56 protein-coding genes (2 of these 56 running past the window's edge) are annotated in these 56138 nt (G+C 72.0%); 33 read left to right on the top strand and 23 right to left on the bottom strand.

The genetic code is table 11. The features are described 5' to 3' along the window. The 3 genes in view from OHS58_RS24815 to pdxA are tightly spaced (each overlapping or abutting the next) and all read right to left on the bottom strand, a layout consistent with a single transcriptional unit that may run on beyond the window. Nucleotides 1-847, bottom strand: partial view of a DEAD/DEAH box helicase gene (locus OHS58_RS24815; protein WP_328644172.1) — the 5' end (the start) only. The gene continues 3812 nt to the left of window position 1, outside the view; only the first 847 of its 4659 coding nucleotides appear in the window; the start codon lies at nucleotides 845-847; its stop codon lies beyond the left edge, outside the window. Continuing rightward, complete coding sequence (locus OHS58_RS24810; RefSeq protein WP_328644171.1) at nucleotides 828-1646, bottom strand: DeoR/GlpR family DNA-binding transcription regulator; 819 nt, start codon at nucleotides 1644-1646, stop codon at nucleotides 828-830. The genes OHS58_RS24815 and OHS58_RS24810 overlap by 20 nt, the downstream gene beginning before the upstream one ends. Next, nucleotides 1643-2668: a 4-hydroxythreonine-4-phosphate dehydrogenase PdxA gene (pdxA, locus tag OHS58_RS24805; protein ID WP_328644170.1), complete on the bottom strand. Its 1026-nt coding sequence runs from the start codon at nucleotides 2666-2668 to the stop codon at nucleotides 1643-1645. Before pdxA ends, OHS58_RS24810 begins: the two co-directional genes overlap by 4 nt. Nucleotides 2669-2907: 239 nt before the next feature. Here pdxA and OHS58_RS24800 point away from each other — a divergent pair, with 239 nt between their 5' ends. From OHS58_RS24800 to OHS58_RS24785, 4 genes are all read left to right on the top strand, one after another. Then, the gene (locus OHS58_RS24800; protein WP_328644169.1) at nucleotides 2908-4764 is read left to right on the top strand and encodes an Hsp70 family protein; all 1857 of its coding nucleotides are present in this window, start codon (nucleotides 2908-2910) and stop codon (nucleotides 4762-4764) included. Nucleotides 4765-4826: 62 nt separating this feature from the next. Beyond that, nucleotides 4827-5021, top strand: coding sequence for a DUF3046 domain-containing protein (locus OHS58_RS24795; RefSeq protein ID WP_247062976.1), 195 nt, complete (start codon nucleotides 4827-4829; stop codon nucleotides 5019-5021). Nucleotides 5022-5253: 232 nt separating this feature from the next. After that, entirely contained in the window at nucleotides 5254-6300 is a 1047-nt protein-coding gene (gene recA, locus OHS58_RS24790) for a recombinase RecA (protein ID WP_247062979.1), read from the top strand. An 89-nt stretch (nucleotides 6301-6389) separates the two neighbouring features. Next, nucleotides 6390-6917: a regulatory protein RecX gene (locus tag OHS58_RS24785; protein WP_247064101.1), complete on the top strand. Its 528-nt coding sequence runs from the start codon at nucleotides 6390-6392 to the stop codon at nucleotides 6915-6917. A gap of 243 nt (nucleotides 6918-7160) precedes the next feature. On the opposite strand, the gene OHS58_RS24780 is transcribed toward OHS58_RS24785, so the two are convergent. The 4 genes from OHS58_RS24780 to edd all read right to left on the bottom strand — a co-directional run bounded on the left by OHS58_RS24780 (nucleotide 7161) and on the right by edd (nucleotide 13185). Then, the gene (locus OHS58_RS24780; RefSeq protein WP_328644168.1) at nucleotides 7161-8453 is read right to left on the bottom strand and encodes an MFS transporter; all 1293 of its coding nucleotides are present in this window, start codon (nucleotides 8451-8453) and stop codon (nucleotides 7161-7163) included. A gap of 20 nt (nucleotides 8454-8473) precedes the next feature. Next, a complete protein-coding gene (locus tag OHS58_RS24775; protein ID WP_328644167.1) occupies nucleotides 8474-10474 on the bottom strand; it encodes a PEP/pyruvate-binding domain-containing protein in 2001 nt (666 codons plus the stop codon). 213 nt (nucleotides 10475-10687) lie between these two features. Next, nucleotides 10688-11293: a bifunctional 4-hydroxy-2-oxoglutarate aldolase/2-dehydro-3-deoxy-phosphogluconate aldolase gene (gene eda, locus OHS58_RS24770; protein WP_328644166.1), complete on the bottom strand. Its 606-nt coding sequence runs from the start codon at nucleotides 11291-11293 to the stop codon at nucleotides 10688-10690. Beyond that, nucleotides 11290-13185: a phosphogluconate dehydratase gene (gene edd, locus OHS58_RS24765; RefSeq protein ID WP_328644165.1), complete on the bottom strand. Its 1896-nt coding sequence runs from the start codon at nucleotides 13183-13185 to the stop codon at nucleotides 11290-11292. Before edd ends, eda begins: the two co-directional genes overlap by 4 nt. 252 nt (nucleotides 13186-13437) lie before the next feature. On the opposite strand from edd, the gene OHS58_RS24760 reads away from it, so the two are divergent. Genes OHS58_RS24760 through OHS58_RS24730 form a run of 7 tightly spaced genes read left to right on the top strand, consistent with a single transcriptional unit; the run spans nucleotide 13438 to nucleotide 19512 of the window. Beyond that, on the top strand, nucleotides 13438-13725 hold the full coding sequence (locus tag OHS58_RS24760; protein WP_247063001.1) for a hypothetical protein: 288 nt from the start codon (nucleotides 13438-13440) through the stop codon (nucleotides 13723-13725). Next, nucleotides 13722-14546 (top strand): hypothetical protein, encoded by an 825-nt coding sequence (locus OHS58_RS24755; RefSeq protein ID WP_328644164.1) that lies wholly within the window; start codon nucleotides 13722-13724, stop codon nucleotides 14544-14546. The genes OHS58_RS24760 and OHS58_RS24755 overlap by 4 nt, the downstream gene beginning before the upstream one ends. A gap of 52 nt (nucleotides 14547-14598) precedes the next feature. Then, complete coding sequence (locus tag OHS58_RS24750) at nucleotides 14599-16518, top strand: fumarate reductase/succinate dehydrogenase flavoprotein subunit (RefSeq protein WP_326954993.1); 1920 nt, start codon at nucleotides 14599-14601, stop codon at nucleotides 16516-16518. Continuing rightward, nucleotides 16515-17267, top strand: a complete 753-nt coding sequence (locus OHS58_RS24745) for a succinate dehydrogenase/fumarate reductase iron-sulfur subunit (protein WP_247063007.1) — start codon at nucleotides 16515-16517, stop codon at nucleotides 17265-17267. The genes OHS58_RS24750 and OHS58_RS24745 overlap by 4 nt, the downstream gene beginning before the upstream one ends. Next, nucleotides 17264-17854 carry a hypothetical protein gene (locus OHS58_RS24740; protein ID WP_328644163.1) on the top strand — a complete coding sequence of 197 codons (591 nt, stop codon included), beginning with the start codon at nucleotides 17264-17266 and terminating at the stop codon, nucleotides 17852-17854. Before OHS58_RS24745 ends, OHS58_RS24740 begins: the two co-directional genes overlap by 4 nt. Before the next feature lie 12 nt (nucleotides 17855-17866). Continuing rightward, nucleotides 17867-18397, top strand: coding sequence for a GNAT family N-acetyltransferase (locus OHS58_RS24735; protein ID WP_328644162.1), 531 nt, complete (start codon nucleotides 17867-17869; stop codon nucleotides 18395-18397). Beyond that, nucleotides 18394-19512, top strand: a complete 1119-nt coding sequence (locus OHS58_RS24730; RefSeq protein ID WP_326954990.1) for an amidohydrolase family protein — start codon at nucleotides 18394-18396, stop codon at nucleotides 19510-19512. The genes OHS58_RS24735 and OHS58_RS24730 overlap by 4 nt, the downstream gene beginning before the upstream one ends. A gap of 28 nt (nucleotides 19513-19540) precedes the next feature. Here the strand turns inward: OHS58_RS24730 and OHS58_RS24725 are convergent, their stop codons facing one another. Then, on the bottom strand, nucleotides 19541-20392 hold the full coding sequence (locus OHS58_RS24725; RefSeq protein ID WP_326947455.1) for a helix-turn-helix domain-containing protein: 852 nt from the start codon (nucleotides 20390-20392) through the stop codon (nucleotides 19541-19543). Nucleotides 20393-20563: 171 nt separating this feature from the next. On the opposite strand from OHS58_RS24725, the gene OHS58_RS24720 reads away from it, so the two are divergent. Together OHS58_RS24720 and OHS58_RS24715 are read left to right on the top strand one after the other, a co-directional pair. Continuing rightward, nucleotides 20564-21505, top strand: coding sequence for a DUF4037 domain-containing protein (locus OHS58_RS24720; RefSeq protein WP_328644161.1), 942 nt, complete (start codon nucleotides 20564-20566; stop codon nucleotides 21503-21505). Beyond that, the gene (locus OHS58_RS24715) at nucleotides 21498-22178 is read left to right on the top strand and encodes a YoaK family protein (protein ID WP_328644160.1); all 681 of its coding nucleotides are present in this window, start codon (nucleotides 21498-21500) and stop codon (nucleotides 22176-22178) included. Before OHS58_RS24720 ends, OHS58_RS24715 begins: the two co-directional genes overlap by 8 nt. A 67-nt stretch (nucleotides 22179-22245) precedes the next feature. Here OHS58_RS24715 and OHS58_RS24710 read toward each other — a convergent pair whose 3' ends face one another. From OHS58_RS24710 to OHS58_RS24690, 5 genes are all read right to left on the bottom strand, one after another. Beyond that, a complete protein-coding gene (locus OHS58_RS24710) occupies nucleotides 22246-22983 on the bottom strand; it encodes an SDR family NAD(P)-dependent oxidoreductase (protein WP_328644159.1) in 738 nt (245 codons plus the stop codon). Between the two features lie 117 nt (nucleotides 22984-23100). Further along, on the bottom strand, nucleotides 23101-24003 hold the full coding sequence (locus OHS58_RS24705; protein ID WP_247063018.1) for an amino acid ABC transporter permease: 903 nt from the start codon (nucleotides 24001-24003) through the stop codon (nucleotides 23101-23103). Then, nucleotides 24000-24686 carry an amino acid ABC transporter permease gene (locus tag OHS58_RS24700; RefSeq protein WP_247063020.1) on the bottom strand — a complete coding sequence of 229 codons (687 nt, stop codon included), beginning with the start codon at nucleotides 24684-24686 and terminating at the stop codon, nucleotides 24000-24002. The genes OHS58_RS24705 and OHS58_RS24700 overlap by 4 nt, the downstream gene beginning before the upstream one ends. Nucleotides 24687-24760: 74 nt before the next feature. Beyond that, entirely contained in the window at nucleotides 24761-25615 is an 855-nt protein-coding gene (locus tag OHS58_RS24695) for a glutamate ABC transporter substrate-binding protein (RefSeq protein ID WP_326947460.1), read from the bottom strand. Nucleotides 25616-25682: 67 nt separating this feature from the next. Continuing rightward, nucleotides 25683-26411: an amino acid ABC transporter ATP-binding protein gene (locus OHS58_RS24690; RefSeq protein WP_247064103.1), complete on the bottom strand. Its 729-nt coding sequence runs from the start codon at nucleotides 26409-26411 to the stop codon at nucleotides 25683-25685. 305 nt (nucleotides 26412-26716) lie between these two features. Here OHS58_RS24690 and OHS58_RS24685 point away from each other — a divergent pair, with 305 nt between their 5' ends. Then, nucleotides 26717-27394: a response regulator transcription factor gene (locus OHS58_RS24685; RefSeq protein WP_247063026.1), complete on the top strand. Its 678-nt coding sequence runs from the start codon at nucleotides 26717-26719 to the stop codon at nucleotides 27392-27394. A gap of 3 nt (nucleotides 27395-27397) precedes the next feature. Further along, nucleotides 27398-28795 carry a sensor histidine kinase gene (locus OHS58_RS24680; RefSeq protein ID WP_328644158.1) on the top strand — a complete coding sequence of 466 codons (1398 nt, stop codon included), beginning with the start codon at nucleotides 27398-27400 and terminating at the stop codon, nucleotides 28793-28795. A gap of 5 nt (nucleotides 28796-28800) precedes the next feature. On the opposite strand, the gene OHS58_RS24675 is transcribed toward OHS58_RS24680, so the two are convergent. After that, the gene (locus OHS58_RS24675) at nucleotides 28801-29736 is read right to left on the bottom strand and encodes a TAXI family TRAP transporter solute-binding subunit (protein WP_328644157.1); all 936 of its coding nucleotides are present in this window, start codon (nucleotides 29734-29736) and stop codon (nucleotides 28801-28803) included. 48 nt (nucleotides 29737-29784) lie between these two features. Further along, nucleotides 29785-30363, bottom strand: a complete 579-nt coding sequence (locus OHS58_RS24670) for a PTS sugar transporter subunit IIA (protein WP_328644156.1) — start codon at nucleotides 30361-30363, stop codon at nucleotides 29785-29787. A 193-nt stretch (nucleotides 30364-30556) separates the two neighbouring features. Here OHS58_RS24670 and OHS58_RS24665 point away from each other — a divergent pair, with 193 nt between their 5' ends. From OHS58_RS24665 to OHS58_RS24655, 3 genes are all read left to right on the top strand, one after another. Further along, complete coding sequence (locus OHS58_RS24665; RefSeq protein WP_328644155.1) at nucleotides 30557-31264, top strand: SDR family NAD(P)-dependent oxidoreductase; 708 nt, start codon at nucleotides 30557-30559, stop codon at nucleotides 31262-31264. After that, on the top strand, nucleotides 31261-31833 hold the full coding sequence (locus OHS58_RS24660) for a TetR family transcriptional regulator (RefSeq protein ID WP_328644154.1): 573 nt from the start codon (nucleotides 31261-31263) through the stop codon (nucleotides 31831-31833). Before OHS58_RS24665 ends, OHS58_RS24660 begins: the two co-directional genes overlap by 4 nt. 73 nt (nucleotides 31834-31906) lie before the next feature. Continuing rightward, the gene (locus OHS58_RS24655; RefSeq protein WP_328644153.1) at nucleotides 31907-32230 is read left to right on the top strand and encodes a hypothetical protein; all 324 of its coding nucleotides are present in this window, start codon (nucleotides 31907-31909) and stop codon (nucleotides 32228-32230) included. Nucleotides 32231-32417: 187 nt separating this feature from the next. On the opposite strand, the gene OHS58_RS24650 is transcribed toward OHS58_RS24655, so the two are convergent. Genes OHS58_RS24650 through OHS58_RS24635 form a run of 4 tightly spaced genes read right to left on the bottom strand, consistent with a single transcriptional unit; the run spans nucleotide 32418 to nucleotide 38306 of the window. Further along, nucleotides 32418-36920, bottom strand: coding sequence for an amino acid adenylation domain-containing protein (locus tag OHS58_RS24650; RefSeq protein ID WP_328644152.1), 4503 nt, complete (start codon nucleotides 36918-36920; stop codon nucleotides 32418-32420). Between the two features lie 30 nt (nucleotides 36921-36950). Continuing rightward, complete coding sequence (locus OHS58_RS24645; RefSeq protein WP_247063043.1) at nucleotides 36951-37214, bottom strand: acyl carrier protein; 264 nt, start codon at nucleotides 37212-37214, stop codon at nucleotides 36951-36953. Between the two features lie 10 nt (nucleotides 37215-37224). Beyond that, on the bottom strand, nucleotides 37225-38115 hold the full coding sequence (locus OHS58_RS24640) for a ketopantoate reductase family protein (protein WP_328644151.1): 891 nt from the start codon (nucleotides 38113-38115) through the stop codon (nucleotides 37225-37227). Further along, complete coding sequence (locus OHS58_RS24635) at nucleotides 38112-38306, bottom strand: MbtH family protein (RefSeq protein WP_247063049.1); 195 nt, start codon at nucleotides 38304-38306, stop codon at nucleotides 38112-38114. The genes OHS58_RS24640 and OHS58_RS24635 overlap by 4 nt, the downstream gene beginning before the upstream one ends. Nucleotides 38307-38571: 265 nt before the next feature. Here OHS58_RS24635 and OHS58_RS24630 point away from each other — a divergent pair, with 265 nt between their 5' ends. From OHS58_RS24630 to OHS58_RS24560, 15 genes are read left to right on the top strand one after another with little or no spacing between them, the layout of a single operon-like run. Further along, nucleotides 38572-39411, top strand: coding sequence for a hypothetical protein (locus tag OHS58_RS24630; protein WP_247063050.1), 840 nt, complete (start codon nucleotides 38572-38574; stop codon nucleotides 39409-39411). Then, on the top strand, nucleotides 39408-39944 hold the full coding sequence (locus tag OHS58_RS24625; RefSeq protein WP_328644150.1) for a GNAT family N-acetyltransferase: 537 nt from the start codon (nucleotides 39408-39410) through the stop codon (nucleotides 39942-39944). Before OHS58_RS24630 ends, OHS58_RS24625 begins: the two co-directional genes overlap by 4 nt. Then, nucleotides 39941-41215, top strand: coding sequence for an ATP-grasp domain-containing protein (locus OHS58_RS24620; RefSeq protein ID WP_328644149.1), 1275 nt, complete (start codon nucleotides 39941-39943; stop codon nucleotides 41213-41215). Before OHS58_RS24625 ends, OHS58_RS24620 begins: the two co-directional genes overlap by 4 nt. Before the next feature lie 10 nt (nucleotides 41216-41225). Next, a complete protein-coding gene (locus OHS58_RS24615) occupies nucleotides 41226-41942 on the top strand; it encodes a thioesterase II family protein (RefSeq protein WP_328644148.1) in 717 nt (238 codons plus the stop codon). After that, entirely contained in the window at nucleotides 41939-42769 is an 831-nt protein-coding gene (locus OHS58_RS24610) for an SDR family oxidoreductase (RefSeq protein WP_328644147.1), read from the top strand. The genes OHS58_RS24615 and OHS58_RS24610 overlap by 4 nt, the downstream gene beginning before the upstream one ends. A 10-nt stretch (nucleotides 42770-42779) precedes the next feature. Then, nucleotides 42780-45326: a non-ribosomal peptide synthetase gene (locus OHS58_RS24605; protein WP_328644146.1), complete on the top strand. Its 2547-nt coding sequence runs from the start codon at nucleotides 42780-42782 to the stop codon at nucleotides 45324-45326. Continuing rightward, nucleotides 45323-45580 (top strand): acyl carrier protein, encoded by a 258-nt coding sequence (locus tag OHS58_RS24600; RefSeq protein ID WP_247063063.1) that lies wholly within the window; start codon nucleotides 45323-45325, stop codon nucleotides 45578-45580. The genes OHS58_RS24605 and OHS58_RS24600 overlap by 4 nt, the downstream gene beginning before the upstream one ends. Continuing rightward, nucleotides 45577-46854, top strand: coding sequence for an MFS transporter (locus OHS58_RS24595; RefSeq protein WP_326947479.1), 1278 nt, complete (start codon nucleotides 45577-45579; stop codon nucleotides 46852-46854). The genes OHS58_RS24600 and OHS58_RS24595 overlap by 4 nt, the downstream gene beginning before the upstream one ends. Further along, nucleotides 46851-48083, top strand: a complete 1233-nt coding sequence (locus OHS58_RS24590) for a beta-ketoacyl [acyl carrier protein] synthase domain-containing protein (RefSeq protein WP_328644145.1) — start codon at nucleotides 46851-46853, stop codon at nucleotides 48081-48083. Before OHS58_RS24595 ends, OHS58_RS24590 begins: the two co-directional genes overlap by 4 nt. Then, nucleotides 48077-49234, top strand: a complete 1158-nt coding sequence (locus OHS58_RS24585; protein ID WP_328644144.1) for a beta-ketoacyl-[acyl-carrier-protein] synthase family protein — start codon at nucleotides 48077-48079, stop codon at nucleotides 49232-49234. The genes OHS58_RS24590 and OHS58_RS24585 overlap by 7 nt, the downstream gene beginning before the upstream one ends. Continuing rightward, nucleotides 49227-49694, top strand: a complete 468-nt coding sequence (locus OHS58_RS24580; protein WP_247063069.1) for a hypothetical protein — start codon at nucleotides 49227-49229, stop codon at nucleotides 49692-49694. Before OHS58_RS24585 ends, OHS58_RS24580 begins: the two co-directional genes overlap by 8 nt. Then, nucleotides 49691-51043: a class I adenylate-forming enzyme family protein gene (locus tag OHS58_RS24575; protein WP_328644143.1), complete on the top strand. Its 1353-nt coding sequence runs from the start codon at nucleotides 49691-49693 to the stop codon at nucleotides 51041-51043. The genes OHS58_RS24580 and OHS58_RS24575 overlap by 4 nt, the downstream gene beginning before the upstream one ends. Before the next feature lie 11 nt (nucleotides 51044-51054). Continuing rightward, complete coding sequence (locus OHS58_RS24570) at nucleotides 51055-51735, top strand: thioesterase II family protein (protein ID WP_328644142.1); 681 nt, start codon at nucleotides 51055-51057, stop codon at nucleotides 51733-51735. Between the two features lie 25 nt (nucleotides 51736-51760). Then, nucleotides 51761-52471, top strand: coding sequence for a 2OG-Fe(II) oxygenase family protein (locus tag OHS58_RS24565; protein ID WP_328644141.1), 711 nt, complete (start codon nucleotides 51761-51763; stop codon nucleotides 52469-52471). Further along, the gene (locus tag OHS58_RS24560; RefSeq protein ID WP_328644140.1) at nucleotides 52468-53433 is read left to right on the top strand and encodes an ornithine cyclodeaminase family protein; all 966 of its coding nucleotides are present in this window, start codon (nucleotides 52468-52470) and stop codon (nucleotides 53431-53433) included. The genes OHS58_RS24565 and OHS58_RS24560 overlap by 4 nt, the downstream gene beginning before the upstream one ends. Before the next feature lie 275 nt (nucleotides 53434-53708). Here OHS58_RS24560 and OHS58_RS24555 read toward each other — a convergent pair whose 3' ends face one another. The 4 genes in view from OHS58_RS24555 to OHS58_RS24540 are tightly spaced (at most 49 nt apart) and all read right to left on the bottom strand, a layout consistent with a single transcriptional unit that may run on beyond the window. Continuing rightward, a complete protein-coding gene (locus OHS58_RS24555; RefSeq protein ID WP_328644139.1) occupies nucleotides 53709-53981 on the bottom strand; it encodes a hypothetical protein in 273 nt (90 codons plus the stop codon). Between the two features lie 49 nt (nucleotides 53982-54030). Beyond that, nucleotides 54031-54531 (bottom strand): hypothetical protein, encoded by a 501-nt coding sequence (locus OHS58_RS24550; protein WP_328644138.1) that lies wholly within the window; start codon nucleotides 54529-54531, stop codon nucleotides 54031-54033. 22 nt (nucleotides 54532-54553) lie between these two features. After that, entirely contained in the window at nucleotides 54554-55615 is a 1062-nt protein-coding gene (locus OHS58_RS24545) for a hypothetical protein (RefSeq protein WP_328644137.1), read from the bottom strand. After that, nucleotides 55612-56138, bottom strand: partial view of a hypothetical protein gene (locus tag OHS58_RS24540; RefSeq protein ID WP_328644136.1) — the end only. 1720 nt of this gene lie beyond the right edge of the window; 527 of the gene's 2247 nt are visible here — the last part of the coding sequence; its start codon lies off the right edge, out of view — the gene reads right to left on this strand; the stop codon is at nucleotides 55612-55614. The genes OHS58_RS24545 and OHS58_RS24540 overlap by 4 nt, the downstream gene beginning before the upstream one ends.

The raw sequence follows: 56138 nt of genomic DNA, 5'->3' as shown, positions 1-56138 counted from the left end.
CCAGCCCGCCGGGGGCGACCTCACCCGGCGGGAACGCGGTGGTCATCGACTCCAGCTCGTCGAACGGGCTCGGCGCCGGACCGCGCGGCGCGTCGAGGTTGCTCATGTCGTCGACGGGGACCTCGACCCGCACCTCGATGGTCTTCGCCAGCTTCGGCTGCACCACCCGCACCGGACGGCCGCCGGCCAGGAACGCGCTCACCTCGTCGACCGGGCGGACCGTCGCCGACAGGCCGATCCGCTGCGCGGGCTTCGCCAGCAGCGAGTCCAGCCGCTCCAGCGACAGGGCCAGGTGCGCGCCGCGCTTGCCGCCGGCGACCGCGTGCACCTCGTCGACGATCACCGTCTCGACGCCGCGCAGGGACTCCCGCGCCGACGAGGTCAGGATCAGGAACAGCGACTCGGGTGTGGTCACCAGCACGTCCGGCGGGGTCTTGCCGAACGAGCGGCGCTCGGCCGCGGTGGTGTCGCCGGTGCGCATGCCGACCGTGATGTCGGGCACCGGCAGCCCGAGCCGCCGGGTCGCCTGCGAGATCCCGGCGAGCGGGGCCCGCAGGTTCCGCTGGACGTCGACCGCCAGGGCCTTCAACGGCGAGACGTAGAGGATTCGGCAGCGTTTCGTGGCTTCGGCCGGCGGCGGTTCCACCGAGAGCCGGTCCAGCGCCCAGAGGAACGCGGACAGGGTCTTGCCGGACCCGGTCGGCGCGACGACGAGGGCGTGTTCGCCCGCGTGCGCGGCCCGCCAGGCCCCTTCCTGGGCCGCGGTGGGCGCGGCGAAGGCACCCGCGAACCAGTCCCGGGTCGCGGGGGAGAAGAGGTCGAGCACGTCAGCTGCCACGTGGTCCATGATGCGCGCCCCCTCCGACAGTTTCGGTTCCGCCGGCGAGCAGGACGCCTCCGCTCTCGGCGAACGGCGAATACTGGATGTCGACCTTCGTGCGGTCGGTGACCAGGCGGAACTCCCGGTCCAGTGGGGTCCAGTAGGGGAAAGGTGCCTGGCCCAGCTGGGAATGGTCGGCCAGCACGTACGCCTCGGCGCCCGCGTGCAGCATCGCGTGCCGGACCACCGACTGCTCGAGTGACGGGCAGCACAGACCCCGTCCGGACACCAGGCCGTCGGTGCCGAGGAACACCCGGTCGGGTGAGACGTGCCGCAGTTGCGCGAGGACGCTCTCGCCGAGGATCGCCTCGCCGGGGTGCCGCAGCCGCCCGCCGAGCACGATCAGGTCGATCCCGGGGAAGCCGGCCAGCTCGCGGATCGCGGTGACGCTGTTGGTGACCACCGTCAGCCCTTCGCGGTGGGCGAGGTAACGGGCGAGCCGCCCGGTGATCGTCCCGTCGTCGAGCAGCACGACTTCGCCGTCCCGCACCAACGCGGCGGCTTCGCGGGCGATGGAGTCCCGCGCCGCCGCGTGCTCCTGGTCCTTCTCCCGGGGACCGCGGTCCCCGGGCCCGGTGTCGAGCGCGCCGCCGTAGGTGCGCACGACGTGCCCGGCCCCGGCGAGCGAAGCGAGGTCACGGCGGATCGTCGACTCGGAGACGCCGAACTCCTCGGCCAGCCGCGTGATGCCGCCCGAGCCGTCGCGGACGGCTTCCAGCAGCATCGCGCGCCGGTCACGGGTGCCCGGTCGTGGCTGGGACGTCATCGGCCGGGCGGGTAGATCGAGGGCAGCTTCCGCGCGTACGGCGCCAGTGCCGCCGCCGCCTTGAACGCCGCGACCATCGTGCCGTGCGAGGCCCGGCCGGTGCCGGCGATGTCGAACGCCGTGCCGTGGTCCACCGACGTGCGCAGGATCGGCAGCCCGACGGTGACCGACACCGTGCCGTCGAAGTCGTAGGTCTTCGACGCGATGTGCCCTTGGTCGTGGTACAGCGAGAGCACGCCGTCGAAGTGGCCCTGGATCCCTTGGTGGAACACGGAGTCCGCGGGGAGCGGGCCGACCACGTCGAGGCCCGCGGCGCGCGCGGCGGCCACCGCGGGGGCGATGGCGACGATCTCCTCGTCGCCGAACTTGCCGCCCTCGCCGCCGTGCGGGTTCAGCGCCGCCACGGCGAGCCGCGGTTTCTCCGTGCCGAACACCTCCAGCGCGGTGTACGCCTCGCGGATCGCGTACTCGATGTTCTCCCGGGTGATCCGGTCGATCGCCTCGCGCAGCGAAAGGTGCCTGGTGGCGAAGAAGATCTTCAGTCCCGACACCCAGAACATCGTGTTGAACCGGGTCGAGCCGGTCAGCTCGCCGAGCATCTCGGTGTGCCCGAGGTGCTGCGAGCCCGCCGCCCAGATCGCCTCCTTGTTGATCGGCGCGGTCACGACCGCGTCGACCTCGCCGGCCAGCGCGAGCCGGGTGGCCACCTCGATCGCGCCGACCGCCGCCGCGCCCGCGGTCGCGTTCACCTCGCCCCACGGCAGGTCCTCGCGGACCACGCCGAGGTTGAGGATGTCGATCACGCCGGTGGTGAAGCGCGCGTCGGCGACCGTGGCGATCGGGTTGATCTCCAGGTTCAGGCCCAGGTGCCGGACCAGGCGTTCCAGCACGATCGCGTCACCGACCGCGACCCCGCGCGCCATCTGCAGGGACTCGGGCTCGGCGAGGGTCTTCAGGGTGATCTCCGGGCCGATGCCCACGGGATCGCCGAGGGTGACGGCGAGGATCGGGAGGTCGTTCACGGGCGCTTCCTTCTGGTCGGCACTGCGGTACGGGGTCGTCCGTCGAACGGGTGCGACTCACGCCGCGTGTCATGGAGTAGAGAATACGCCGACTTGCGCGGAATGTGCAACTGGGTTGCGCGAAGTGCGCAGCTCGGCCGAGCGGCAGTGACTTTCGCGGGTCCGCACGCACGGTGACCGCGCACGTGGCAGCATCACGGCCAGCGTCGTCAAGGCGTGTTTTCGCGAAGGGGAGTGCTGTGCGGATCCTGTCGGTGGACCTCGGGACGTCCAACACCGTCGCCGTGCTGTCGGCGCACGGCATGCCGCCGAGGGTCGTCGAAGTGGACGGTTCGGCCAACATGCCGTCGGCCGTGTTCGCCACCGAAGAGGGCACGATCATGGTCGGCCGCGACGCCGAACGCCGCGCCCGCCTCGACCCGACCCGGTTCGAGCCGAACCCCAAGCGCCGCATCGACGAGCAGACCCTGTTGCTGGGCACCGACGTCGTGCCGGTGAACGAGGCGCTCGCCGCCATCCTCCGCCGCGTCCTCGAAGAGACGTCGCGCCAGCTCGGCGGCGAACAGCCCGACGAGGTCCGGCTGACCCACCCCGCGCAGTGGGGGCCGACCCGCCGCAACGTCCTGATGTCCGCCGCCCGGCTCGCCGGGATCGGCGGGAACATCCTGCTGGTGCCCGAGCCGGTCGCCGCGGCGGCGCACTTCGCGTCGTTCCCCGGCAAGGCCCTCGCGCCCGGGCAGGCGCTGGCCGTCTACGACCTCGGCGCGGGCACCTTCGACGTCGCCGTCGTCGGCGCCACGCAGACCGGGTTCACCGTGCTCGCCGAGGACGGCCTGCCCGACCTCGGCGGCCTCGACGTCGACCAGGCGCTGATGGTGCACGTCGGGCGCGAGGTCTCGCACTCCGACCCGCAGCGCTGGCAGCGGCTGCTGCGGCCCGAGTCGACCGCCGACCGCCGGACCCGGCGCGCGCTGCAGGAGGACGTGAAGGCGGCCAAGGAGGCCCTTTCGCGGCACCCGCAGACCGAGGTGCCGATGCCGGAGCCCTTCAAGGACGTCCTGGTCACGCGCGGTGAGCTGGAAGGCCTGGTCCGCCCGGCGATGCTGCGCAGCGTGGAGCTGCTGGCGCGGACGCTGCGCTCGTCCGGGCTGACGCCGGACCGGCTCGCGGGCATCTACCTCGTCGGCGGGTCGAGCCGGCTGCCGCTGGTCGGCGCCATGATCGCGGAGAAGCTCGGCGTCGTTCCGGGCAGCCTCGACCAGCCGGAGACCGCCGTCGCGCTCGGCGCCCAGCACGTCGCCCGCGACGGGCTCGGCGCGCGGACGCAGAACGTCGAGGGGGCCGTGGCCGCCGGCACCGCGCCGCACCGCCCGCAGTACGCGCCGCCACCTCAGCCGCAGTACCCGGGTTACGCGCCCTCGAACTTCCCGCCCAGCGGGCCGCAGCGGGTGCAGGCCCCCGCGCCGTCGAACTTCCCGGCGTACTCGCCCGCGGCCGAGCAGGCCGAGCCGAAGCCCGGTGGCCGGAAGAAGCTCGTCATCGGGATCGCGGTCGCGGTGGTCGTCGTGCTCGCGGCGGGGCTGACGTTCTTCCTCACGTCGTCGTCCGCGGCGACGACCTACACCGCGGACCAGTGCAAGACGCCGGGCCAGGCCGACGACAAGGGCTTCACCGGCTGCCTGCGCCAGCTCGCCGGGAAGATCGCCGACACCGGCGACTGCAAGCCGGGCATGGGCAACGGCCCGGCGGCGCCGGCGGAGAACCTCGGCGCGTCGTCGACCTGCTCCGCGCCGGGCCGGGCGGGCACTCAGGTGACCTACGTCCACGGCGACAGCGCCGACACGCTGAAGCAGTACACCGACGGCCTGCTCACCTCGGCCGGCGGCGACCGCACCGAGGCCGACTGGGGCGGCAACGGGCTCAAGGGTCACTACGCGTCCGCCGCGGGCAAGACGTCGGCGGTGCTCGTGTTCACCGTGTCGGACCGGCCGCTGACCGGCTTCATCTACCAGCTGAACTCGAGCGATCAGGCCGCGGCGACCACGCCGGGCACGCTGGCCGACTACTTCGAGGCGAGCGTCCAGCCGGGGAGCTGACCCGGGAAGGGCGCGAACGGGCCGTTCGTGCCCGGTACGACCGCCCGGATAGCATGGCTCCGATGCGCATCACGGTTTTCCGGCGGCTGATGGCCGACGAGTTCGGTCCCGGGCGGGCCCAGGTGCTGGCACGGGACCACGTGCTCAGCGCGCTCGGTGGCCGCACCGTCGACCAGGCGCTGACCGCGGGAATCCCGGCGAAAGAGATCTGGCGAGAGGTCTGCGACGCCTTCGACGTCCCGGCGGAACGGCGCTGACCTGCGGGGATCCGGCCGGCCCTTACCCGGGCGGGCGAAAATCCTAGCGCAAGGGTGTGTCGCTGCCGACCTCGAACAGGTGTTCGTCTATGGTGTTGTCCACATACGGGTCCAGCGATCCACAGATGGGGCGCCGCGCCTGGAATTGTCGGACCCCGCCGCTAGCGTCGGACCGGACAGCTGAAGAACCGAACAGAGCCCCGGCGGGCTCATACCAGCGAGGTGGACTTCCATGCCTGCAGCACCCGACAAGGACAAGGCGCTCGAACTCGCCCTTGCGCAGATCGACAAGCAGTACGGCAAGGGCTCGGTCATGCGCCTCGGCGACGACGGCCGCGCGCCCATCGCCGTGATCCCCACCGGCTCGATCGCCCTCGACGTCGCACTCGGCATCGGCGGGCTGCCCCGCGGCCGTGTCGTCGAGGTCTACGGCCCGGAGTCCTCTGGTAAGACCACGGTCGCCCTGCACGCGGTGGCGAACGCGCAGAAGGCCGGCGGCATCGCGGCGTTCATCGACGCGGAGCACGCGCTGGACCCGGAGTACGCCAAGAAGCTCGGCGTCGACACCGACGCGCTGCTCGTCTCCCAGCCGGACACCGGTGAGCAGGCGCTGGAGATCGCGGACATGCTGATCCGCTCCGGCGCGCTCGACATCCTGGTCATCGACTCCGTGGCCGCGCTCGTGCCGCGCGCCGAGATCGAGGGCGAGATGGGTGACTCGCACGTGGGTCTCCAGGCCCGCCTGATGAGCCAGGCGCTGCGCAAGATGACCGGTGCGATGAACAACTCCGGCACCACCGCGATCTTCATCAACCAGCTGCGCGAGAAGATCGGCGTCATGTTCGGCTCCCCGGAGACCACGACCGGTGGTAAGGCGCTGAAGTTCTACGCCTCGATCCGGCTCGACGTGCGTCGCATCGAGACGCTCAAGGACGGCGGCGAGGCGGTCGGCAACCGCACCCGCGTCAAGGTCGTGAAGAACAAGATGGCCCCGCCCTTCAAGCAGGCCGAGTTCGACATCCTGTACGGCCACGGCGTCTCCCGCGAGGGTTCGCTCATCGACATGGGCGTCGACCAGGCGATCGTGCGCAAGTCCGGTGCCTGGTACACCTACGAGGGCGACCAGCTCGGCCAGGGCAAGGAGAACGCGCGGAAGTTCCTGCGCGAGAACCCGGACATCGCCAACGAGATCGAGAAGCGCATCAAGGAGAAGCTCGGCATCGGCCCGCAGCTCGACGCCGAAGCCGTCGAAGCCGTGCCGGCGCCGGTCGACTTCTAGGAGAGGGTCCTGGTCCTCACCGTGGCAGCGGTTCACGGTGAGGCGCGCATGAACGACGAGGAGTGACCGAGGTGGCGAGGGCACCGAAGATCCCGCCGTCGGAGCTGCCCCCGGAGGAGCGCTTCAAGAAGGCCAAAGAGGTCTGTTACGACCTCCTGGCCGTGCGGGCGCGTACTCAAGAGGAGCTCCGGCAGGCCTTGCACCGCAAGGGCTTCGACGAGGAGACCAGCGAAAACCTGCTCGGCAAGCTCGACCGGGCGGGGCTGGTCAACGACGCGGAGTTCGCGGAGCTGTGGGTGAAGTCCCGGCACACGACCCAGGGGCTGTCCCGCACCGCGTTGCTGGCCGAGCTGCGGCGCAAGGGCGTCGACGACGAGGTCGCGGCGCAGGCGGCGGGCGAGGTCGACCGCGAGTCCGAGGAGCAGATGGCCCGGGAGCTGGTCCGCAAGCGGCTCGGGTCCCTGGGCAACGTCGACGAGCAGACGGCGCTGCGGCGCCTGCTCGGCTTCCTGGCGCGCAAGGGCTACCCGCAAGGGCTGGCGTACACGGTGATCAAGGAGGAGCTCCGCGAGTACGGCGCGGAGTCCACCCTCCTGGACGACGCCTACATCGACTGACAACCACCGGGCCCGGTGAGGCCACGGCGGGTGAAGGTGCTTTGCCTGGAAAGGGCTTAGCACGACCCGTCGAGCACTCGGATGTGATCGTCGCCGGGCTGCGCTGTGGCTGGACCAGGCCGTTGCGGTTCGGGCCGGTCATTGCGCCCCGGCGGATGCGGTGGGGCTGTGCCGGGATTGTGGGTGTGCCGCCGGGCGTCCGGGCGCACCGGTGCTTGCCGCGTTGCGAGCACCGGCCGCACGTCATGCCGAGGTGGCCGGTGCTGCCGCCGGTACCGCCTCCTGCTCCGCCGGTGCCGTTCGCTTTGTCGGTGGGCGGCGGTCGGAGCGGTGTTTGCGGACCGCCAGCAGCAGCACCGCCAGCAGGCCCATCGCCACGCACGTGACCGTCGCCGAGAGCACCAGGAACTCGTCGAGGCGGCCGGCCGACAGGTAGGCGCCCAGCGCCACCGCCACCAGCGCGCACACCGCTCGGTCCACAATGGACTCCATTGACAGGAGCGTCGCGCGGTAGCGGGAGTCCGGGATGGAGTCGTTCAGGAGCTGCTTCTGGATCGGGAACGAAATGCCCGTCGCCACGGCGAAGACGCACAGCAGGAGCACCGTCGGGACCGTGCCGGCCGGGACGATGAAGCCCAGGCACAGGGCCATCACGATCGTCAGGGTGAACACCGAGGCGACCGGGCCGATGGCGCGTCGCAGCCGGTGGGGGCGGGCCGCGCCCAGGGCTTCGAAGACCGTCATGGCGGCCAGTACCGCGCCGTACCAGTTCACCGAGAGCGTCTTCGACTCCAGGATCGGCTGGAACAGGTTCACCTGGCAGATCCGCACCAGCGTGAACATCGCGATGCCCTGCACCATCAGCAAGAACAACCACCGCGACGACCGCAATGCCGACAGTGCGCCGCCGACGCCCGCGAGGAGGGACGCCGTCTTGCCGGCCGCGCGGCGGCCGCCCGGGATCGGGGGCAGCTTCAAGGCGAACGCCAGGGCGATGGCCGCGTTGAGCGCCGTCAGCCAGTACGGAGAGGGGAGGTTCCACGCCATCAGCAGGCCGATCACCGGCCAGTACACGATCTTGCCGATCAGGCTGTACGCGCGGCCGACGCCCTCCACGCGAAGGTAGTGCTCACCTTCGCCATGAGCGTGCAGGTACTCGTAGAGGTACGCGCTCTGCGCGCCGGACACCAGGGACCTGGCCAGCGCGATCAGGATGAAGTGGATCAGGAACCCGGTGTAGGAACCGAGGAACACCGGCACCAGGTTCGCGGCCACGAGCACGGCGGCGCCGGCCTTCAGCGACGTCCGGTAGTCGAACCGGTCGGCGATCATCCCGGTCGGGATCTCCAGCAGGCAGAACACGATGTAGTAGATGCTCTGGATGCCGAAGATCTGGCCGTCGTCGAGGCCGACGAGCTTCTGGTACTGGTAGAAGATCGGCACCCACAACAACAAGCCGAAGAAGAACTGGAACCCGTAGGTCAACCGGACGGCGCGCTGCACGGCCGGCTTCGCGGGCAGGCGGAAGCCCAACATGATGTGTGTCTCCGGGAAAGTCAGGCCGAATAGGGGCGCAGCTGGACGATGTGGACGTGGTCGCGGTCCGCGAGCCACTCGACGTCCACCGGCGAGTCGAACGTGTAGTCGGGGGAGAAGTGCGCCTGCAGCAGGCGTCCGGCCACCGCGAGGCGCTGCAGCTGCTCGTGGGCGCGCTCGTCGAGGTCCGCTGCCGCGTCGCCCAGGGACACCGTGCGGCCGCCGCCCTCGACGGTCGAGTACAGGTACTGCATGGGCAGCGTCGAGCCGTCGACGACGTCGGTGACCTTCGGCGAGACGTTGACGTACACCGTGCGGAAGTCCGCGCGGTTCATCGGGTTCGTCGTCACCAGCACGCCGCCGAAGTCGGCCGCGACCTGCTCCTGGATCACCACGCCCATGTAGCACTCGTCGAGTGAGATCCCGGCCTGGTGGCGCAGCCGGACGCTGCGCACCGACACCAGCGACGCCCAGACTTCCTTGACACTGGCGAAGATCCGCTCGGCGGTCGTGACGTGGTTGATCGACTCGTAGATCCCGGCGGCCGAGAACCCGGCGAGGTCTTCGGCGTTCGACGAGCTTCGGACGACGAACGTGCGCACCCCGGCCAGCTGCGACACCAGCGCGGAGTCGATCTCCCCGGCCAGCGCGCCCGGCATCCGCGCCGACCGGATCAGGCTCTGCAGCTCGACGCACAACGGCTCGATCTCCCGCGCGTCCAGTTCCAGCGCCATCTTCAGCTTGCCGATCGCCTGCTGGATCCGCGGCGACGACTCGAGGAACCGCCGTTGCAGCGAGAACGGCAGGGCGATCCCGCGCGGCACGCGGATGCGCTCGTCCAGCAGCCGGCGGGCCGCGTCGGAAAGGTCGGCCACCGAAGCGCCGGCCGGGATGCCCAGCAGCTGGGCCAGGTGCGGCAGCAGGTTCTCCCGCGGCGGCCGCGGGACCTGGTAGAAGCCCAGCAGGCGCTGCGAGCCGCAGGCCAGGACGTGGTGCAGCTCGCCGAGGTTCGCCGCCTTGGTGCCGTAGCGGTAGCGGTCGGCCGCGCGCAGCCGCGCGAGGTTCACGATCGGGCTGTGGTCGGACTCGGGTTCCTCGAGCGTGACGCGCTGGGCGTACCAGGACGGCGGCGCCGCGTCGGCCGGCTCGTCGACCTCCCGCAGCGTGAGCGACCGCTCGTCCACGGTGTACTCGACCCACTTGCCGTCGAGCCCGCGGCGCTCGATCTCGGCCAGCGCGCCGAGCTGGACGGCGTTCGGGATCTGCCAGCCGGTGGCCAGCACGTTGGTGTGCGACAACGGCGTCGTGTGCCGGGCGTTGACGATGCCGGACAGCCGCGGGATGTCGTCGGGCACCCGGTCCATCACGATGATGTCCGACCAGGCCAGCCCGCCTGTGGCCGCGGCGGCCCGGTACTCGGCTTCGGTCCGGAACGCGCGCAGCCGCCCGGTCGTCGTGCCGGGGTTCAGCGCCACGAACGGTGCCGTCGAGAACAGCTCGTGGGCGAAGACGCGGGGGAGCTCGGCCGCCGGGATCTCCCGGACGAGCCGTTCCTGCAGCTGGTTCGCCGGCTTGAACAGCAGCGGCAGTGCCGGGTCGACGTGCTCCGCCACGAAGGCGTGGAACTCGCGGATCAGCGCGGCCGGCATGGTGTCGACCTCGACCGTCTCCAGCGAGAGGATCTTCCTCTCCTGCCGCGTGTGCAGGGCGAGGATGCCGAGCAGGAACCGGCGGTCCGGTGCGTGGTAGAAGCGTTCGTTGTAGCCGTCGATCTCGGCGCGCACCCGGGCTTCGGGGACGCCGAGGATCTCCTCGCCGATATAGATCGCGTGAAAGGAATGACGCGCGTCGTTCAGGAAGTGGATCGTCCGCAGTTCGCGATCGACCACGACCTTGACGAAGGAATAGCCGCCGAGGGTGCCGCACAGCTGGTGGAGCGCGGACAGGGAAAGCCGTTCGCCGACGAGTGCGGCGACGTTCTCGGGGGACGTGCTGGGGGCGACCACGCTGGTCAGGGACACCGGTTCTCCTCGCTGGAAATTGCGAGGGGGGACGTTAACAGGCGGTGAATCACCGACTGTGGCGCGAATGGCCCGGTGACTGGAACAAATGGCGGAACCCATGACGGCCGCCACACTCTCTCGGAGCACCGTTCCAGCGCACTGGAACGGTGCTCCCGGAATCCGGACGCCGGTTCCGCCGTTCGGGGAGGGACTTCCTGCAGGTGATCTGCGCTACAGCTTCGCGGCTTCCGCGGCCAGCTTCTCGATCGTGGAGACATCGAGCGAGGACGTCAGCCACGAACCGCCGATGCAGCCGACGTTCGGCAGCGCGAGGTACGTCGGCGCCGAGGCCACCGTGATCCCGCCCGTCGGGCAGAACTTCAGCGACGGCAACGGCCCCGCGATCGACTTCAGGTACGCGACCCCGCCGGACGCCTCGGCCGGGAAGAACTTCAACGCCGTGAGCCCGCGCTCGGCCAGCTTCATCGCTTCCGACACCGTGCTCGCGCCGGGCAGGAACGGCAGCCCGGAGTCGAAGCACGCATCGACGACGGCGTCCGTGCAGCCCGGCGTCACGAGGAACTTCGCCCCCGCGTCCGCCGCCTGCTTCGCCTGGTCCGGCGAGGTGACCGTGCCGGCGCCGATCACGATGTCCGGGACCTCGGTCGCGACGCGCTCGATCGCGGCCAGCGCCGCCGGCGTGCGCAGGGTCAGCTCGATGACCCCGATCCCGCCGGCGAGCAGGGCCCGGGCCGTGGGCACCGCGTCGTCGGCGTCGTCGATCACCACGACGGGCATCACGGGGGACAGCGCGAGCAGGTCCGAACCGGTGGTCACTGACCAACCTCCTGGGTTTCCAACGAGTGCGTGGGAATGCCGAAGTGCTCCGGCGTCAAACCGCCGAACACCGAAGCGCCCTGGTCGGCGGGGCCGACGGCACGGCGCAACGCGGCGAACAGCTCTCGGCCGGTGCCGGTCCAGGATGCTTCGGACGGCGGCCCGTCCACAAGTTCACGGAGGGCGAGTTCTTCGTCACCGACGAAGACGTCGAGAGTGCCCGCGGCGGCGTCGAGCCGGACGACGTCACCGTCGGCGACGCGGGCGATCGGGCCGCCCGCCGCGGCTTCCGGCGTCACCTGGATCGCGGCCGGGATCTTGCCGGACGCGCCCGACATGCGGCCGTCGGTGAGCAGCGCCACCTGGTGCCCGCGGTCCATCAGCACCCCCAGCGCCGGGGTGAGGCCGTGCAGCTCCGGCATGCCGTTGGCCTGCGGACCCTGCTGCCGGATCACCACGACGACGTCGCGGTCCAGCTCGCCGGCCTCGAACGCGCCCGTGAACGCCTCCTGCGTGGTGAACACCCGCGCCGGCGCCTGGACGATCCGGTGCTCGGGCGCCACGGCGGACACCTTGACTACGGCGCGGCCGAGGTTGCCCGCGACCATCCGCAGCCCGCCGTCCGCGGCGAACGGGCGCCACGCCGGGCGCAGCACGTCCTCGTCGAGGCTGCGGGTCGGCACGTCGCGCCAGACCAGCTCGCCGTCGGACAGGATCGGTTCGGCCCGGTAGCGGTGCAGCCCGAAGCCGGCCACGGTGTGGACGTCCTCGTGCAGCAGCCCGGCGTCGAGCAGCGTGCCGACGAGGAACTGGATGCCGCCGGCGGCGTGGAAGTGGTTGATGTCGGCGCTGCCGTTCGGGTAGACCCGCGCCAGCTGCGGCACGACGGCCGAGAGGTCGGAGAAGTCGTCCCAGGTCAGCTGGATGCCGGCGGCCGCGGCGATGGCGACCAGGTGCATCGTGTGGTTGGTCGAGCCGCCCGTGGCCAGCAGCGCGACGACGCCGTTGACGAACGCCTTCTCGTCGAGGATCCGCGAGACCGGCGTGTACTCCTCGCCGCGCGAAAGCGTGACGACGCGGCGCCCGGCTTCCTCGGTCAGCGCGCGCCGCAGCGCGGACCCGGGCTGGACGAAGCTGGCGCCGGGCAGGTGCAGGCCCATCACCTCGACGACCATCTGGTTGGAGTTGGCGGTGCCGTAGAACGTGCAGGTCCCGGCCGAGTGGTACGACGCCGCTTCGGCGTCGAGCAGGTCTTCGCGGGTCGCGAGGCCCTCGGCGTACAGCTGCCTGACCCGCGCCTTCTCCTTGTTCGGCAGGCCGGAGTTCATCGGCCCGGCGGGTACGAGGATCACCGGCAGGTGGCCGAAGGACAGGGCGCCGATCAGCAGTCCGGGCACGATCTTGTCGCAGACGCCCAGCAGCAGGCTCGCGTCGAACATGTCGTGCGACAGCGCGATCGCCGTCGACATCGCGATGACCTCGCGGCTGAACAGGGACAGCTCCATGCCCGCGCGGCCCTGCGTGATGCCGTCGCACATCGCGGGCACGCCGCCGGCGAACTGGGCGACACCGCCCGCGCCGCGCACGGCCTTCTTCAGCCAGGCCGGGTACTCCTGCATCGGCTGGTGCGCCGAGAGCATGTCGTTGTAGGAGGAGACGATCGCGACGCCGGGGGCGCGGGCGGCCCGCAGCGCCTCCTTGTCGGCGCCCTCCATGGCGGCGAAGCCGTGGGCGAGGTTGCTGCACGCGAGGCCGCGGCGGACCGGGCCTTCGGCGTGCGCGGCGGCCATGCGGCCGAGGTACGCGGTGCGAGTCGCGGCACTGCGCGCGGTGAGCCGCGCGGTGACGCCGGCGACGGTCTCGTGCAGGGGCGTGGTGGCGGGGTTGCTCATGTCCGGCTCCGGATCACTGGTTCGTGGTGGTCCGCGGGACGGCTGCACTGGCGCCTCTGGGTCGTGACGCTGGCCACACTACCTGTCGCGAACGCCGAATCAAAATCGATTCAGAAGATCAACCCCAGTGACCCCGATCACGCCCCTACTTAGCTAATGTGCTACTTGTCACACTGCACGACGAACGGCAGAGTCGGTCCTGGCGACGCGATCGCCAACCGGCCCGGCCGGCCCCACCACACGGGAGGCATGATGTCCACCTCCGAGATCGCCGAGCTGCGGCGAACCATCGGTCAGCTCAGGCAGTGCGTCGGCGCACTGCGCTCGCGCTACGGCGACGCTTCGGCCGTCCGCCGCCTCGCCAACGACGTGGAGCGCCTCGACATCGACACGGCCGACCTCGACGGCACCCCGCTCGCGGTACCGACGCAGGCGAAGGCCGCGGAGCGCGTCCAAGTTCCCGACACGCCGTACGACCCGGCGCTGTGGCACGGCGCGGACGACGAAGGCGTCGGCGGCTACAAGCGCGACCAGCGGTGAGCGCTCCGGCTGACAACGGCGTCGGCACCGGCGTCCGGTCCCCGAAACGGGCCAGGATCGCCGAACGCACCCTGCGTACCGACCGATGGTGGCTCCAGCCCCTGCTCACCGTGCTCGGGCTGAGCGCCTTCATCGTCTACGCGACGGTCCGGTCGTTCGTGCGCACCGCCTACTGGGTGCCCGACTACCACTACCTGACGCCGTTCTACTCACCCTGCCTGTCCACGTCCTGCGTCGAGGGCTCGAGCCACTTCGGCCACTGGTTCGGCGATCTGCCGGGGTTCATCCCGCTCGGCTTCGTCGTGCTGCCGTTCCTGCTCGGGTTCCGCCTGACCTGCTACTACTACCGCAAGGCCTACTACCGGGCGGTGTGGTTCTCCCCGCCGGCGTGCGCCGTCGCGGAGCCGAAGGCGAAGTACACCGGCGAGACGCGGCTGCCGCTGATCATCCAGAACGTCCACCGCTACTTCTTCTACGTGGCGCTGGTGGTGTCGCTGGTCAACACCTACGACGCGATCATGGCGTTCCACGGGAAGACCGGCGGCTTCGGCTTCGGGCTGGGCAACGTCGTCCTGCTCGCCAACGTCGTGCTGCTCTGGGCGTACACCCTGTCCTGCCACTCGTGCCGGCACGTGACCGGTGGCCGGCTGAAGCACTTCTCCAAGCATCCGGTGCGGTACTGGATCTGGACGCAGGTGACGAAACTCAACACCCGCCACATGGCGCTGGCCTGGACGACGCTCGGCACGCTGGTGCTGACCGACTTCTACGTCATGCTCGTGGCCAGCGGGGCCATCGCGGACCTGAGATTCGTGAACTGACACCCGTCCTTCCCGACAAGACCGTCCCCATTTTCCGAGGTGGAATCCCTACATGACCGAGGTCGAACGGCACAGCTACGACGTGGTGGTGATCGGTGCCGGAGGTGCCGGTCTGCGCGCGGTGATCGAAGCGCGCGAACGCGGTTACCGCGTCGCGGTCGTGTGCAAGTCCCTGTTCGGCAAGGCGCACACGGTGATGGCCGAAGGTGGCTGCGCCGCGTCGATGGGCAACGCGAACTCGAACGACAACTGGCAGGTCCACTTCCGCGACACCATGCGCGGCGGGAAGTTCCTCAACAACTGGCGGATGGCCGAGCTGCACGCCCAGGAGGCGCCGGACCGCGTCTGGGAGCTCGAGACCTACGGCGCCCTGTTCGACCGCACCGCGGACGGCCGGATCAGCCAGCGCAACTTCGGCGGGCACACGTACCCGCGGCTGGCGCACGTCGGTGACCGGACCGGGCTCGAGCTGATCCGCACGATGCAGCAGAAGATCGTTTCGCTGCAGCAGGAGGACTTCGCCGAGACCGGGGACTACGAGGCGAAGATCAAGGTCTTCGCCGAGTGCACGGTCACCGAGCTGCTCACCAGCGACGGCGCCATCGCCGGCGCGTTCGGCTACTGGCGCGAGAGCGGCCGGTTCATCCTCTTCGACGCGCCGGCGGTCGTGCTCGCGACCGGCGGCATCGGCAAGTCGTTCAAGGTGACGTCGAACTCGTGGGAGTACACCGGCGACGGCCACGCGCTGGCGCTGCGGGCGGGCGCGAAGCTGATCAACATGGAGTTCGTCCAGTTCCACCCGACCGGGATGGTCTGGCCGCCGAGCGTCAAGGGCATCCTCGTCACCGAGGGCGTGCGCGGTGACGGTGGCGTGCTCAAGAACTCCGAGGGCAAGCGGTTCATGTTCGAGTACGTGCCCGAGGTGTTCAAGGGCCAGTACGCGGAGAGCGAAGAAGAAGCCGACCGCTGGTACGCCGACGCGGACAACAACCGGCGCACGCCGGACCTGCTGCCGCGCGACGAGGTGGCCCGGGCGATCAACTCCGAGGTCAAGGAGGGACGCGGCTCCCCGCACGGCGGCGTGTTCCTCGACATCGCCAGCCGGCTGCCGACCGAGGAGATCAAGAAGCGGCTGCCGTCGATGTACCACCAGTTCAAGGAGCTGGCGGACGTCGACATCACGGCGGAGGCGATGGAGGTCGGCCCGACCTGCCACTACGTGATGGGCGGCATCGAGGTCGACCCGGACACGGCCGCGTCGAGCGTGCCCGGGCTGTTCGCCGCGGGCGAGTGCTCGGGCGGCATGCACGGTTCCAACCGGCTCGGCGGCAACTCGCTGTCGGACCTGCTGGTGTTCGGCCGCCGCGCCGGGCTCGGCGCCGCCGAGTACGTGCTGGGGCTGACCGACCGGCCCGCCGTCGCGCAGTCCGATGTGGACGCCGCGGCGAAGATGGCGCTCGCGCCGTTCGACCCGCCGGCGGGCGCGTCGGCCGAGAACCCGTACACCCTGCACACCGAGCTGCAGCAGTCGATGAACGACCTGGTCGGCATCATCCGCAAGGCCGGCGAGATCGAGCAGGCGCTGGTGAAGCTGGCCGAGCTGCGGCACCGGATCCTGCACGTCACCGTCGAGGGGCACCGGCAGTTCAACCCCGGCTGGCACCTCGCGATCGACCTGCGCAACATGCTGATGGTCAGCGAGTGCGTCGCGAAGGCGGCCCTGACCCGGACGGAGAGCCGCGGCGGGCACACCCGCGACGACCACCCGGGCATGGATCCCGAGTGGCGGCACAAGCTTCTCGTGTGCGCGTCGTCGCCGGGGGAGAACCCGGTGGTGCCGGACGTCGGCGTCACGGTCAAGGAGCAGGTGCCGCTGCGCCAGGACCTGCTGGAGCTGTTCGAGTTCGGCGAGCTCGGGAAGTACTACACCGACGGAGAACTCGAAACGCACCCCGGTGGGAGCAAACCATGAGTTATAAAGCGAGTTTCCGGGTCTGGCGCGGCGACGACACGGGCGGCGCGCTGCAGGACTTCACAGTGGAGGTGAACGAGGGCGAGGTCGTCCTCGACATCATCCACCGGCTGCAGGCCACGCAGGCGTCGGACCTCGCGGTGCGCTGGAACTGCAAGGCGGGCAAGTGCGGGTCGTGCTCGGCGGAGATCAACGGCAAGCCGCGGCTGCTGTGCATGACGCGGATGTCGACGTTCACCGAGGACGAGGTCGTCACGGTGACGCCGATGCGGACGTTCCCGGTGATCCGCGACCTGGTCACCGACGTGTCGTTCAACTACACGAAGGCGCGGGAGATCCCGTCGTTCACCCCGCCCGCCGACCTCAAGCCGGGTGACTACCGGATGCAGCAGGTGGACGTCGAGCGCTCGCAGGAGTTCCGCAAGTGCATCGAGTGCTTCCTGTGCCAGAACACCTGCCACGTCGTGCGCGACCACGAGGAGAACAAGGAGTCCTTCGCGGGGCCGCGGTACCTGATGCGGATCGCCGAGCTGGAAATGCACCCGCTCGACGTCGCCGACCGGCGTGACGCGGCCCAGGAAGAGCACGGCCTCGGCCTCTGCAACATCACCAAGTGCTGCAGCGAGGTCTGCCCGGAGGGCATCCACATCACCGACAACGCGCTGATCCCGATGAAGGAGCGCGTGGCGGACCGCAAGTACGACCCGATCGTCTGGCTGGGCAACAAGCTCTTCCGCCGGGACAAGTGACGCTCGCTCGTTCGACGCTCGCGAACCGTCTGCTGGCCGCTCTTCCGGCGGCCGAAGCCGGTTCGCGAGCGTCTTTGCGTGGGTCGCTGGCCCACGGGACGGCGGACGGCTACAGCGACATCGACGTCGAGTGGCTGGTGCCGGACGTCGCGTTCCCCTCGTGTCTCGACGTGGTGCCGGTGCTGTCGGCGGTCCAGCCCGTCGCTTCGGTGCGGTTCTCGCCCGACTTCCTGCACTCGCCGGTGCAGCGCCTCGTCTTCGTCCGGTTCGCCGGCGTGCCGCTGTTCTGGCGGCTCGACCTCGACGTCCGGACGGCGGCGGCCGACGACGTTCCCGCGCCGGCCGCGGACGACGAGTGGTCCCGGCCGGAAAGCGCGCTGGCCAACGCGCTCGGCGCGGTGAAGGCCGTCGCGCGCGGCCGGTTCGACGACGCGCGGGGCCTGCTCGACCGCGGGTTCGCCCGGATCGGCTCGGCCGACCGGGCCACCGGTGACTGGGCCGCCGACGTCGCCCGGCTGGCGCGGGCCTGCGAGCGGCGGGAGCCGGGCCTGGCGGGGTTCGCGGCGGAGATCGTCGCGCTGGCGTGACAGGCTGAGGCCATGGAGATCGCACTGCTGCCGACGTCCGCGGCGGAGGACCGGCCGCTGATCGACCGGATCACCGCGCTGGTCAACCAGGTCTACGCCGAGTCCGAGAAGGGCCTGTGGCGGGGGAGCACCGACCGGACGTCCACCGGCGAGGTGGCCGGGTTCGTGCGCGCCGGGGAGATCGCCGTCGCGCGGGTCGAGGGCGATCTCGCCGGTTCGGTGCGCCTCCGGCGGCTCGACGATCACACCGGCGAGTTCGGGATGCTCGCCGCCGATCCGGCCCGGCGGGGCGCCGGCGTCGGCCGGGAGCTGGTGCGGTTCGCGGAGCGGGCGAGCCGGGACGCGGGCTGCCGGGAGATGCAGCTGGAGCTGCTCGTGCCGCGCGAGTGGACGCACCCGTCGAAGCAGTTCCTCGCCGAGTGGTACGACCGGCTCGGTTACCGCGTGACCCACCGCGCCGACCTCGCCGAGGACTACCCGCACCTCGCGCCGTCGCTGGCCACGCCGTGCGACTTTCTCGTCTACCGCAAGGAACTGGCGTGACGCTGCTCGCCGGCGCGCGGGTGCTCGACCCCGAAACCGGCGAGACGACCCGCGCGGACGTCCGGCTCGACGGCGACCGGATCACCGAGGTCGGCCCCGGGCTCGACGGTGCCGGGCGCGTCGACTGCGCGGGCGGGCTCCTGATCCCCGGGCTCATCGACTGCCACGCGCACGTCGCGTTCCCGCGGCCGGAGCCGTTGCCGCGCAGCGCCCGGGTGCTCGAAGCCGTGCCGGTGCTGCGGAAGCTGCTCGCGCGCGGGATCACCACCGTCCGCGACGCCTGGGGTGCCGACGCCGGCCTCAGGCACGCCTTGCGCGAAGGCTGGATCACCGGGCCGGACCTGCTGGTCAGCCTGCGCCAGCTCGGCCCGACCGGCGGCCTCGGGGACAGCTGGGAGCCGCCCGCCGGCGCCGTCGACCGCTTCGGTGACCCGTCGCTGCCGGACCCGCTGTTCGACGGGCCGGACGCGGCGCGCGCGGCGGTCCGCCGGATGGTGCGCGCCGGGGCGGACTGGATCAAGGTGGGGGCGAGCGGGGCGATGCGGGCGGTCCGCGCGGGCGTGGACGTCCGCCCGACCGACGAGGAGCTCGTCGCGCTGGTCGACGAGGCTCGCCGGTGCGGGCGGGACGCCATGGCCCACGCGCACACGTCCGCCGCCGTGGTCTCGGCGGCCCGCGCGGGGGTGCGGAGCGTCGAGCACGGCACCTTCCTGGACGACGAAGCCGTTGCGGCGCTGGGGAACGCCTGGTTCGTGCCGACGCTGGCGCCGATCGACGACAGCGAGTTCGCCGCGGACCACCGGAGGTCGGTGCGCCTCGCCGCCGAGGCGGGTGTCCGGATCGCCGCGGGCTCGGACCTCGCCCCACGCCCCCATGTCGACTTGACGACCGAGCTGCGGTTGCTGGCCGCGGTCCTCGGCGACGCGGCGGCCCTGAAGGCGGCCACCAGCGAAGCGGCGAGGCTGTTGCGCCTCGACGACGACCGCGGCCGTGTCGAGCCGGGCCTGCGGGCCGACCTGGTGCTGCTTGACGGCACGGACCTCGACGTGACCGACCTGCCGGGTCGGGTCCGGGCGGTCTGGCACGACGGAAAGGCCGTCAGCACAAGGGAATGACGGGGAGGGGGCGTGGGCGGGGGTGCGTTCAGTCCGTCATGAGTTCGAACTCCTCGGTCAGGCGGATCAGGAAATCGCGCGAGTCCCGTTCGGACAACGCCACTTGCTCCAGGCGGGTGCGCAGGACGTAGAAGGCCTCGACCGCGACCCGGTCGTCGACGAACAGCCCCGCGGCGAAGGTTTCCTCGTAGGCCACAGCGGGGTGTTCGGCGAACTCCATGATCGTGAAGCGGCTGCCGACCAGGTGGTAGGGCGGCGCCGAGGCGGGCACGACGCGGATGGTGCAGTGGGGCAGGTTGGTGGCGAGCACGAGGGACTGCAGCTGTTCGTGCATCAGCGCCGGATCGCGCACGATCGAGCGCAGGGTGTGTTCGTAGACGAAGTACAGGCAGTCCGGCGGGTTCGTCCGCTGCAGCAGCCGTTGCCGGTCCATTCTCGCCTGGATCAGGAGCTGGAGCCGGTCCGTGGTGTACCGGCCGGACATCTCGTAGAGGGTGCGGACGTAGTCCTCGGTCTGGAGCATGCCGGGCAGGGCCGTCGGGCTGTTCGAGATCACCCGGGTCGCCAGGTTCTCCTGGACGATGAGGGACTTCGCGGGATCGACGAGCGCGCTGAAGTACGGCCGCACCCAGTAGAGGTCGCTCGGGGGTTTTGTCAGTTCCAGCAACCTGTTCCGTTCCGGGGCCTTGGTTCCGCAGTTGGCCAGGTAGATCGCCGCGTCGATCGGGGAGATGCGGCGGCCGTTCTCCCAGCCGGACACCTTCGACGCAGACCAGTCCGCGCGCCGGGCCAGCTCGCGCAGCGACATCTGCTTCGCTTCGCGCTGGGTCTTCAACTCGATGCCCATCTCCCGTGTGCGCACCGTGCTCTTTTCGGTCATGCTCGCACGCTAAAGGCAACCACCGACAAAATGCCGCGTGCCGCGCGAGGATTCACCGGAAGGGATGTGGGGTGTTCTGCCTGTGTGACAACGGGTTTAGCCCGCGAAGCGCTGCGAAGCAGCTTCGCATAATGAAGCGCGCTTCGCACGTTAGTAAGCCAGAATGGCCGTATGACGTTCATTTCCGGAATCGAACTCGCGCGCCGCTTCTACGGCGGCGTAGTGCGTCCGCTGCTCACCGGCGAGCCGCACAGCGCCGCGTTGCTCGGCCCCGGTTCCGAGGTCCTCGGCTTCGACACGGAACGCTCGGCCGACCACGACTGGACCGCGCGCGTCCAGCTGTTCCTGCCGCGCGTCCGCGAGGTCCGGGTGCCGGAGACGTTCCTCGGTCACCCGGCGAAGCTGATCGTCGCGACGCTCGACGACTGGCCGCGCGGCGTGCTCGGCTTCGACCCACGCCGGCCGCAGCGGCGTGACTGGCTCGCCACCCCGACGCAGGTCTTCGCGGAGTTCACCGGCGGCGCGGTGTTCCACGACGATCTCGGGCTGGAAGTGCTGCGGCGCAACGTCGCCTGGCACCCGGACGACGTCTGGCGGTACGTCCTCGCGTGCCAGTGGCGGCGGATCGAGCAGGAGGAGCCGTTCGCCGGGCGGTGCGGGGAGGCCGGGGACGAGCTGGGCTCGGCCGTCGTCGCGGCGCGGCTCGTGCGGGACCTGATGCGGCTGTGCCTGCTGATGGCGCGCCGGTACCCGCCGTACAGCAAGTGGCTCGGCAGCGCCTTCGCGCGGCTGCCGATCGCCGGGACGCTCACGCCGTCGTTGACCGCGGCCCTCGCCTCGACGACTTGGCGGGAGCGGGAACGGCACCTCGTGACGGCGTTCGAGACCGTCGCCGAGGCGCACAACGCCCTCGGGCTCACCGAGCCGCTGGAGCCGCGGGCGAGCGCGTTCCACGACCGGCCGTTCCGGGTGATCCACGCCGAGCGGTTCGCCGCGGCGCTGTACGCCGGGCCGGCGTCACCCGCCGGGGCGATCGACCAGTTCGTCGACAGCACCGACGCGCTCGGCGACCGCGCGTTCACGCGCCGGGTGGTTGACTGCCCGGATGGCTGAGACGAAACCGCGCGACCTGGCGGTGCTGCTGCTGACGCTGACCGTCGTGACCGGGGTGGTCGACGCGGTCAGCTTCCTCGGGCTGGGCCGCGTGTTCGTGGCGAACATGACCGGCAACGTCGTGTTCCTCGGGTTCGCGGCGGCGGGCGAGACGACGTTGTCGGTGGTGGCGTCGCTGACGGCGGTCGCGGCGTTCCTGGCGGGCGCCCTCGCCGGCGGCCGGCTGGCGCGCGTCGAGGAGGACCACGGCGCGCTGCGGAAGGCGACCGCGGTCCAGGCGCTGCTGGTTGCGGTGGCGGTCGTGCTGTCGGCGACGCTGGGCAGCGGCACGCGGCTGGGCAGCGAGCTGCTGATCGTGGTGCTGGGCGTGGCGATGGGCCTGCAGAACGCGGCGGTCCGCCGCATCGGCGCCCCCGACCTGACGACCACGGTGCTGACGATGACGCTGACGGGCTTCGCCGCGGACTCCAAGGCCGCGGGCGGCGACGGTGCGCACCCGCTGCGGAAGGTGGTCGCCGTGGCGGCGATGCTGGCGGGCGCCTTCGCGGGCGGGATGCTGCAGCTGCACGTCGCGATGTGGGCGGCGCTGACGCTGGCCCTGGTACTGGTGGTCGCGGTGCTGACGGCGCTGCAGCTCGACCGGCCGCGTACCAGGACCACCGCCGACCGGTGACGAACCGCCTTGCCGGGCGGCGAAGGCGGGTGCGCTCGCGGTCCACGCACCGCGAGACCGCGGCCGGTCAGCCGAGGGCGCGGCCGCCGTCGACCCGGAGGCGCTGGCCCGTGATGAAGCCCGCGTCCTTCGAGGCGAAGAAGCTCACCGCCGCCGCCACGTCCTCCGGCTTGCCCAGGCGGCCCACCGGGACCGAGGCGCGGTAGGCCTCGCGTTCGGCTTCCGGGACGTTCGCGTGGCGTTCCACCGGGACGAAGCCCGGGGCCACCGTGTTGACCGTGATGCCGTCCGGCGCGAGTTCGCGGGCCCACGCGCGGGCCAGGCCGACCTGGGCCGCCTTCGCCGTCGCGTACGCCGAGCGGCCGACCGGTGCCTTGTCCGCCTGCTCCGAATCGATGTGCACGATCCGGCCGTGGCCGCGGGAGCGCATCCCGGGCAGCACCGCGTGGCCGAGCAGCACCGGTGAGCGCACGAAGAAATCCAGTTCGGCCAGGTGATCCGGCCAGTCCACTTCGGACACCAGGCCGTCCGGCTGCGGGCCGGTCGCGTTGAGGACCAGGACCTCGATCGGGCCCAGCAGTGCCGTCACCGCGTCGATCAGCTCGCCGACCTGACGCCGGTCGGTGACGTCCGCGGCGAACGCGGCGGCCTTGCCGCCCGCGGCGAGGACGTCCTCGGCGGCGGTCTCGAGGTCGGGGTCGTCGTGTGGCGCGTTCACCGCCACCGCGAACCCGTCGCGGGCCAGGCGCCGCGCGATCACCCGGCCGAGGCCACGGGAACTTCCGGTCACCAGTGCGACACCCATGCGTCCGACGCTAGGGGTGACCCCCGAGTACGACAACCCTCCGGCTCAGCCGATCGGGGGAAACGAAAAGCGGGTGGGTGCGCAACCGCGCACCCACCCGCTTCCGGTGATCCGACGTCAGAGCGAGCGGCCGGTGTTGAAGTCGGTCGCCGTCACGACGGACGGCGGCCCTTCCATCGGCTTCGCGCCCCGCGGGGCCTTCTTCCGGCGCGACAGCTTCCGCTCCAGCCACGAGGCGAACCACGACAGGAGCAGGTTGAGCGCGATGAAGATGAGCGCGATGACGATCAGCGTCGGGATCGTGTTGTTGAAGTTGCCGGTGATCGGTCCCGAGCCGCGGATCAGCTCGTCGTAGCCGATCGTCAGCTGGCCGGCCAGCGCCGTGTCCTTGAGGATGACCACCAGCTGGCTGACCAGCGCCGGGAGCATCAGCGTGACGGCCTGGGGGAGCAGGACGCTGACCATCGTCTGGGTCTTGCGCAGGCCCAGCGCCGACGACGCCTCCGTCTGCCCCTTCGGCAGCGACAGGATGCCGGCCCGGAACACCTCCGCCATCACCGAGCCGTTGTAGAGCACCAGGCCCGTGACCGCGGCGAACAGCGGGCGGGTGTCCGGGCTGATGTCGGTGTAGTAGGCGTACAGCGACGCCCCGAACACCATCAGCAGCAGCACCGGGATGGCCCGGAAGAACTCGACCACGGCGCCGACCGGGATCCGCACCCACTTGTGCTCGGACAGCCGGCCGATGCCCAGCAGGGCGCCGATCGGCAGCGCGATCACGATGGACAGCCCGGCCGCTTCGAGGGTCTTCACCAGGCCCGGCAGCAGGAACTGGGTCCAGGTCGACCCTTCGACGAACGGCTTCCAGAGGGCGCCCGCCCACTGGCCCTTCTCGGCGAAGCGGTCGTAGACGAAGTACGCCACGGCCAGCAGGATCAGCACGAACAGCACCGAGTAGAGCCAGTTGCGGGTGCGGGCCTTCGGGCCGGGGGCGTCGTAGAGAACGGCCTGCGTGCTCATCGCTTGACCTCGGCTTTCTTGGCGACCCAGCCGAGCAGCAGGCCGAGTGGCAGTACCAGCGCGACGAACACCAGTGCGAACAGGATGAAGACGTAGAACAGGGAGTCGGACTCGTTCTCCACCATCGTCGACATCAGCAGCGACGCCTCCGCGACGCCGATCACCGAGGCGACCGTGGTGTTCTTCAGCAGCGCGATCAGGACGTTCGCCAGCGGCGCGATGACCGCGCGGAACGCCTGGGGCAGCACGATCAGGCCCAGCACCTGCACGAAGTTGAGCCCGAGGGCGCGCGCCGCCTCGGCCTGGCCGACCGGGACGGTGTTGATGCCCGAGCGCAGCGATTCGCACACGAAGGTCGCGGTGTAGACGATGAAGCCGAGCACGGCCAGCCGGAACGCGTTGTCGGCCAGCGAGGTGGGCGAGTCGGACGCAGCCAGGTTGATGCCGAGGGTGGACGAAAGACCCAGCGAGGTGAAGATGATGATCACCGTCAGCGGGGTGTTCCGGAAGATGTTGACGTACACCGTGGCGAACCCGCGCATGATCGGCACCGGGCTGACCCGCATGCCCACCAGGATCGTGCCCCAGATCAGCGCGCCGATCGCCGAGAAGAACGTCAGCTGGATCGTCGTCCAGAACGCGTCGACGAGGTTGTAGTCAGGATTGTTGAGGAAATCGAACACTGTTGTCCAACCTGGCCTCGGAACGGGAACGGTGCGCCGCGGCTCGCGGCGCACCGTTCAACTTCGGATGCGGGTCAGGGCGCGATCGCCGGCACGGCCGGGATCTTGTAGCCCGACGGGCCGACGTTGGCCTGCAGGGACTTCTCCCAGGACCCGTCCTGCTCCATGGCCTGGATCGCCTTGTTGACGGCGGCCTTGCCGTCGGCGTCGTCCTTCTTCAGGCCGACGCCGTAGTTCTCGTCGGTGAAGCCCTTGCCGACCAGCTTCAGCTTGCCGGGCTGCTGCGCGGCGTAGCCGGCGAGGATGACGTCGTCGGTGGTCATCGCGTCGACGCTGCCGTTCAGGAGCGAGGTCACGCAGTCGGTGTACTTGCCCACCTCCTGCAGCTGCACCTCCTTGGCGTACTTCGTCTTCACGTTCTGGGCCGGGGTCGAGCCCTTGACCGAGCAGAGCTTCTTGTTGCCGGTCAGCGAGTCGGGGCCGGTGATGTCGGTGTTGTCCGTCCGCACCAGCAGGTCCTGGTGCGCGATGAAGTACGGGCCGCCGAAGGAGACGTCGTTCTTGCGCTTGTCGGTGATCGAGTAGGTGGCGACGATGAAGTCGACCTCACCCTTCTTGATCAGGTCCTCGCGCTGCGCGGACTGCGCTTCCTTCCAGGTGATCCCCGACTCTTCCACGCCGAGCTGCTTCGCGATGTACTTCGCGACGTCGACGTCGAAGCCGGCGTAGGAGCCGTCCGGCTTCTTCAGGCCGAGGCCCGGCTGGTCGAACTTGATGCCGATGGTCAGCTTCTTGTTGTCCTTGGCCCGCTGGACCAGGTTCTTGTCGCCGCTCGCGCCGCTGCTGCCGGACCCGCCGCCGCAGGCCGTCAGGGCCAGACCGGCGGCCATGACGACCGCACCCGTCTGCAGAACTCGACTCAACCGCATCGTCTCTCAGGTTTCCTTCCGAATCTCGTCCGGCGATGGCCGGAGGAAAAGTGCTCAGTGGGGTTTGTCAGTGGGTCAGGATCTTGCCGAGGAAGTCCTTCGCGCGCTCGCTCTTGGGCGCGGTGAAGAACTCCTCCGGCGTCGTGTCCTCGACGATTTCGCCGTCGGCCATGAAGATCACCCGATCGGCTGCCCGGCGGGCGAAGCCCATCTCGTGGGTGACGACCAGCATGGTCATGCCGTCCTTGGCCAGGCCCGTCATGACGTCCAGGACCTCCTGGACCATCTCCGGGTCCAGGGCCGAGGTCGGCTCGTCGAACAGCATGACCTTCGGCCGCATCGCCAGCGCCCGCGCGATGGCGACGCGCTGCTGCTGGCCACCCGAGAGCTGCGCCGGGTACTTGTCCGCCTGGTTGGCGATCCCGACGCGCTCCAGCAGCTCCATCGCCGTCTTGCGGGCTTCGTCCTTCGAGGCCTTGCGGACCTTCGTCGGCGCCAGCATCACGTTCTCGACGATGGTCTTGTGCGCGAACAGGTTGAACGACTGGAACACCATGCCGACGTCGGCGCGCAGGGCGGCCAGCGCCTTGCCCTCCGCCGGCAGCGGCGTGCCGTCGACGGCGATCTCGCCCGAGTTGATGGGCTCGAGCCGGTTGATGGCCCGGCAGAGCGTCGACTTGCCGGACCCCGAGGGGCCCAGCACCACCACGACCTGGCCGCGAGGCACCTCGAGCGTGATCTCCCTGAGCACGTGCAGGTCGCCGAAGTACTTGTTCACGGCGGACGCCTTGATCATCGGCGCCGCCACCTCCGCGGTCATCTGGCCTCCAGAGCTGTTTTCGTACCGGCAAGTGGGTGTGGGTCACCACGCGATGGCGGAAACCTACCGCCGCCCTCCGGGTTGGCAAGGCCGCTTGACCAATACTTAGGGTTTCAAGTGGGTATCGATGTCCTTTTGGCGAGTATTGATGCCTTCGTGACTTCCGTCGAGCCGAACTCACGGAGAGTCACCATCCGGGTGTCCGGTGCGGTCGCCGCGGCGACGTCCTAGAGTTCTTCGCTACCGGCTGGGGTGAAGCCGGTCACGCGGAGGGTGGACGGGTGCGGGTGCTGCTGGTGGAGGACGACGACCGGGTCGCGGGTGCGCTCATCCCGGCGCTGACCCGGCGCGGCCTGGCGATCGCCCGGCTCGCGTCCGGCGCCGGGGTGCTGGAGCGGGTGCACGAGGTCGACGTCGTCCTGCTCGACCTCGGCCTGCCGGACATCGACGGCGTGACGCTGTGCCGCCAGATCCGCGCGGTCAGCGACGTCGCGATCATCGTGGTCTCGGCCCGCGGCGAGGTCGACGACCGGATCCAGGGCCTGCGCGCGGGCGCCGACGACTACCTCGTCAAGCCCTACGACGTCGAAGAGCTGATGGCCCGGGTCGAGGCGGTGCGCCGCCGCCGCGGCGAGCACGGCGGGTCCGCCGAGCCGGTGGTGATCCGGGCCGGCGACGTCAGCGTCGACCTGTCCCGGCACGAGGTGCTGGTCGACGGGCAGGCGATCGCGTTGTCCCGCAAGGAGTTCCAGGTGCTCGCCCTGGTGGCGGGCGCGCGCGGCAACGTCTGCTCGCGCGAGCACGTGCTCACCGAGGTGTGGGGGCACCGCGGACCGGCGGAGAGCCGGTCGCTCGACGTCCACGTCGCGACGCTGCGGACCAAGCTCGGCCGCCCGGCGCTGATCGAGACGGTGCGCGGGGTCGGCTACCGCCTCGGCGGCCAGGCCGCCCGGAGCTGACGGGTGCGCGTCCGGCTGCAGGGCATCGTGCTGACGCTGGTGGCGTTGCTCGTGTTCGGCCTCGGCATCCCGCTCGCCGCGACGATCGCGGCGGGCGCCCAGCAGGACCTGTTCCTCGACCGGCTGACCGACACCGCGCGGTTCGCCTCGCTCGCGCAACGCCCGCTGCTGGACAACAAGCCCCAGCTGATCGACCCCGACCTGCGCCGCTACACCGAGGTGTACGGCGTGCAGGTGGTCGTGTTCAACCAGGACGGCACCGTGGTCGGCTCCTCGCTCGGCTCCGGCGCCGCCCGGATCGACCTCAAGACCGCGCGGATCACCGGCCCGGTCCACGAGGCCCTGGCCGGCCGCCGGTCGCAGCCCGGCGGGATGCTGCTGCCGTGGAACACCGACCCGCTGGTGCTGGCCGAACCCGTGCTGGCCGACGGCGAGGTGCGGGGCGCGGTGGTGACGGTCTCGGACACCACGGTCTCCCGCACCGACGTGCTGTGGTGGTTCCTGCTGCTGGCCGCGGGCGGGGTGCTCGCGTTCGTGCTGGCCCTGGCGGTGGCGATCCCGGTGGTCCGGTGGATCCTGCGCCCGGTGAAGCGGCTCGACGACGCGACCGGCGCGCTGGTCGCGTCCGTGGTCGGCGGGCGGGCGGCCGAGCCGGTGGGGGAGGGCGGCGGGCCGCCGGAGCTGCGGCAGCTCGGGCGCTCCTTCGACCGGATGGCCGAGAGCGTGTCCGGCGCGCTGGAGGCGCAGCGGGTGTTCGTCGCCGACGCGTCGCACCAGCTGCGCAACCCGCTCACCGCGCTCAAGATCCGGCTCGGCAACCTCGAAGGCCGCGTCGACGACGAGGCCGCGGCCGCGGACCTCGAAGCCGCCCGGATCGACGCCGGCCGGCTGCACCAGATCCTCGACGGCCTGCTGTCGATGGCCCGCGCCGAGGCTTCCGGCGGCGAGCTGGACCCGCTCGACCTCGGCGAGGCCGTCGCCGAGCGCGTCGCGGACTGGTCGGTGGTCGGCGAAGCGCGCGACGTGCGGCTCGTGGTGGACGTCTCCGGCGACGGCGTCCGGGTGCGGATGCCCCCGCGCGGCGCCGAGACGATCCTGGACGCGCTGCTGGACAACGCGCTGAAGTTCACCGCCGCCGGCACCGAGATCCGGATCGGCGTCACCCGCCAGGGCGACGACGTCCGGCTGGCGGTCCGCGACCACGGCCCCGGCCTGCGGCCCGACGAGCTCGACCGGGCGCTCGACCGGTTCTGGCGCAGCAGCGCGCACCAGAACGTGCCGGGTTCGGGGCTCGGCCTGGCGATCGTCAGCGAGATCGTCGCGCACTCCTACGGGAAGCTGGCCCTCGACCTGCCCGAGGGTGGCGGCCTGCGGATCACCATGACGTTCCCGGCGGTCTGAGCGCGTCAGTCCTTCTGCGCGCGGTAGTACCGGAGCGCGCCGGGGTGCAGCGGGATCGGCTGCGTCTCGATGCCCGGGTGGACGTCGATCGAGAGTGCCGCCGGGTTGGCCCGCGCGAGCTCCGCGCGGGCGTCGAACAGGCCGCGGACCAGGGCCTCGGCGACGTCGTCGGACATCGCGGCCGGCACCACCAGGAAGTTCGGCACCAGCAGCGTCGTGACCGGGCCGTCCTGGTTGTACATGCTCGCCGGGATGGACGCGGTCCCGTACACCTGGTTGAGGGTCTGCATCCGCGGCATCTGGTCGGCGATGTCGAGCAGGCGCAGCGACTTCGTGTCGTTCTGGCCGGCGATCAACGGCGTCGGCAGCCCGCCGGACCAGAAGAAGGCGTCGACGTCGCCGTTCAGCAACGCCTTGACCGAGTCCTCGAGCCCGCGCGTGGTCGTGCTGACCGAGCCATCGAGCCTGGCGGCCTTCAGCAGCTGGCTGGCGATGTACTCGACGCCGGACGCGGGTGACCCGATCGCGATCCGCTTGCCGCGCAGGTCCGCGACGGAGTGGATGGCGGAGTCGGTGCGCACGACGATGTGCAGGTAGTCGTCGTGGATCCGGGCGAGCGTCCGCAGCCCGGGGTTCTTCTTGTAGGTGTCGGCCGCGACGTCGGCGGCGACGAACCCGACGTCGGCGGCCCCCGACAGGACCTTGGTGACGTTGTCGGGGGAGCCCTGGGTCTGCAGCACCTGCGGCCGCTCGATGTCCAGGCCGGACTGCCAGGCGGTGGCGAGGGTCTGGGCGAGCGTGTCGTAGACGCCGCCCGGGTTGCCGGCGGCGATCCGCAGCCGGAGGCCGGCGAAGCCGGAGGAGCACCCGGTCAGCAGCGCGGCGAACGTGAGCAGGGCGGCCGCCATCGCGAGCGCGCGTTTCCGCCGGGTCCGGGCCACGGCCTGATCGTGCCAGACGCCGTGGCCCGCGCACGCCCGAAGCCGGGATCAGGTGTGCTGCAGGATCCGCGCGATCGCCGCGGGGTCGGCCGACGTGGCGAGCGTGTCGAGGTGCCCGGGGTTGAGGAACGTGGCCGTCAGCCGGCAGAGGATTTCCACTTGGGCGCTCGCCGGAGCGGCGACGGCGACGGCGATCGAAACCTCTTCGTCGTCCCAAGGAATGGGCGCTTCGAAGCGGGCGAACACAATTCCTTCGCCGGTGAGGAGGTAGTCGTGTGTGTGCAGTGCGTGAGGGACGGCGATCCCGTGTCCGAGATAGGTGGAAAAGCGGCGTTCGCGCGCGACGAGGGAGTCGGCGTACCCGGTGTGGGCGGCGCCGGTCCGTTCGAGCTCGGCACCCAGGTGGGCCACGGCTTCCCAGCGTGAGGCCACTTTCACGTCGAGGTGTACGGCGTGGACGGTCAGTGCGGATTGCCGCGTGCTCATCATTTTCGTTCTTTCCTCGGCGTTCTTCGGCGCTCTCTGCGGGATGGGGAAACGATAAGCGGGGAAGGATGTTTCGGCGATGTTTCCGTAAGGTATCTCACAGCGTTTCGCCAGGTGGGAAATGTGCGAGGTGCACACCATTGCGAAAAGGTGAAACGCATTTCGAATGCGGCGAATGGTGCTTTGTCAAGCTTTTCCGCGAAAGACTGGGGAAAACCGGGTTCGCCCGCGTCGGGCCGCCGCGTGGTGAGCGAGGTAACTAACCGTTGACTTACGGCGCCGGGCGAGCCTAACTTGTAACTATCCAGTTAGATACGGGACAGGGGCAACAGGCATGACGACAACACTGGTCACCGGCGCGAACAAGGGCATCGGCTACGAAACGGCACGTCAGCTCGTCGCCGCCGGGCACACCGTGTACGTCGGCGCGCGGGACGCCGAGCGCGGGCAGGCGGCGGCCGACCGGCTGGGCGCGCGGTTCGTGCAGCTGGACGTCACCGACGACCCGTCCGTGGCGACAGCGGTCAAGACCATCGAGGCCGACGGCGGCTTGGACGTCCTCGTGAACAACGCCGGCGTCGAGGGACGGCAGGCCGACGGCGGCGTGATCGGCGCCGCCGACGTGACCGCCGACCAGGTGCGGGATCTGTTCGACACCAACGTGTTCGGGGTCGTCCGGGTCACCCGCGCGTTCCTGCCGCTGCTGCGGCGGTCGGCGGCGCCGGTGGTGGTCAACGTGAGCAGCGGCCTGGCGCGGACCGCGGACCTGGCGAACCCGGACTCGTTCACGGCCTTCTACCCGGGGATCTCGTACCCGGCGTCCAAGGCCGCGCTGAACATGGTCACCGTGCAGTACGCCAAGGCGCTCCCCGGCTTCCGGATCAACGCCGTGGACCCCGGTTACACGAAGACCGACCTCAACCACAACAGCGGCACGCAGACCGTCGAGCAGGGCGCCGAAGCCGCCGTCCGGCTGGCCCAGGCCGGCCCGGACGGTCCGACGGGCGGCTTCTTCGACGCCGCGGGCCCGGTGGCGTGGTGACCACCGTCCGTCCTCGCGACGCCGCGGCCACGAAGGCCCTGCTGCTCGAGGCGGCGACGGCGGAGTTCGCCGAACACGGGCTGGCCGGCGGCCGGATCGACCGCATCGCCGAGCGCGCGGGCGCCAACAAGCGGCTCATCTACGTGTACTTCGGCGACAAGAACCAGCTGTTCGACGCGGTGGTGGAGGAGGAGGCCCGGGCGGTTTTCGAGGCCGCCCCGATGACCGACGGCGACCTGTGCGCCTTCGCGGCCGCGCGGTTCGACCACATGCTGGCGAACGCGGCGTCCCGGCGGATCAGCACGTGGCGCACGCTGGAGCAGATCGAGCCGGCCCCCGCGGAGGTCGACCGCTTCCGCACCCGCGTCGACGCGGTGGCGGCGGCGCAGAAAGACGGCCGGGTCCGCGCGGACCTCCCGGCGGTGGACCTGTTCGCGATCGTCCTGCGCATGACGGAGAGCTGGCTGAGCGCACCACCCGCACTGACGGCGGCGGCGAAGCCGGATCGGCTGGAGGAGCACCGGGCGGCGCTGCTGGAAGCGGTGCGGAGCGTGGTCGAGCCACGTTAGTGCGGCGGCGGTCGCCGTCCGGGGTGGCGTCCGGCCGCGTTCGCGGTGTCCGGCCGGGCGGCATACTGGGGGGATGAGCGAGCCGATTCCCCTGTTCCCGGTCCCGCCCATCGATCCGGCGCGCTTCGCGGCCGAGCAGCATCGCCAGTTCACCGGCATGCGGCTGCACATCGGCCGGTCCGGTGTCGCCCACCGGGTCAGCTGGGTGCCGTGGCTGAACAGCCTGACCCTGCCGGCACCGGCGTGCCACCAGGGCTGGTCGGGCCTGGGCGCGGGCGGCGAGGTCACGCCGACCCACCTGGGGGTCAGCTGCCGCAAGTGCCTCCGCCTGGGCGGGGAGCCGGAGGACCCGGACCAGCGGACGCTCTTCGCCCTGCCCGGTGCGGAGGGTTCGTAGGCGGGAGCACCTTCCTGCCCGCTGAAGCTCGTGCGAGACCGGGTTGCCTTCGGGGGCGCCTCAGCGTTCGACGATGGGGGATCCTGGCCGCTCAGCGTCCTGAATCCTCCGTCGACACCTCGTGGCCATGCCCCCAGCCGGCCGAATCCGCGGAACGGCGAGCCCCGGACCGGGAAACACCGCGGGCTCAGTCGAGGGGCAGCGCCGTGGGGGTCAGCGCCGTCACGGATTCCGTGAGCAGGCTCGCGAGACCGTCGAAGCTTGCGGTCGCCGACAGGGTCGCCGTGTCCGGGACCCGGTCGAAGGCCAGCCGCAGGCGGTGGTGCAGCTGCGGTACGCGGTCCGCCGGGAACGTGTCCCGCTCGCCGGCGAGACCCTGCCAGGCCGCCGCCAGGGTGGCGCGGATGCGCTCCGGGGACGCGGCCGCCGCGGGGTCCGTGGTGCCGGGGCGCGCGAACGGGTAGCCGGGCAGGCGGACTCGCCTGATCCGGCGGTCGGTCAGCTCGACCTCGACGCCGCTGCACCACAGCTGCGCCACGGCCTGCGGGCCGGTGCCCGGGACCGCCGTCAGCTCCGGGCGGGTCGACGCCGCGGCCAGGAACTCGCCGCCGCCGCCGAGGTCGACGACCACCGCCGGCCGCCCGGCCGTCGCGGTGGCCAGCAGTTCCGGCGCGTCGGCCGGGTGGGTGAGGTGCTTGGCCCACAACCGGACGTCGAGCGGCCGGCCGGCCGGGGTGACGCCGTCCGGGGCGGCCACGGCGACCGCGGGGGTCGTGAACGTGACGGCTTCGAGGGCCTCGGGGAGCGTGCCGGGGTGGTCGAGGGCGGTGGCCAGGCGCAGGCCGTCGGCGTGCGTCAGGACGCCGGCGGCCACGGCGGCGATCAGGTGGCCCACACCCGAGCCGGTGACGACGTCGGGTGCGGCGCCGCGGCCGGTGAGCTGCGTGAGGAGCGCGTGCTGGGCGGCGAAGGCCGGTGCCGCGGAGCCCTCGCCGGCGCCGAACGCGAACACCAGCCGCACCGGCCGGGTCCGGTCCACCACGCCGGCGGCCACCGGACCGGTGCTCAGCGCGCCGGCCCGCAGCGCGGCGGCCGCGCCGGCGGGATCGGCGGCCACGACGGCGAACCGGTGCGGGAACCGTTCGCGGCCGCGTTCCAGGGTGGCCGCGACCTGCGCGAGGTCGACGCCGGGGGAGGAGGTGAGGTGGTCGGCCAGCCGCCGCCGCGCCGCGGCGAGCGCCGCCTCGGACGCCGCCGACACCGCGACGACCTGGCTGCCGCCGCTCACCGGCTCGGCCGGAGCCTCCGGTGCCGCAGATCCGGCCGCGGGAGTGGTGGCGAGCGCAGCCGCGGAGTCCGGCTGAGCGCCGCCCGAGCTGATAGACACGGCTGCCGTCGCGGAGGAAGCGACCGCAGAACCCGCGACTGGCGCCTCAGCGGAGGCGACTGCGGGACCAGCGGCCACCGGCGCCCCAGCGGAGGCGACTGCGGGACCAGCGGCCACCGGCGCCCCTGCGGAAGCGACCGCGGGACCAGCGGCCACCGGCGCCCCAACGGAAGCAGCCACCGGCGTGACGTTCGCCAGCAGTGCCACCTGTGCCCGCACCGTCGTGTGCCGTAGCAGTTCGCCGATCGACGGGGCCGTCGTGAACCGCGACCGCAAGCCCGCCTGCAGCTTCACCAGGATCAGCGAGTGGCCGCCGACGTCGAAGAAGTTGTCGTCCATGGCGAACGTGTCGTGTTCCAGCAGCTCCGCCCACGCCGCCCGGACCAGGTCCACAGTGGACTCGGCCGAAGAGGCAGGAGCGGCAGGAGCGGCAGAAGCGACCACGGCGGGAACAGGCGCAGCGGCCGGCACAGGAGCGTCGACCGCTTCGGGCAGCCGGCGCCGGTCGATCTTTCCGTTGGGTGTCAACGGCATCCGGTCCAAGGGCACCAGGTACCGCGGCACCGCGAACACCGGCAGCACCTCGCGCGCGTGCCGGCGCAGCTCCTCGACCGTGCCGCCCGCGCCGAGGACCACGTACGCCGCGATCTCCTTCTCCTTGCGGCTGTTGAAGCACACCGTCACGAACGCGGCCTCGACCGACGCGTGCGCGGCGAGGGCCGACTCGACCTCGCCCAGCTCGACGCGCTGGCTGCGGATCTTGACCTGGTTGTCGTTGCGGCCGATGAACTCCAGCCGGCCGTCCGGCAGCCAGCGCACCCGGTCGCCCGTGCGGTACAGCCGCGCGCCGGGCACCCCCGAATAGGGATCCGGGATGAACCGGCGCGCCGTCTCGCGCGGGTTGCCGAGGTAGCCGCGGGTGACGCCGGTGCCGCCCAGCAGCAGCTCGCCCGGCACGCCGCGAGGCGCCTGGCGCATCGTGTTGTGGTCGAACACGACGTAGCCGTCGGTCTCGGGGACGACCCGGCCGATCGACAGCGTCCGCGTGTTCTCCTCGATCTCCGTGATCGGCGTCCAGGTCGTGGTGAACGAGTTCTCCGTCGGCCCGTAGCTGTGCAGCATGGTGCCCGGCGCGCTCCAGCGCAGCGCCTTCTCCAGGTGCGGCACCGAGACGATCTCGCCGCCGAAGTACACCCGGCGCAGGCCGGTGAACAGGTCCGGCACGTCCTCGACCAGCCGGTTGAGCAGCGGCGACGACACGATGAGCGTGGTGATCCCGCGCTCGCGGAACGCCGTCCGCAGCTCCGGCGGGCTCAGCGTCAGCTCTTTGTCGAAGATCACCAGCTCGGCGCCGTGGGTGAGGGCGCCCCAGACTTCGTAGGTCGCGCCGTCGAAGTTGAGCGGCGAGAGCTGGGAGACGACGTCGGTGTGGTGCAGCGGCACGAAGTCGGGGCGGTCGAGCAGCCGGACGAACCCGGCGTGCGGCCAGATGACGCCCTTCGGCCGGCCCGTGGACCCGGACGTGTAGAGCACGTTGAACGCCGTCGCCGGGTCGATCGTCACCTCCGGCGGAGTGCCCGGGTAGCGCTCGGCTTCCGCGAGGGCCTCGTCGACGAGGTAGATCGGGCACTTGGGCAGCCGCACGCGCTCGACGAACCCGGGCGCGCCGACGACCAGCCGCGGCCGGGCGTCGTCGAGCACCATCTGCAGCTGGGCGTCGGGGTAGGCCGGGTCGAGTGGCAGGTAGGCGGCGCCCGCCATGAGCGTGCCCAGCCAGAACACGACCGACGCCGGGCTCGGCGGCAGCAGCAGCGCCACGAGCGACTCGGCGCCGAGGCCTTCGGCACGCAGCCAGTTCGCGACGGCGCCGGCCCGCGCGACGAGCTCGGCGTAGGTGAGGACTTCGTCGTGGTAGCGGACGGCGACGGCGTCCGGGCGCAGCTCGGCCTGCCGGCGCACCATGTCGTGCAGCAGCACCCGGTTGACTGGCTCGGTCTCCGTCGCCGGACGGGCGGGCACGAACGGGTCGCAGGCGGCGACGAGCGCGCCGCAGGTCGCGGCAGGATCGGCGACGGCGTCGGTGAGGAGCTTGACGAGCTGGGCGAGCAGCACCTCGGCGGTGCTGTCGCGGTACACCAGCGTGTCGTGGTCGACGCGCAGCCGGATGTGCGCCTCGCCTTCCAGCGCCGCCAGCGACAGGTCGTACTTGCCCGCGGTGGTCTCGTGCTCGACGACCTCGATCGTCGTGTCCCCGGCGGTCCAGGACAGCTCCTGCTCCGGGAAGTACATGAACACGCTGTTGTCGATGAGGGACGCGCCGCCGTCGCGGCGGATGTCGCGCAGCCGGGCCGACGGGACGGCCGAGTGCTCGAGCGAGTCGAGCATCTGGTCGCGCACGCGGTCGACCAGCGCTTCGAACGGCTCGGTGAAGTCGAGCGCGCTGCGCACCGGGAGCACGCGGGCCAGCAGGTCGACGCGCTCTTCGTCCTCGGGCGTGCGGGCGGCGAACAGCATGCCGGTGGTGCCGTCCGCGGTGGCGCTCCACGCGTGCAGCAGCGTCAGCCACGCGCTCAGCACGACCGACGCGGGCGAGGCCAGCCGTTGCCGGGCCACCGCGCGGACGCGCTCGAGGAGGTCCGCGGTCAGCAGGGTCTCGTGGAAGCCGGCCGGGCCCGGCGCCGAGCCGGGGCGGTTGCGGTCCGCGATCGGCGCGAGCGACGGGGGCTGGTCGGCCAGCAGGCCCGACCAGTACGCGGTCAGCTCGCTGTCGGGAACGTCCACAGTGGACTCGACGGCCGGCAGCGGCGCGTCCCACGGCGCCCGTCCGCCGACGCGCTCCCGGTAGGCGTGCACCAGGTCCCGCGCCACGATGCCCTGCGACCAGCCGTCGGACACGACGTGGTGCACGGCCAGCACGAACAACGCGCCGTCGTCGGCGTGCAGGAGCGTGCCCCGCACGAGCGGCGCGGAACCGAGGTCGAACGGCTGGGCGGCGATCGCGGCGGCCCACTCCAGCGCCGCGGCCCGGTCGTAGCGGCCGGGCCGCCGGTGCTCGACGAACGGGACGGGCGGGCTGTGGTGCACCACCTGCACCAGTTCGCCGTTCTCGGCGAGGAACGCGCTGCGCAGGTTCGGGTGCCGCTCGACGAGGTCGCCGAGCGCGCTCCGCAACGCCGAGACGTCGACACCGGGGGTGAACTCCAGGTCGAGCGGGATGGTGAACCGGGCGGACTCCGGTTCCCGCTGCATGGCGAGCCACACCTCGGTCTGCTCGGCCGTCGCGGGCCTGCGCGTCTCGGTCACGGGGTTCCTCTCACGGTCGGGAAAGCCTGGTCAGTTGCTCGCCCGGCGCCGCACGACGAAGTCGGCGATCGTGCTGATGGACCGGAAGTTCACCGGCGTGAAGTCGGTGTCGGAGATGGGGACGCCGAACTGCTGCTCGCACCGGGCGCGCAGCTCGACGAAGCCGAGCGAGTCGAGCCCGAGCGTCTCCTGCAGGCTGTCGTCGGCGTGGATGCCGTCGGCCGGGACGTCGACGTACAGGTCGGCGACCAGGATTTCGCGCAGTGTGTCTTCCAGGGCGATTTTCGGGGACATGATCGCGTCCTCACTCTCGGTTTCCGGCGGGCAACGGCGTGCCCGCGTCGTGACGGGCCCGGTGCACGAGCTCGTCGGTGGCCGGGGTCGGGATGGCGTGCCGGGCGCCGGCTTCGCGGACCGGGCCGGCGATCGCGTCGAGCTCGCCCGCCTCGCCGCGTTCGACGTCGCGCTGCAGCGACGTGCGGGTCCGGCCGGGGGCGCGGGTGAGCGCGCGCAGGACGCGGCCGCGGTCGAGCCGGGCGCCTTCGGCCCGGCCGCTCGCGCACGCTTCGTCGGCGCAGGCGAGCATCAGCCGGGTCAGGTCCTCGTCTTCGCGGACCGCGTCGAGGGGCCCGCCGGCGCACGTCGTGGCGAGCGCGAGCGGTGCGAGCAGGGCGAGCTTGCGCCAGAGGACGTCCGCCTCGGAACCGCCGTCCGTGCAGCCGATCCCGGCCGCGGTCAGCGCTTCGGCGACGACCTCGGGCGGTCCGGCCAGCTCGATCTCGGTGAAGAGGGACTCCTGGCGGACCTCGCCGACGGCGGTGCGGGTGGCCTCGATCCGGATCGAACCCGCGACCACCCGGTCGCCGAAGCGTTCCCGCAGGGGCGGCAGGTGCCCGGTGCCGTTGAGCAGCGGGACGACGACGCCGACATCGGCGGCCACAGTGGACAACGCGCCGGGCAGGTCGGGGTGCTTGACGCAGACCCACAGCACGTCGATGGGCCCGGTCAGGTGCGCGGCGGCCGGGACCGCGACGGTGAAGCCCTCGCGGAGGCCCTGCCGCACCGTGACACTGCCGCCGTAGCGCGCGAGGGAAGCGGGCCGCAGCAGGAGCGTGACGTCTTCGCCGCCGCGGGCGAGGGCGGCGGCGAGCGCGAGCCCGACCCCGCCCGCGCCGAGGACCGCGTGCCGGCTCATGCGGACCGGCGGACCGAGCGCGGCGTGATGTCGCGCCACGTGCCGGCGACGTGGTCGAGGCAGGCCTCTTCGGTGCCGGTGAACCCGGCCGCCGCCCAGCCGTCCGGGAGCGCGAGCCCGGCGGGCCACACCGAGTACTGCTCTTCGCCGTTCACCACGGCGATGTACGTGGCCTCGTTCGTCTCCGGCACTTCTCGCTCGCCCCCACTACGCACCGCACGTCGGGTCCGGGTGCCCCCGGACCACTGCCGGATTCGACGTTAGCGACTCGGCCGGAACCGCCCTTCTCCATTTCTGCGTATTCTCGCAAGGGCGCTCGGCGTGGCGGAGAAGATATTCGAAAATGCTGTGATTTGAGTCACCTTTCATTTTGGTTGCTGTGATCGCTCGATGACTGCCACTGTGAGGCATCAGGGGCGGTCGGCCCCGTCATATTCACACTCTGGGGGTCGTTTCGTGGTGCGGCGGGAAGGCGAAGAGGGCGATCGTGAGGTCCGGACGCTCAATCCATCCCAATCGAATCCGCGCCTGCGGTACGAATTCGACCGCGGCAGCGGTTACGAGACCGAGCTGAGGCTGACCGCTGCCCTCTCGGCACTGATTCCCGAAGACGAGCTCCTGCACTCCGACCACCGCTTCTTCCAGATCGTGCACCTGCTGACCGAGTACTGCTGGGTCGCGGTGCACCACAGCCTGTGCGACCTGACCGCGGCGCTGGCGAAGGGCGACCCGATCACGGCGACCCGGCACCTCGTCCGCTGCACCGACTCCGCCGGGCTGACCGTCGAATGCCTGCGCGTGATGACGAACTCCCTCGCGCAGGTGTCCTTCCTGCAGATGCGCAAGGACCTGGCCGGCGCGGCCTCGGGTCTCGCGTCGCCCGGCTCGCGCAACGTCCGCCGCGCCGCGCACGCCGTCTGGACGGAGTTCGAGGCCGCTGTCACCGCCGCCGGCGTCACGATGGCCGACCTGGTCGAGGCGACCGGCCCGGACACGTCGGCGGCCCCGGCCACGATGCAGCTCGCCGAGGTGATGACCGGCCTCCAGCGGTTCGACACGCAGGTCCTCGAGTGGAAGCAGGTCCACATCAACCTCGTGTGGCAGATGCTCGGGGGCCAGCCCCGCGCCGCCGACGAGGACGAGGACGCCGACGACCGGCCGCGGAGCATGCGCGGCCGCTCCATCTCCGACCTGGAACGGCTGGCCGTGCGCCCGCTGTTCCCGAAGCTGTGGTTGCAGAACACCGCGGTCTACCGCGCGGCGAGCGCGGTGGCCCCTGAAGAAGAGGCGGCATGACGCAGGAAACGAAAACCCCGGCCCCGCTCACGGTCCTGGCGACGGCGCGGACCACGCTGCGCGAGGTCCCGTTCGACGAGGTCCGCGCGATCCTCGCCGGCGAGTCCGGCGCGGGGAAGTGGGCCTGGGCGCCCGGCTACCCGTTCGACGGCACGCTCGGCGGCGCGAAGCTCGTGCTGCGGATGGTCACCGCCGACGCCTACCGGCCGGGGTTCGGCCTGTACCAGATCGTCGACGGCGAATCCGGGCTCGCGATCGGCGACGTCGGCTTCCACGCCGCGCCCGACGCGGCGGGGGAAGCAGAGATCGGCTACGGCCTGATCGAGGCGTTCCGGGGCCGCGGGCTGGCCACCGAGGTCGTCGAAGCGCTGCTGGCCTGGACGTTCGAGCAGCCCGGCGTCACCGCCGTGCTCGCCGAGACCGACGAGGACCACCTGCCGTCGCGGCGGGTGCTGGAGAAGAACGGGTTCGCGTTCCTCGGTTCCGACGGCGAAACCCGCAACTACGCGAAGCGGCGGGAGCCCGGGTCATGACCAAGGTGGCGGTGTTCGAATCGGCCGACGCGTCCGGGCTGCCGGATCTGCTCGACGCGGCGGCGGACTGGTGCGAGCTGGTCGTCGTCAACGCGGGCCCGCAGCCGTGGTCCGCCGACGAGCGGGAGGGGATCGCCGACCTGGCCGAGGTCGTCGAGGCCGCCGGGCTGGACGCCGCCACCGTCGCCGAGCGGCTGGCCGCCCTCGACGTCGACGGCGTGCTGACGCTGGAGGACGAGTGGATCCCGCTCGTCGCCGCGGTGGCGGCCCGGCTGGACCTGCCCTACCACGACGAGGCGACCGCCGAAGCTGTGACGCACAAGGACGTCCAGCGCGCGCGGCTCGCCGGCACCGACCTCGGCGTGCGGGCCGCGGCCTTCACCGACGAGACGTCGCTGGTGGCCGCGATCGAGGCCGTCGGGTTCCCCGCGGTGCTCAAACCCGTACGGGGCAACGGAAGCCTCAACGTCTACACCGTCGACCACGAGCCCGGCCTGCGGGCGGCGCTGATCGAGGCGACCGGCACCGCGCCGTCGGTCCGGGCGAACTTCAACCTGGGCCACGGGTCCGCGGGCGCGCGGACGTGGCTGCTCGAAGAACGGCTGATCGGGATCCCGCACCCGGAGGGCGACTGGCTCAGCGACCACTTCTCCGTCGAGGTGCTGTCGCTGGGCGAAGGCGAGCACTGGCCGTTCTGGCTGTCCGACCGGTTCCCGCTGATCCCGCCGCTGCGCGAGACCGGGATGACCGGGCCGTCGCTGCTGCCCCTGGACGTGCAGCGGCTGGCTTCCGAACGCGCCGCCGCGATCCTGACCACGCTCGGCGTCACGACCGGGATCACGCACCTGGAGTTCAAGCTCACCGCCACCGGCCCGCGGCTGATCGAGGTCAACGGCCGGCTCGGCGGGTTCCTCTCGTCGATCGTCCCGCACGTCAGCGACCTGAACCCGGTGCGGCTGGCGCTGGAGGCGGCCGTCGGCAAGGCCGAACGCCGTCCGGTCGTCCCGACCGGTTACGCGGCCTGCGTGTTCACCCACGTCCCGCTGGGCGGCGGGCGGATCACCGCGCTGGCGGACCCCGGCGAGCTCGTCCGCGAGCCCGGCGTGTGGCGGGTCGACGTCCGCAGCGCGGTCGGCGAGTCGCCCGACTACCGCACCGGCACCAACGGGCGGCTGCAGAACGTCTGGGTCGAGGGCGCGACGGGAGCCGAGCTGCACGCCGCGTTCGTCACCGCGGACGCGTTCGTCGCCGACGGCAACCGGTTCGAGTGAGGGGACGACGATGACGGAGCGAGTGCCCGTGCTGTGCTTCCCGCCCGCGGGGGCGGGGCCGAGCTTCTTCCAGGCGTGGCCGGACGCCTCGCCCGCGCTCCGGTTCGCCGCGGTCGAGCTGCCGGGCAAGGAGCGGCGCTTCGCCGAGGAGCCGGCGACCACGATGACCGAGCTGGTCGACGCGATCGCCGACGACGTGCTGCGCGAGGTGGGCGCGGCCGGCCGCGTCGGCGTCTTCGGCCACTCCTTCGGCGCTCTGGTGGCCTACGAGGTCGCCCGGCTCGTCGCGCACGAGCGGCCGGCGGTGGACCTGACGCTGTTCGCCAGCGGCGCGCCGCGGCCGGGCGTGCCGCGGTCCTCGCCGATCGGCGGCCTGCCCGACGACGAGTTCGTCGTCGCCGTCGCCGAGCTGGCCGGGTACAAGCACCCCGCACTGGACGACCCGGACCTGCGGGAACTGCTCCTGCCGGCCCTGCGCGGCGACGTCGCGGTCGACGAGTCCTACCGGCCCGCGGAGCAGGCCCCGGCGGCGTTCCCGGTCGTCTCGGTCCGCGGCGACGCCGACGAATTGGTGTCCGCGGCGGCCGCCGCCCGCTGGAGCGAGGTGACGGCCGCGGGCTGCACGACGCGGGAGTTCCCCGGCGGCCACATGTACCTGATCGAGCACTGGGCACCGCTGGTCACGCTGCTGGAACGGACGTTGGTCGGCGAACAGGCCCGGTCGTGACCGGCCGGCTCGCGGGGCGGATCGCGCTCGTCACGGGCGCGGCGCGCGGGATCGGCCGGGCGTGCGCGACGGCGCTGGCCGCCGAGGGCGCGGACCTGGTGCTGCTCGACGTCGCCGCGCCGATCGAGGGCCTCGGCTACCCGGCCGGCACGGCCGGCCAGCTCGACCACACCGCCGCGTTGTGCGCGGAGCACGGGGCGGCGACGCTCGTCGCCGCCGCCGACGTCCGCGACCTCGGCGCGCTGGAAGCCGTGGCGCGCAAGACCGTCGACCGTTTCGGCCGCATCGACGTCCTGGTCAACAACGCCGGCATCGCCGCGCCCTCGGGCAAGGCGGTGCACGAGATGACCGAGGCCGAATGGTCCCTGATGGTCGACGTCGACCTCAGCGGGCCGTGGCGGGCCATCAAGGCCGTGGCGCCGGTGATGATCGCGCAGCGGTCCGGGAGCATCGTCAACATCGCGTCGACCGCGGGGCTGGTCGGGTACCGCAACTTCGCCGGCTACGTCTCGGCCAAGCACGGCGTGCTCGGGCTGACCCGGGCCGCCGCGCTCGACCTGGCCCCGCACAAGGTCCGCGTCAACGCCGTGTGCCCCGGCTCGGTCCGCGACGACCCGGCCCTGGAAGGCCGGATGCTGTCGGAGATCGCCCGCGCGCTCGGGCTGGACGTCGCCGAGCACGAGACGACGTTCGTGCGCGACCAGCCGACCAACGAGCTCGTCGAGGCCGGTGACGTCGCCGCGGCCGTGCTGTGGCTCGCCACCGGCGAGTCCCGGCACGCCACCGGCGGCGTCGTCACCGTCGACGGCGGCTTCACGAGCCGCTGAAGGAGGAGCTGTGTCGAACATCCTCGCGTCCGCCGGTCTGTACCGGCTGCCGGCCGGGCTCGGCGACGAAGCCGTCCGCGTCCAAGCCACCGAAGCGGGCGCGAGCGTGTGGTTCCAGCGCGTCCCCCTGGCCTCGGCCGACGCGGACCCGTGGCGCGAGCGGGAGCTGCGCCGCGGGATCGCCGGCAGGCCCCGGTTCGTGGTGCTGTCCTATGTGGACGGCGTGCGCGAGCTGGTCGTGACCACGCCCGCTGTCGAACCGCAGCTCGCGAGCGCGCTGCCGGACGTCGCGGCCGTCCGGGATCCGCTGACGCACCTGGCCGGGTCTTCGAAGCCGTCCACTGTGGACTTGGGCCCGGCCGGTGCCGACGACGCGATCGCCGCGCTCGGCCTGGTGTTCAGCCGCTACGCGCGTGCCGCGACGCTGGCCATCGGCGTGCCCGGCGGCGGCACGCTCATCACCGTCGACGAGGACCAGCCGGTGGCGGTCTTTCGCAAGCACGCGGCCACCGCACCGGCCGGGTCCACGCGTGCCGTACCCGCCGTCGGCGTCCTGGCCGAGGAAACGCCGGTGCCGCACCGGATCCGTTCGGTGCCGGGCACGCCGTACCCGCTGACCGTCGAGGTCACCGGCGGGCGCGCGACGGCCTGGTTCGCCGCGGACGCCGTCGCGCCGTGGGCCGCCGCGCAGCTCGGGCGGCAGCTCACCGCCGTGCTCGCGGAGCTGCGCAGCGGGGACCAGGATCGGCCGCTCGCCGACATCGCCTTCGAAGCCGTCGCCTCGCCGCCGCCGGCGACCGTCGGGCACCCGCGCACGATCACGGACGTCTTCGCCGAGCAGGTCGAGCGCCGCGGTGACGCGCCCGCCGTGTCCGGCGAGGACGGCCGGTTCGGCTACGCGGAACTGGCCGCGCGGGCCGGGCGGTTCGCCGCCGGGCTGCGGGACCGCGGGATCCGGCCCGGCGACCGCGTCGGGATCGTGCACGAGCGCGGCGCCGACCTGGTCGCGCTGCTGCTCGGCGTGCTCCGGGCGGGCGCGGTGTACGTCCCGCTCGACCCGGCCTACCCCGACGGCCGGCTGGCCTACATCGCCGACGACGCCGGGCTCGCGCTGGTCGTCACCGATGACGCCGCGGCGGCCCGCCTGCCCGGCCGGCCCGCGGTGACCACGGCGGACCTGCCCGCCGACGGCGAGGTGCCGGCCGACTTGGCCGGCCCCGACGACCCGGCCTACGTCATCTACACCTCCGGCTCGACCGGGCGGCCCAAGGGCGTCGTCGTCCCGCACCGCAACGTCGTGGACCTGGTCACGGGCACCGCGCCCGGGTTCGGGCTGGGCGCCACCGACGTCTGGACGTGGTTCCACTCCGTGGCGTTCGACTTCTCCGTCTGGGAGATCTGGGGCTGCCTGCTCACCGGCGGCCGGCTGGTCGTCGTGCCCGAGTGGACGCGGCGCTCGCCGGACGAGTTCGCCGCGCTGCTGCGGGACGAGCGCGTCACCGTCCTCAACCAGACGCCGTCGAGCTTCGCGCAGGTGACCGAGACGCAGCTGCGGCACTTCGACGACCTCCCGCTGCGGCTGGTCGTCTTCGGCGGCGAGCCGCTCGACGCCTTCGCGCTGCTGCCGTGGTTCGACCGGTACCCGGAGACGCGCTGCCGGCTGGTGAACATGTTCGGCATCACCGAAACCACGGTGCACGTCACCGCGCAGACCGTCACCCGCGCGGCCGCGCTGGCCGGGTCGCGCTCGGTCGGTCACGCCATCCCCGGCTGGGCGATCGAGGTCGTCGACGCGCGCCACCGGCCGTTGCCCCCGGGCTTGCCGGGTGAGATCGCCGTCGGCGGCGCCGGGCTGGCCCACGGCTACCTGGGCCGGGACGACCTGACGGCCGAACGGTTCGTCACCGGCGGCGGACGTCGGCGTTACCTCAGCGGCGACCTCGGCCGCCTGCTGCCGGACGGGCGCCTGGAGCACCTCGGCCGCCTCGACAGCCAGGTCAAGCTGCGCGGCTACCGGATCGAGCTGGACGAGATCCGCAAGGTCCTGCTGGCCGAAGCCTGCGTCGTCGCGGCCGCGGTCGTGCTCGCCGCCCCGGGCACGGCCGAAGCCCGTCTCGACGCCTACGTCGTCCTCACCGACGGCACCCCGGCGGGCCTGCGGACCCGGGCGGCAGCTCTGCTGCCCGAGTACATGGTCCCCTCGACGTTCACCGCCGTGCCCGCGCTTCCCTTGACGGTCAACGGAAAGCTCGACGAAGCGGCGCTGCCCGCCCCCGTCCTGGGCGGCACCCCGGCCGCGGCGCCGGCCGAAGCCGGAGACGGAGACGTCGTGCTGCGCGCGTGGCGGGCGGTGCTCGGGGCCGCGATCGGCCCCGACGACCACTTCTTCGACTCCGGCGGCAACTCCCTGCTCGCCGCGAAGACCCTGGCCGCGCTGCGGGACGCCGGCCTGAAGGTCGGCATCCGTGACCTCTACGGCCACCCCACTCCGCGCCGTCTCGCCGCCCACCTCGCCGAGAAGTCCCAAGAGTCCGAAGAGAAGGAAGCCCAGCCGTGACCACACCGCACCCGCAGCCCGACCTCACCGACCTGGTCCGCCGGACCTGGGTCCGCGTGCTGGGCCACGACCGGTTCACCGACGACGACTTCTACTTCTCGGTCGGCGGCAACTCGCTGGGCGCGACGCGGGTCATGGCGGCGCTCGGCCGCGAGGTCGGCACCCGGCTGCCCGTCCGGATGCTCTTCGACCACCAGACCGTGTCGACGCTGGTCGCCGCGCTGGCCGCCCGGCTGGAGGCGAACGCGGCATGAAGGGGCTGAGCCGGATCGCCGCGTTGCCGCGGGCCGCGCGCTGGCTGATCGCCACCAACGGGATCAGCGCGCTCGGCGCGGGCATGGTGATGCCGTTCCTCTGGATCTACCTCACCGAGGTCCGGCACCTGCCCACCTGGGTGCCCGCCGCGACGCTCGCCATCCAGGCGTTCGCCGCGGTGTTCGGCGGCCTGGCCTACGGCGCGCTGCTCGACCGGCTGCCCTACAACGTCGTCGTGCCGCTGGCCAACGTCAACGCCGGCGTCGGCACGCTCCTGTTCGCCTTCGCCGGGCAGGCCTGGGTCGCCGTCGCCGCCGCGGTGGTGTTCGGCTTCGGCATCAGCGGCGTCGGCACCGCCGTGCGCGCGGCGTACGGCGCGACCACGAGCACCGACCAGCGCGAAACCGCGTACTCGGCGGACTACGGCGTGCTGAACGTCGCGATGGGGATCGGCGTGATCCTCGGCGGGGTGTTCGCCGCGCTGGCGTTCCTCAGCCCGGTCGGCCGGTACTTCCTGATGTACTCCATCGACGCGGCGACGTTCTTCGTGATGGCCGTCGCGACCGTGAAGGTGCTGCCGAACCGGGCGCACCAGGCCGAGCGGAAGCTGGCCGGCGCCGTCCGCGGCACCTACCGGGCCGTCCTGCGCTCGCCGAGCCTGCTGGCGCTGCTGGCCGTGCTGCTGCTGTCCGCGCTGGTGTCCTTCGGCCAGTTCCGCGCCGGCCTCCCGGGTTACCTGACCCAGACCGGCGCCATCACCGCGAGCGGGCTGTCGTTCGCCTTCGCCGTCAACATCATCCTCTGCGCGGTCGTCCAGTTCGCCGTGATGCCGCACCTCGAGCGGTTCTCCCGGACGCTGCTGGTCGGCGCCAGCGGCGTGATGTTCGCGGCCTGCTGGGTGTTCGTGCTGCTGGCCGGGCGCCACGACGGCACGACGGCGCTGGTGCTGGCCACGGTCGCGGTGATCCTGCTGTCCATCGGCGAGTCCCTGGTCGTCCCGCTGCTGACGACGTTGCTGAACAACGCGGTCAGCGAAGACCTGCGCGGCCGGGCGAACGCCCTGTTCTCGATCACGCTGTCCACCAGTGCCGTGATCGGCCCGGCGCTGGCCGGCGCGCTGCTGTCGTTCGGGACCGGGGCCGTGTTCGTCGTCGTGATGATCGTGCTCAGCGCCGTCGCGACGCTGCTGGTGCTGACCTTGCGCCGGACGCTGCCCGCGCAGCAGGCGGCACCCGCGCCCGAGACCGTCGACGAAATGGAGAGCGCCGCATGAGCCGGACACAGGGATCCGACGCGATCGCGATCGTCGGGGTGGGCTGCCGCTACGCCGGGGCCGCGAGCGCCACGCAGTTCTGGAACAACCTGCGCGCCGGGCGCGACCGCTTCACCCGCGGCGCGCCCGTGCCGCCGGGGGACGGCCCGCGCGACATCGCCGCGTGGGGCTTCATCCCCGACCGCGACCTCTACGACGCCGGCCTGGTCGGCTACACGAGCGAGACGGCCGAGCGCGATCCGCAGCACGGCATGCTCTACGAGGCGATGTGGGCCGCGGCCGAGGACGCCGGCGTGCGGCTCTCGGACATCGGCGACGCGACCGCCGTCTACGCCGGGGTGGCGCGCACCAAGCACGTCGAGCGCGGCAGTTTCGAGTCCACTGTGGACCGTGACGCCACGTTCGCGGGCCCGCACTTCTCCTACTTCCACGACCTGCGCGCCGAAAGCATCATGGTGGACGCCTCGTGCGCGACCGGGCTCGTCGTGGTGCACCTGGCCTGCCAGAGCCTGCGCCTCGGCGCCAGCGACTACGCCTTCGCGGGCGGCGTCGCCGTGATGGACACCGACGGCACCTACGGGTACACCCCGAACGGCATCTACTCGAGCGAAGGCGTCTGCCGGCCGTTCGACCGCGCCTCCACCGGCACCGTCCCCGGCGACGGCGTCGGCGCGGTGCTGCTGCGCCGGCTCGAGGACGCGCTGGCCGACGGCGACCCGATCCACGCCGTGATCCGCTCGACCGCCGTCGACAACGACGGCAAGCAGAAGGCCGGCTTCACGATCCCCGGCGTCGAAGGCAAGATCCGCGTCGTCGACCAGGCCCTGGCGGGCGCCGGGGTGACCGGCGCGGACCTCGGGTACGTCGAGGCGCACGGCGTCGGCATCCCGGTGAACGACCAGATCGAGGCCACCGCGCTCACCGAGGCGCTCGGGTCCACCGGGCAGCCCCTGGCCGTCGGGTCGGTCAAGGCCAGCATCGGGCACACCGACACCGCCGCCGGGCTGGCCGCGCTGATCAAGACGGCGTTCGCCGTGGAGCACGGGTTCCTGCCCGCCACCCCGAACACCACCGAGGCGATCGAGGAGCTGACCGCGGGCGGCGACCGGTTCTCGATCCTGCCCGAGGGCCGGGACTGGGCGACCGCCGGGCCGCGCCGCGCCGGGGTCATGTCGGCCGGGATCGGGGGCACCAACGCGTTCGCGGTCGTCGAGCAGGTCCCGTGCTGACGTCGGACCGTCGCCGGGCCGGGACGCTCTGCGTCACCGGGGCCGCCTGGCACACCTCGCTCGGCGCCGGCCTGGACGAGGTGTGGACCGGCCTGCTCGCCGGGCGGTCCGGCCTGCGGGTGGTGCCCGGCGCGAACGTGCTGCGCAGCTTCGTCGCCGGCCTGCTGCCGGGCGGGCCGGCGCCGGGGAGCCCGCGGGAGCGGCACGTCGAGCTCGCCACGGCCACGGCCGAAGCCGCGTTGCGCGACGCCGGGCTGCGCGCCGAGGCCGCCGACCCGGTGCTGGTCCTCGGCACCAGCCTGGGGCCGCACATCGACGACGCCGACCCCGGCTCGCTGCACGACTGGGTCGCCGAGGCCGGCAAGCAGCTGGGGCTGAGCCGGCCGCCGGTGTCGCTGTCCACGGCGTGCTCGTCGGGGTCCGACGCGATCGCCGTCGCGGGCGAGCTGCTGGAGGCCGGCTACGCCGACGTCGTCGTCGCCGGGGGCGTCGACCTGCTGACCAAGGGCAAGCGGCTCGGGCATTCGCTGCTCGGCACGCTGTCCCCCTCGACGCACCGCGCGTTCGACGCCGACCGGTCCGGGATGCTGCCCGGCGACGGCGCGGGCTGCGTCGTCCTCGAACGGCTGGAGTCCGCGCGGCGGCGCGGCGCCCGCCCGCTCGGGTTCCTGCGCGGCTGGGGCTCCACCAACGACGCGGCCGGCATGACCGCGCCGAAACCCGACGGCGAGGCCGCCGCGCGGGCCGTCCGCCGGTCCGTCGACGCCGCCGGGCTGAGCCTGGCCGACGTCGCCGTGGTCAACGCCCACGGCACCGCGACGGTCCTGAACGACGAGGCCGAGGCCACCTGCCTGTCCGGGCTGTTCGGCGACCTGCCGCGGCCGCCGGTGGTGTTCGCGACGAAGGGCGCGCTGGGGCACTCGCTGGGCGCGACCGGCGTCGTCGAGGCCATCACGCTGCTGCTGGCCCTGCGCGACCGGACTGTGCCGCCCGTCCTCGGCCTGACCCGGCCGATGCCGGAGCTGCGGCTGCCGGTCGCCCGGGACGTCCCGCACGCGGTCGAGGGCGACTTCGGGATCAGCCTGACCCTCGGGTTCGGCGGGTTCAACACCTGCGTGCTGTTCGAACGGGGGGACGACGCCGATGCCTGAGCCGATCGCCACCGGGACCCGCGCCCCGGACGCGCCCCGGCCACCGGGGGCCCGGGTCCGCTACGCCGACCCGGCCGCCTGGCTGGTGTGCGACCTCGTGGGCCAGGTCCTGCGGGACTGGCCCGGCGAGCACGAGCCCGTCGGCGTCCTCGGCGTGAGCGAGTACGCCACCGGCGACACGCTGCGCCGCGTCGCCGCCGAAGTCGTCAAGCAAGTGGTCTCGCCGTTGCGGTTCGTCGCGGCCAGCCCCGGCACCCTCATCGGCCTGAGCTGCCTGCAGTTCGGCCTGCACGGGCCGAGCCTGCTGCTCACGATGCCGCCGGTCGACGGCGTGCCCGTCGCGCGGGTGCTCGCCGGCCGGTGGCTGACCGGCGCGGCGCCCGCGGTGCTGCTCGTGACGCACGAGGTCGACCGGTCGGGCACCCACCGCGGCACCTGCGAACTCCTGGAGGCGGCGTGAACACCGGCGTCACGGCGCGCGAGGTCGAAGACCTGCTCGCCCGCACGACCTGGCCGGGCGCCACCGGCGCCTGCGCCGGGGTGGGCGAGCTCGCGGACCGGTTCACCGCGGCCGGGTTCGCCCCCGGCTCCGTCGTGCTGGTCGCGCTGCCCAACGGCACCCGGCTGATCCGGGTGTTCTTCGCGCTGGTCCTCGCCGGCCTGGTGCCGACGCTGCTCGCGGCGTCGACCCCGGCGTCCCGGCTGCGCGCGACCGCCCGGCGGCTCGGCGCCACGGCCCTCGTCCGCCCGGGCACCGAGACCGACCAGGTGACCGTCACCCGCCTGGACGACGGGCCGGTCCGGACGCACCGGCCGGGCCAGGCGATCCTGCTGACCTCCGGCACGTCCGGGATGGCCACCGGCTGCCTGCACGACATCACGGCGCTGCGGCGCAACGCCGCGCGCCACGCCCGCAGCATCGGGCTCGGACCGGCCGACCGGATGCTGGTCACGCTGCCGATGCACTACTCCTACGCGCTCGTCGCGCAGGTGCTGGCCGGGCTCGTCACGGGCGCGTCGCTGGTCGTCACCGGCCCGCCGTTCACCCCGGCCGGCTACCGCGACGTCGTGGCGGCCCACGACGTCACCGTGTCCGCGCTGACCCCGCTGCTCGTCGCCGACCTGCAGGCCGACGGCGGCCGGCTGCCCCGCGGCCTGCGCGCGCTCGGCGTCGGCGGCCACGCGCTCGACCCGGCCCGCACCGGCCGGCTCCTGTCCGCGAACCCGGACCTGGAGCTGTACCTGACCTACGGGCTCACCGAGGCCGGGCCGCGGGTGTCGACGCTGGCCGCGCACCGCGAGCCGCCCGCCCGGTACGCCTCGGCCGGGACGCCGATCGACGGCGTCCGGCTGGGCCTGCGCGACGCGGGCCGCGGCCCGGCCGAGCAGGAGGTGCTGGTCACGGCCGACACGGTGTACCGGGCCAAGGTCGGCGTCGAAGGCGGGGTGTCGCGCGGCAAGCTCGTCGCGGCGGACACCATCGCCACCGGCGACGTCGGCCGCCTCGACGACGACGGCTACCTGTGGCTGACCGGGCGGATCTCCGACTTCGCGATCGTGCGCGGCGACAAGGTCTCGCTGTCCTCGGTCCGCAAGGCGGCGGAGTCGCTGGACGGCGTCCTGCGTGCGATCGTCACGCCGCCCGCGGACGAGCACGCCGGCGCGCTGGCTCTCGCGCTCTACGTCGACGAGACCCGGGAACTGTCCGAAAAGGACGTCCGGCGGACGCTGTACCCGTTGCTGACGCCCAACGAGCGCCCCGGCGAGCTGACCGTGCACCCGGTCACGGCCGGCAGCCTGCACAAGTAGGGGAGGGACCCGTGGAACTGCTCTGCGTGCCGGGCGCCGGCGGCTCGGCCCGGGCCTTCCGCCCGTGGGTCGAGGCGCTGGCCCCGGACGTCACGGTCCGCCCGCTCAACCTGCGCGGCCGCGACACCCCGGTGTCGACCCTCGTCGAGACGGCCGCCCGGCTCGCCGAGCGCATCCCGCGTGACGGCCGTTACGCGCTGGCCGGGCACAGCATGGGCGGCCTGATCGCCTACGAGATGGCCCGTCTGGCCTGTGCCACGGATGCCTTGCCACGCCCCGAGTTCGTCGTCGTCGCCGGCGCCCGGCCGCCGCACCTGAGTTCGGCCGGCGAGTTCGCCCGGCTCGTCGCGATCGCGGACGACGACGAGTTCCTCGACGCGCTCGCCGCCGCCGGGTTCGTCGAGCCCGGCGCGCGGCAGTCGCCGATGCGCGCGCTGTTCGTGCCGACCCTGCGCGCGGACCTGCGCCTGGTGGCGGAGTATCGGCCGGAGCCGGGCGAGCCGCTGCCGGTCGACCTGCTGGCCTGGCACGGCGCCGACGACCTGTCCGCCCCGGCGGCCGCGGTGGGCGGCTGGGCCCGCTACACCGCCGCGCGGTTCCGCACGGCCGCCTTCCCCGGCGGCCACCACTTCCCGTTCCAGCGGCCGGCCGAGGTGGCCGCGCTGCTGCGGGCGCACGTGAGCGTCCACTGAGGACGATTGACCGAAGGAGAAACCCATGTCGGCCACGATCGACCACACCGCCGGCCTGTTCGCAGGCTGGACCCCGCCGCGGGACCTGCCGTTCCACTGGCACATCTACGACGTCGGCAGCGCGCTGCCCGCCGGCTGGATCGACGAGCTGCTGGACGTCGCGCGCCGGCAGGCGGCCCGCCGCAGCTTCCGCCCGACGATGACCACCGCGCGCGAGACCGCCGACGCCGTCATCCCGCTGGAGTCCGTCGACGGCGCGGTGCTCGTCGAGCAGGCGCCGTGGGTGAACGAGCTGTACACGGGCTGGTTCCGGCAGCTGGGGGAGCGCCTCGCCGACGAGCCCCTCGAACTGACGAGCACGGCCAACCGCGCGCTGAGCCTCAACGTGCAGCGCGGCATCACCATGCGCTACCCGTGCCACGTGGACAGCAACCCGGTGGAAGGCCTGCTGTACCTGACCGACTGCACCGAGGAGACCGGCGGCGGCCTGGTCGTCTCCCGCAACCGCCACGCCCGCGACGTGTCCGAAGTGGACGCGGACGCGGCCGTCATCTACCCGCGCCGCGGCCAGCTGTTCTTCTTCGACGCGCGCTTCCACCCGCACTACGTCCAGCCGCTGCGGACCGACGACACCCTGCGCGCGGTCGTCACGATGAACTACTACACCCGCTCGATCCCCGAAGCCGTCCGCCCGGAGGGCTTGGACGAGCAACTGTTCGGCGCCGGCACCCGATGACCCTGCTGGTGCTCTCCGGGGCCGACGTCCGCGCGTCGTTCCCGCCGAAGGAGGGCCTCGCGCCGATGCGCGAGGCCCTCAAGGCCCTCTCCCGGGGCGACGCGCACCAGCCACTGCGGCCGGTAGTAGCCCCGGAGGGCGCGGCGGGCCTCCTGGCGATGATGCCGGCTTACACCGGCACGGACGGCTACGGCGTCAAGATCGTCTGCCTGTTCGAGGGCAACACAGCCCGCGGCCTGGACGCCCACCAGGGCGCGATGGTGCTGTTCAGCGGCGACACAGGAGAGGCTCTCGCATTGCTGAACGCCTCGGTCCTGACGGAACTGCGCACCCCGGCGACAACGGCGGTGGCCACGGAGACCCTGGCCAACCCCGACGCGACGGACGTGACGATCTTCGGTCTCGGCGTCCAGGGAGCGGCCCACATCCGCACCCTGGCGGCGGTCCGTCCGTTGCGCCGGGTCCAGGTGGTGACCCGCTCGGACGCGCGAGCCGTGTGCGCTGCCCTGTCGGCTGAACTGGACCTACCGGTGGTCGTCGCCTCCTCCCCGGAAGACGCCGTCCGGTCAGCGGACATCGTGATCACGGCAACGAACGCGGTCTCACCGTTGTTGCGGCACTCGTGGTTGCGCCCAGGCACCCACGTGAACGCGATCGGCTCCTGCGTCCCCCACACGCGCGAACTGGACACCGCGACGATGGCGTCGTCCCGAGTCTTCGTGGATTCCGTGGAGTCGGCAACACACGAAGCAGGCGACTACGTATTCGCGGCCCGCGAGGGAGCAACGGTGACCTTGACCCCCTTGGGCGACGTCCTGCTGGACCGGGCACCGGGCCGCGAGTCGGAGGAGGAGATCACGGTGTTCGAGTCAGTGGGCCTGGCCATCCAGGACCTCGCGGCGGCGAGGTTCGTGTACGCCCGCGCAAAGGAGACGGGAGCAGGCACCCGCGTCGAATACTGACCGGTCGAGACAGGGGCGTTGCCACGAAAGCCGCGCACTCCGGCGTGCGCACGAGCCACACTCGGACCGGGCGGACGTCCTCCGCGCCTGCTCGGCGGCCCGCTTGGAGATCCGGACCAAGGCGGGCCCTGCGCGGGACTACGAAGATCCGGCGGAGGACCACGTGCTGGACCTCATGGACCGGCTCACGGGATGGTGTCACCCGACTCCCGCATTGGGCATCAGCCGCGCCCGGGCAGCCGCGGCAGCCGACCTGCCGCGGAAGACCGGTCCTCTCAAGGACGCTTCAGCGCGGCCGACCGCAGCTCTTCGAATTCGCGCTGATGGGGCAGGGGCAACGCCCCGAGGAAAGCCGGCCGGTAGGCGCGCACTTCGGCGATCACCTTGTGCTTTCCGTTGTTCTGCGCGACTGTCGCCGCCTGGCCGATCTCGGCGCAGAGCGTGCGCCGCCCTTCCGGAGTGCCCATGACCGCACCACGCAGGTAGGAACGGGCCAAACGATCGAGCAGGGCCTCCAGGTTCTTTTGTTCCTTCGACGTACCGAACATCTCACACTCCTTTGTCGTTGCGGCACTCGGTTTCCAACGGCCGATGTGGTCACTGGTCGAACGAAGCCAGCCACACCTGCACCGGGCTCGCGCACCGCGGCGCGGTACCTGACGCGCAATCCTGGTTGTTCCAGAGCAGGAATCCGGTGACCAGCAGGACAGCGAGCAGCCACGGCCGGATCGCCCGGGTCAGCGAAAGCTTGGGAAGTGCTCGCTTGAGCAGGTCATCGACTCCCTCGACGACGGCCACCACACCGGAGCCGTAGCCGTACACGATTTCAGGCGGCGTGCGGCCGAACCGGCGTGCGAGCCGGCTGGCGCCGAGGTCGGGAAGCAGCAACAGGACCAACAGTGCACGCGTGAGCTGCGTCAACGGGTGCGCCAGCGCGCCGCCCAGCCACGGGAACAGCTTGGCGGTGAGCACTCGCAGCAGGATGAACGTCAGCACCACGGCGACGACCAGCTCCGCGAACGTCCGGAACCAGAACGGGAAGCCGAACTGGGTGGCCGCGTCGTCCAGCAGCCCGACGAGGTCACCGAGCACCGGCACGTCCGAAACCGGACTCAGTACCTCAAGCCTTGCCGCCATCGTCCTCGTCCTCGTCGTCTTCGTCGTCCAGGTCGGCACGGCTGGACTTCGCCGTCACGGGTTTGGGCGGCTCCGGGGCGCCGGGCTTGCCGACGAGCGTGTCGTTGGCGTCGGCCAGCAGGCCCGCGACATCCCGCCGGGTCACCAGCCGGGCCTCCAGCAGCGTGTTCAGCACCGTCAGTGAACGGTCGTAGTCGAGCTGCTTCTGGTCCTTCCACAGCTCCAGCACATCCTGGATGTCCTCCTTGTTGCCGGCCAGCCGGAGAGCGAGGACGTTGATGTCACCTTCGCGGAGCACCTCCGCGTAGAACCGCAGGCGCTCCTGCTTGAGCTCGAGGTCGTGCTTTTCCTTCATGTTCTCCAAGGTTCGCTCGTGCTCGGCGTGCAGTACCCGCAGCTCCTGTGCTCCCAGCTCCGTCTCCCGGTCGCGGATCCGCTGGGTCCGCTTCGCGATGTGCTCGCGGGTGCTCTCTTCGAGTGCCAGCACCGCCGAGCAGCTGGTGACGTCGACGCCGTCGGAGATCCGGATCACCTGGTGGCCGAAGAGGTGCTCGATCTTTCGCTCGGCGCTCGCGCTCTGCTCGACTTCGAAGTCGCGGGTGACGTCACGCAGCCGCCGTTCGAGAATGTCGCGGATGATCGCGTACGGCTCGACCTTCTGCGCCTTCACCGCGGCTATCGGGTCGTGGACGTGCCACGTCACCCGGACGCTCGCGGCGAAGTAGAACGCCTCCTCCTGGGAGGGCAGTTCCATCGCATAGGTCTCGTAATGCGGCTGGATGTCGACCAGGAACATCTCGCGCGGAGTGGCCAGCCACAGCTCGCCCATCGTGAGCCGGCCGGTGCCGAGGCGGTACTCGCCGCTCTTCGTCACGTAGACGACCGCCGAATGGCCGGAGGTCGCCGGATTGTCCTTGCGGAGGGAGGTGCGACTGACCTCCACTGCGCGGACGATCGGCACGGAGGGCGGTTCGGGCGCGGCGGAGCCACTCGGAGCCGGGGTCTCGGGTGCGGAATCGTCCGGGGACGCTGACTGAGCTGTCATGGTTTCTCCTCTTCCTCATCGAAAAGCCGGAGCACGGTCCGGGCGGCGGCGGTCGTGCTCTGGCGGGCGCCGGCCCAGTGCTCGAGGTCGTAGCGGATGCCGGCGAGATCGCCCGAGTACCGGCCGATGTCGTGGAGCAGGCGGGCCAGCGGTTCGGCGATCGTGCGGTCCTTGCCGGATTTCTGCACCCAGTCCTTGATCATCTGGTTCGCGTAGCGCTGCAGATCGGCGGTCTGCAGCATCCGCGAGAACAGCACCAGGATCTGCGTCCGCCGGGCGTCGTCCTGCTCGGCCAGCCACAGCAAGACCGGCCAGCGCTCCGAGCTGGTCTCCACCCGGACCACGTAACGGGAGATGATCAGCACCGTCAGCAGGGCGGTGTCGCGCCGGTCGGGCGGCCGGCCGTCATCGGACCAGCGGACGAGCGCGTCGAGGACCTGACCGGGATCGGAGCGCAGGAAGAGGTCGTTCAGCCCCACGCCGACGGAATAGGCGGTGGTCGGCTGAGCGGCCTTGCGCATCA

The sequence above is a fragment of the Amycolatopsis sp. NBC_00348 genome (assembly GCF_036114655.1).
Taxonomy (GTDB): Bacteria; Actinomycetota; Actinomycetes; order Mycobacteriales; family Pseudonocardiaceae; genus Amycolatopsis.
Note: the sequence above shows the minus strand (reverse complement) of the source record. Positions and strands in the feature narration are given on the sequence as shown.

Excerpts from the sequence above, each read along its gene's own strand:
- OHS58_RS24810 (WP_328644171.1), bottom strand. The coding sequence starts at position 1,646 with ATGACGTCCCAGCCACGACCGGGCACCCGTGACCGGCGCGCGATGCTG.
- OHS58_RS24795 (WP_247062976.1), top strand. The coding sequence starts at position 4,827 with ATGCGCATCACGGTTTTCCGGCGGCTGATGGCCGACGAGTTCGGTCCC.
- recA (WP_247062979.1), top strand. The coding sequence starts at position 5,254 with ATGCCTGCAGCACCCGACAAGGACAAGGCGCTCGAACTCGCCCTTGCG.
- OHS58_RS24780 (WP_328644168.1), bottom strand. The coding sequence starts at position 8,453 with ATGTTGGGCTTCCGCCTGCCCGCGAAGCCGGCCGTGCAGCGCGCCGTC.
- edd (WP_328644165.1), bottom strand. The coding sequence starts at position 13,185 with ATGAGCAACCCCGCCACCACGCCCCTGCACGAGACCGTCGCCGGCGTC.
- OHS58_RS24760 (WP_247063001.1), top strand. The coding sequence starts at position 13,438 with ATGTCCACCTCCGAGATCGCCGAGCTGCGGCGAACCATCGGTCAGCTC.
- OHS58_RS24750 (WP_326954993.1), top strand. The coding sequence starts at position 14,599 with ATGACCGAGGTCGAACGGCACAGCTACGACGTGGTGGTGATCGGTGCC.
- OHS58_RS24745 (WP_247063007.1), top strand. The coding sequence starts at position 16,515 with ATGAGTTATAAAGCGAGTTTCCGGGTCTGGCGCGGCGACGACACGGGC.
- OHS58_RS24735 (WP_328644162.1), top strand. The coding sequence starts at position 17,867 with ATGGAGATCGCACTGCTGCCGACGTCCGCGGCGGAGGACCGGCCGCTG.
- OHS58_RS24725 (WP_326947455.1), bottom strand. The coding sequence starts at position 20,392 with ATGACCGAAAAGAGCACGGTGCGCACACGGGAGATGGGCATCGAGTTG.
- OHS58_RS24720 (WP_328644161.1), top strand. The coding sequence starts at position 20,564 with ATGACGTTCATTTCCGGAATCGAACTCGCGCGCCGCTTCTACGGCGGC.
- OHS58_RS24715 (WP_328644160.1), top strand. The coding sequence starts at position 21,498 with ATGGCTGAGACGAAACCGCGCGACCTGGCGGTGCTGCTGCTGACGCTG.
- OHS58_RS24710 (WP_328644159.1), bottom strand. The coding sequence starts at position 22,983 with ATGGGTGTCGCACTGGTGACCGGAAGTTCCCGTGGCCTCGGCCGGGTG.
- OHS58_RS24705 (WP_247063018.1), bottom strand. The coding sequence starts at position 24,003 with ATGAGCACGCAGGCCGTTCTCTACGACGCCCCCGGCCCGAAGGCCCGC.
- OHS58_RS24695 (WP_326947460.1), bottom strand. The coding sequence starts at position 25,615 with ATGCGGTTGAGTCGAGTTCTGCAGACGGGTGCGGTCGTCATGGCCGCC.
- OHS58_RS24690 (WP_247064103.1), bottom strand. The coding sequence starts at position 26,411 with ATGATCAAGGCGTCCGCCGTGAACAAGTACTTCGGCGACCTGCACGTG.
- OHS58_RS24670 (WP_328644156.1), bottom strand. The coding sequence starts at position 30,363 with ATGGTGTGCACCTCGCACATTTCCCACCTGGCGAAACGCTGTGAGATA.
- OHS58_RS24665 (WP_328644155.1), top strand. The coding sequence starts at position 30,557 with ATGACGACAACACTGGTCACCGGCGCGAACAAGGGCATCGGCTACGAA.
- OHS58_RS24655 (WP_328644153.1), top strand. The coding sequence starts at position 31,907 with ATGAGCGAGCCGATTCCCCTGTTCCCGGTCCCGCCCATCGATCCGGCG.
- OHS58_RS24645 (WP_247063043.1), bottom strand. The coding sequence starts at position 37,214 with ATGTCCCCGAAAATCGCCCTGGAAGACACACTGCGCGAAATCCTGGTC.
- OHS58_RS24640 (WP_328644151.1), bottom strand. The coding sequence starts at position 38,115 with ATGAGCCGGCACGCGGTCCTCGGCGCGGGCGGGGTCGGGCTCGCGCTC.
- OHS58_RS24625 (WP_328644150.1), top strand. The coding sequence starts at position 39,408 with ATGACGCAGGAAACGAAAACCCCGGCCCCGCTCACGGTCCTGGCGACG.
- OHS58_RS24620 (WP_328644149.1), top strand. The coding sequence starts at position 39,941 with ATGACCAAGGTGGCGGTGTTCGAATCGGCCGACGCGTCCGGGCTGCCG.
- OHS58_RS24615 (WP_328644148.1), top strand. The coding sequence starts at position 41,226 with ATGACGGAGCGAGTGCCCGTGCTGTGCTTCCCGCCCGCGGGGGCGGGG.
- OHS58_RS24595 (WP_326947479.1), top strand. The coding sequence starts at position 45,577 with ATGAAGGGGCTGAGCCGGATCGCCGCGTTGCCGCGGGCCGCGCGCTGG.
- OHS58_RS24590 (WP_328644145.1), top strand. The coding sequence starts at position 46,851 with ATGAGCCGGACACAGGGATCCGACGCGATCGCGATCGTCGGGGTGGGC.
- OHS58_RS24580 (WP_247063069.1), top strand. The coding sequence starts at position 49,227 with ATGCCTGAGCCGATCGCCACCGGGACCCGCGCCCCGGACGCGCCCCGG.
- OHS58_RS24565 (WP_328644141.1), top strand. The coding sequence starts at position 51,761 with ATGTCGGCCACGATCGACCACACCGCCGGCCTGTTCGCAGGCTGGACC.
- OHS58_RS24560 (WP_328644140.1), top strand. The coding sequence starts at position 52,468 with ATGACCCTGCTGGTGCTCTCCGGGGCCGACGTCCGCGCGTCGTTCCCG.
- OHS58_RS24555 (WP_328644139.1), bottom strand. The coding sequence starts at position 53,981 with ATGTTCGGTACGTCGAAGGAACAAAAGAACCTGGAGGCCCTGCTCGAT.
- OHS58_RS24545 (WP_328644137.1), bottom strand. The coding sequence starts at position 55,615 with ATGACAGCTCAGTCAGCGTCCCCGGACGATTCCGCACCCGAGACCCCG.